Origin of the sequence: Streptomyces sp. NPDC001407, from assembly GCF_042895325.1 — a bacterium.
Classification (GTDB): domain Bacteria; phylum Actinomycetota; class Actinomycetes; order Streptomycetales; family Streptomycetaceae; genus Streptomyces.
Map to the genome: position 1 here is coordinate 227935 of NZ_JBIAWF010000002.1, position 52909 is coordinate 280843.

At 71.2% G+C, this 52909-nt stretch carries 60 protein-coding genes and 1 pseudogene (2 of these 61 running past the window's edge); 31 read left to right on the plus strand and 30 right to left on the minus strand.

From position 1 onward, the window contains the following. Both ACFY1P_RS04540 and ACFY1P_RS04545 read left to right on the plus strand, forming a co-directional pair. Window positions 1–610: the 3' portion of a glycosyltransferase gene (locus ACFY1P_RS04540; protein ID WP_390749677.1), read on the plus strand. The gene continues 518 nt to the left of window position 1, outside the view; 610 of the gene's 1128 nt are visible here — the last part of the coding sequence; its start codon lies off the left edge, out of view; the stop codon is at window positions 608–610. Then, window positions 598–861 carry a hypothetical protein gene (locus tag ACFY1P_RS04545; protein ID WP_390749678.1) on the plus strand — a complete coding sequence of 88 codons (264 nt, stop codon included), beginning with the start codon at window positions 598–600 and terminating at the stop codon, window positions 859–861. The genes ACFY1P_RS04540 and ACFY1P_RS04545 overlap by 13 nt, the downstream gene beginning before the upstream one ends. A gap of 21 nt (window positions 862–882) precedes the next feature. On the opposite strand, the gene ACFY1P_RS04550 is transcribed toward ACFY1P_RS04545, so the two are convergent. After that, on the minus strand, window positions 883–1440 hold the full coding sequence (locus tag ACFY1P_RS04550) for a quercetin 2,3-dioxygenase (RefSeq protein ID WP_361520537.1): 558 nt from the start codon (window positions 1438–1440) through the stop codon (window positions 883–885). Window positions 1441–1554: 114 nt separating this feature from the next. Between ACFY1P_RS04550 and ACFY1P_RS04555 the strand changes: the two genes are divergently transcribed. After that, window positions 1555–1998: a MarR family winged helix-turn-helix transcriptional regulator gene (locus tag ACFY1P_RS04555; RefSeq protein ID WP_390749679.1), complete on the plus strand. Its 444-nt coding sequence runs from the start codon at window positions 1555–1557 to the stop codon at window positions 1996–1998. A gap of 18 nt (window positions 1999–2016) precedes the next feature. Here the strand turns inward: ACFY1P_RS04555 and ACFY1P_RS04560 are convergent, their stop codons facing one another. Beyond that, window positions 2017–3519 carry an FAD-dependent oxidoreductase gene (locus ACFY1P_RS04560; protein ID WP_390749680.1) on the minus strand — a complete coding sequence of 501 codons (1503 nt, stop codon included), beginning with the start codon at window positions 3517–3519 and terminating at the stop codon, window positions 2017–2019. A gap of 238 nt (window positions 3520–3757) precedes the next feature. On the opposite strand from ACFY1P_RS04560, the gene ACFY1P_RS04565 reads away from it, so the two are divergent. From ACFY1P_RS04565 to ACFY1P_RS04590, 6 genes are all read left to right on the plus strand, one after another. Continuing rightward, complete coding sequence (locus ACFY1P_RS04565; RefSeq protein WP_361520542.1) at window positions 3758–3997, plus strand: DUF6296 family protein; 240 nt, start codon at window positions 3758–3760, stop codon at window positions 3995–3997. A 244-nt stretch (window positions 3998–4241) separates the two neighbouring features. Continuing rightward, window positions 4242–7328, plus strand: coding sequence for an FAD-binding and (Fe-S)-binding domain-containing protein (locus ACFY1P_RS04570; RefSeq protein WP_390749681.1), 3087 nt, complete (start codon window positions 4242–4244; stop codon window positions 7326–7328). 140 nt (window positions 7329–7468) lie between these two features. After that, window positions 7469–9295: a thiamine pyrophosphate-requiring protein gene (locus tag ACFY1P_RS04575; RefSeq protein ID WP_361520649.1), complete on the plus strand. Its 1827-nt coding sequence runs from the start codon at window positions 7469–7471 to the stop codon at window positions 9293–9295. Then, the gene (locus tag ACFY1P_RS04580) at window positions 9292–10416 is read left to right on the plus strand and encodes an enolase C-terminal domain-like protein (RefSeq protein WP_390749682.1); all 1125 of its coding nucleotides are present in this window, start codon (window positions 9292–9294) and stop codon (window positions 10414–10416) included. The genes ACFY1P_RS04575 and ACFY1P_RS04580 overlap by 4 nt, the downstream gene beginning before the upstream one ends. Window positions 10417–10485: 69 nt before the next feature. Beyond that, the gene (locus ACFY1P_RS04585) at window positions 10486–11493 is read left to right on the plus strand and encodes an SDR family oxidoreductase (RefSeq protein WP_390749683.1); all 1008 of its coding nucleotides are present in this window, start codon (window positions 10486–10488) and stop codon (window positions 11491–11493) included. Window positions 11494–11626: 133 nt separating this feature from the next. Then, window positions 11627–11947, plus strand: a complete 321-nt coding sequence (locus ACFY1P_RS04590; RefSeq protein WP_361520553.1) for an STAS domain-containing protein — start codon at window positions 11627–11629, stop codon at window positions 11945–11947. Between the two features lie 23 nt (window positions 11948–11970). Here the strand turns inward: ACFY1P_RS04590 and ACFY1P_RS04595 are convergent, their stop codons facing one another. Genes ACFY1P_RS04595 through ACFY1P_RS04620 form a run of 6 tightly spaced genes read right to left on the minus strand, consistent with a single transcriptional unit; the run spans window position 11971 to window position 15680 of the window. Next, a complete protein-coding gene (locus ACFY1P_RS04595) occupies window positions 11971–13749 on the minus strand; it encodes a complex I subunit 5 family protein (RefSeq protein ID WP_390749684.1) in 1779 nt (592 codons plus the stop codon). Between the two features lie 7 nt (window positions 13750–13756). Next, window positions 13757–14101 carry a sodium:proton antiporter gene (locus tag ACFY1P_RS04600; RefSeq protein WP_361520558.1) on the minus strand — a complete coding sequence of 115 codons (345 nt, stop codon included), beginning with the start codon at window positions 14099–14101 and terminating at the stop codon, window positions 13757–13759. Then, window positions 14098–14835 carry an MnhB domain-containing protein gene (locus ACFY1P_RS04605; RefSeq protein ID WP_361520560.1) on the minus strand — a complete coding sequence of 246 codons (738 nt, stop codon included), beginning with the start codon at window positions 14833–14835 and terminating at the stop codon, window positions 14098–14100. Before ACFY1P_RS04605 ends, ACFY1P_RS04600 begins: the two co-directional genes overlap by 4 nt. Then, window positions 14832–15086, minus strand: a complete 255-nt coding sequence (locus tag ACFY1P_RS04610) for a hydrogenase subunit MbhD domain-containing protein (RefSeq protein ID WP_361520562.1) — start codon at window positions 15084–15086, stop codon at window positions 14832–14834. The genes ACFY1P_RS04605 and ACFY1P_RS04610 overlap by 4 nt, the downstream gene beginning before the upstream one ends. After that, a complete protein-coding gene (locus ACFY1P_RS04615) occupies window positions 15079–15510 on the minus strand; it encodes a monovalent cation/H+ antiporter complex subunit F (RefSeq protein ID WP_390749685.1) in 432 nt (143 codons plus the stop codon). Before ACFY1P_RS04615 ends, ACFY1P_RS04610 begins: the two co-directional genes overlap by 8 nt. Further along, complete coding sequence (locus tag ACFY1P_RS04620) at window positions 15507–15680, minus strand: hypothetical protein (protein ID WP_361520567.1); 174 nt, start codon at window positions 15678–15680, stop codon at window positions 15507–15509. The genes ACFY1P_RS04615 and ACFY1P_RS04620 overlap by 4 nt, the downstream gene beginning before the upstream one ends. A 155-nt stretch (window positions 15681–15835) precedes the next feature. Between ACFY1P_RS04620 and ACFY1P_RS04625 the strand changes: the two genes are divergently transcribed. Beyond that, entirely contained in the window at window positions 15836–16504 is a 669-nt protein-coding gene (locus ACFY1P_RS04625; RefSeq protein ID WP_390749686.1) for a UdgX family uracil-DNA binding protein, read from the plus strand. Between the two features lie 83 nt (window positions 16505–16587). Here ACFY1P_RS04625 and ACFY1P_RS04630 read toward each other — a convergent pair whose 3' ends face one another. The 3 genes and pseudogenes from ACFY1P_RS04630 to ACFY1P_RS04640 form a co-directional block, all read right to left on the minus strand. Then, window positions 16588–16932, minus strand: coding sequence for a hypothetical protein (locus ACFY1P_RS04630; RefSeq protein WP_390749687.1), 345 nt, complete (start codon window positions 16930–16932; stop codon window positions 16588–16590). Then, window positions 16919–17296: pseudogene (locus ACFY1P_RS04635) on the minus strand (ornithine decarboxylase); the annotation flags it as partial. The gene ACFY1P_RS04630 and the pseudogene ACFY1P_RS04635, both read right to left, overlap by 14 nt. A 328-nt stretch (window positions 17297–17624) precedes the next feature. Next, complete coding sequence (locus tag ACFY1P_RS04640; protein ID WP_361520575.1) at window positions 17625–18290, minus strand: IclR family transcriptional regulator; 666 nt, start codon at window positions 18288–18290, stop codon at window positions 17625–17627. Between the two features lie 192 nt (window positions 18291–18482). Between ACFY1P_RS04640 and ACFY1P_RS04645 the strand changes: the two genes are divergently transcribed. After that, window positions 18483–18956, plus strand: a complete 474-nt coding sequence (locus ACFY1P_RS04645) for an Hsp20/alpha crystallin family protein (protein WP_361520578.1) — start codon at window positions 18483–18485, stop codon at window positions 18954–18956. A 127-nt stretch (window positions 18957–19083) separates the two neighbouring features. Here the strand turns inward: ACFY1P_RS04645 and ACFY1P_RS04650 are convergent, their stop codons facing one another. Continuing rightward, complete coding sequence (locus ACFY1P_RS04650; protein WP_390749688.1) at window positions 19084–19221, minus strand: hypothetical protein; 138 nt, start codon at window positions 19219–19221, stop codon at window positions 19084–19086. A gap of 387 nt (window positions 19222–19608) precedes the next feature. Between ACFY1P_RS04650 and ACFY1P_RS04655 the strand changes: the two genes are divergently transcribed. Beyond that, on the plus strand, window positions 19609–20730 hold the full coding sequence (locus ACFY1P_RS04655) for a serine hydrolase domain-containing protein (protein WP_390749689.1): 1122 nt from the start codon (window positions 19609–19611) through the stop codon (window positions 20728–20730). 21 nt (window positions 20731–20751) lie between these two features. Here ACFY1P_RS04655 and ACFY1P_RS04660 read toward each other — a convergent pair whose 3' ends face one another. Next, the gene (locus tag ACFY1P_RS04660) at window positions 20752–22311 is read right to left on the minus strand and encodes an amidase family protein (protein WP_361520586.1); all 1560 of its coding nucleotides are present in this window, start codon (window positions 22309–22311) and stop codon (window positions 20752–20754) included. 118 nt (window positions 22312–22429) lie between these two features. Between ACFY1P_RS04660 and ACFY1P_RS04665 the strand changes: the two genes are divergently transcribed. Then, the gene (locus tag ACFY1P_RS04665; protein ID WP_390749690.1) at window positions 22430–23038 is read left to right on the plus strand and encodes a GNAT family N-acetyltransferase; all 609 of its coding nucleotides are present in this window, start codon (window positions 22430–22432) and stop codon (window positions 23036–23038) included. 58 nt (window positions 23039–23096) lie between these two features. Here ACFY1P_RS04665 and ACFY1P_RS04670 read toward each other — a convergent pair whose 3' ends face one another. After that, window positions 23097–24413: a cytochrome P450 gene (locus tag ACFY1P_RS04670; RefSeq protein WP_390749691.1), complete on the minus strand. Its 1317-nt coding sequence runs from the start codon at window positions 24411–24413 to the stop codon at window positions 23097–23099. A gap of 427 nt (window positions 24414–24840) precedes the next feature. On the opposite strand from ACFY1P_RS04670, the gene ACFY1P_RS04675 reads away from it, so the two are divergent. After that, window positions 24841–25041, plus strand: coding sequence for a hypothetical protein (locus ACFY1P_RS04675; protein ID WP_390749692.1), 201 nt, complete (start codon window positions 24841–24843; stop codon window positions 25039–25041). A gap of 7 nt (window positions 25042–25048) precedes the next feature. On the opposite strand, the gene ACFY1P_RS04680 is transcribed toward ACFY1P_RS04675, so the two are convergent. Further along, on the minus strand, window positions 25049–26188 hold the full coding sequence (locus tag ACFY1P_RS04680; protein WP_390749807.1) for an FAD-dependent oxidoreductase: 1140 nt from the start codon (window positions 26186–26188) through the stop codon (window positions 25049–25051). Window positions 26189–26309: 121 nt separating this feature from the next. Here ACFY1P_RS04680 and ACFY1P_RS04685 point away from each other — a divergent pair, with 121 nt between their 5' ends. From ACFY1P_RS04685 to ACFY1P_RS04695, 3 genes are all read left to right on the plus strand, one after another. Beyond that, window positions 26310–26888 carry a helix-turn-helix domain-containing protein gene (locus tag ACFY1P_RS04685; protein ID WP_361520597.1) on the plus strand — a complete coding sequence of 193 codons (579 nt, stop codon included), beginning with the start codon at window positions 26310–26312 and terminating at the stop codon, window positions 26886–26888. 145 nt (window positions 26889–27033) lie between these two features. After that, window positions 27034–27828, plus strand: coding sequence for a phosphotransferase enzyme family protein (locus ACFY1P_RS04690; protein ID WP_390749693.1), 795 nt, complete (start codon window positions 27034–27036; stop codon window positions 27826–27828). Window positions 27829–27923: 95 nt separating this feature from the next. After that, entirely contained in the window at window positions 27924–29369 is a 1446-nt protein-coding gene (locus ACFY1P_RS04695) for a glyceraldehyde-3-phosphate dehydrogenase (RefSeq protein ID WP_361520603.1), read from the plus strand. A gap of 57 nt (window positions 29370–29426) precedes the next feature. Here ACFY1P_RS04695 and ACFY1P_RS04700 read toward each other — a convergent pair whose 3' ends face one another. The 3 genes from ACFY1P_RS04700 to ACFY1P_RS04710 all read right to left on the minus strand — a co-directional run bounded on the left by ACFY1P_RS04700 (window position 29427) and on the right by ACFY1P_RS04710 (window position 32489). Then, a complete protein-coding gene (locus tag ACFY1P_RS04700; protein WP_390749694.1) occupies window positions 29427–31217 on the minus strand; it encodes a hypothetical protein in 1791 nt (596 codons plus the stop codon). Between the two features lie 207 nt (window positions 31218–31424). Continuing rightward, window positions 31425–32339, minus strand: a complete 915-nt coding sequence (locus ACFY1P_RS04705; RefSeq protein ID WP_361520608.1) for a methyltransferase domain-containing protein — start codon at window positions 32337–32339, stop codon at window positions 31425–31427. Window positions 32340–32345: 6 nt separating this feature from the next. Beyond that, entirely contained in the window at window positions 32346–32489 is a 144-nt protein-coding gene (locus ACFY1P_RS04710; RefSeq protein ID WP_361520610.1) for a hypothetical protein, read from the minus strand. 201 nt (window positions 32490–32690) lie between these two features. Here ACFY1P_RS04710 and ACFY1P_RS04715 point away from each other — a divergent pair, with 201 nt between their 5' ends. Next, window positions 32691–33419: a DUF4097 family beta strand repeat-containing protein gene (locus ACFY1P_RS04715; protein WP_390749695.1), complete on the plus strand. Its 729-nt coding sequence runs from the start codon at window positions 32691–32693 to the stop codon at window positions 33417–33419. Window positions 33420–33488: 69 nt separating this feature from the next. Here the strand turns inward: ACFY1P_RS04715 and ACFY1P_RS04720 are convergent, their stop codons facing one another. Next, window positions 33489–33845, minus strand: a complete 357-nt coding sequence (locus ACFY1P_RS04720) for a DUF805 domain-containing protein (protein WP_361520615.1) — start codon at window positions 33843–33845, stop codon at window positions 33489–33491. Window positions 33846–34220: 375 nt separating this feature from the next. Here ACFY1P_RS04720 and ACFY1P_RS04725 point away from each other — a divergent pair, with 375 nt between their 5' ends. Continuing rightward, entirely contained in the window at window positions 34221–34652 is a 432-nt protein-coding gene (locus ACFY1P_RS04725) for a hypothetical protein (RefSeq protein ID WP_390749696.1), read from the plus strand. A 49-nt stretch (window positions 34653–34701) separates the two neighbouring features. Here the strand turns inward: ACFY1P_RS04725 and ACFY1P_RS04730 are convergent, their stop codons facing one another. Next, window positions 34702–35871, minus strand: a complete 1170-nt coding sequence (locus ACFY1P_RS04730) for a VIT1/CCC1 transporter family protein (protein ID WP_390749697.1) — start codon at window positions 35869–35871, stop codon at window positions 34702–34704. Window positions 35872–36029: 158 nt separating this feature from the next. Here ACFY1P_RS04730 and ACFY1P_RS04735 point away from each other — a divergent pair, with 158 nt between their 5' ends. Continuing rightward, on the plus strand, window positions 36030–36839 hold the full coding sequence (locus tag ACFY1P_RS04735) for an SGNH/GDSL hydrolase family protein (protein WP_390749698.1): 810 nt from the start codon (window positions 36030–36032) through the stop codon (window positions 36837–36839). 42 nt (window positions 36840–36881) lie between these two features. On the opposite strand, the gene ACFY1P_RS04740 is transcribed toward ACFY1P_RS04735, so the two are convergent. The 3 genes from ACFY1P_RS04740 to ACFY1P_RS04750 all read right to left on the minus strand — a co-directional run bounded on the left by ACFY1P_RS04740 (window position 36882) and on the right by ACFY1P_RS04750 (window position 38806). After that, the gene (locus tag ACFY1P_RS04740; RefSeq protein ID WP_361520626.1) at window positions 36882–37619 is read right to left on the minus strand and encodes a carbon-nitrogen hydrolase family protein; all 738 of its coding nucleotides are present in this window, start codon (window positions 37617–37619) and stop codon (window positions 36882–36884) included. Window positions 37620–38122: 503 nt separating this feature from the next. After that, a complete protein-coding gene (locus tag ACFY1P_RS04745) occupies window positions 38123–38278 on the minus strand; it encodes a DUF6131 family protein (protein ID WP_361520629.1) in 156 nt (51 codons plus the stop codon). A gap of 123 nt (window positions 38279–38401) precedes the next feature. Then, window positions 38402–38806: a DUF4345 domain-containing protein gene (locus ACFY1P_RS04750; RefSeq protein WP_390749699.1), complete on the minus strand. Its 405-nt coding sequence runs from the start codon at window positions 38804–38806 to the stop codon at window positions 38402–38404. A 92-nt stretch (window positions 38807–38898) separates the two neighbouring features. Here ACFY1P_RS04750 and ACFY1P_RS04755 point away from each other — a divergent pair, with 92 nt between their 5' ends. Together ACFY1P_RS04755 and ACFY1P_RS04760 are read left to right on the plus strand one after the other, a co-directional pair. Continuing rightward, a complete protein-coding gene (locus ACFY1P_RS04755) occupies window positions 38899–39507 on the plus strand; it encodes a TetR/AcrR family transcriptional regulator (RefSeq protein ID WP_361520635.1) in 609 nt (202 codons plus the stop codon). A 128-nt stretch (window positions 39508–39635) separates the two neighbouring features. Next, entirely contained in the window at window positions 39636–40403 is a 768-nt protein-coding gene (locus ACFY1P_RS04760) for a MerR family transcriptional regulator (RefSeq protein WP_390749700.1), read from the plus strand. Between the two features lie 72 nt (window positions 40404–40475). On the opposite strand, the gene ACFY1P_RS04765 is transcribed toward ACFY1P_RS04760, so the two are convergent. Together ACFY1P_RS04765 and ACFY1P_RS04770 are read right to left on the minus strand one after the other, a co-directional pair. After that, a complete protein-coding gene (locus ACFY1P_RS04765) occupies window positions 40476–40910 on the minus strand; it encodes a DUF2267 domain-containing protein (RefSeq protein WP_361520640.1) in 435 nt (144 codons plus the stop codon). A gap of 182 nt (window positions 40911–41092) precedes the next feature. Next, window positions 41093–41524, minus strand: coding sequence for an Hsp20/alpha crystallin family protein (locus ACFY1P_RS04770; RefSeq protein ID WP_361520642.1), 432 nt, complete (start codon window positions 41522–41524; stop codon window positions 41093–41095). A 128-nt stretch (window positions 41525–41652) separates the two neighbouring features. Between ACFY1P_RS04770 and ACFY1P_RS04775 the strand changes: the two genes are divergently transcribed. Together ACFY1P_RS04775 and ACFY1P_RS04780 are read left to right on the plus strand one after the other, a co-directional pair. Beyond that, the gene (locus tag ACFY1P_RS04775) at window positions 41653–42291 is read left to right on the plus strand and encodes a type III effector protein (RefSeq protein ID WP_390749701.1); all 639 of its coding nucleotides are present in this window, start codon (window positions 41653–41655) and stop codon (window positions 42289–42291) included. Window positions 42292–42664: 373 nt separating this feature from the next. Continuing rightward, on the plus strand, window positions 42665–43732 hold the full coding sequence (locus ACFY1P_RS04780) for a cytochrome P450 (RefSeq protein WP_390749702.1): 1068 nt from the start codon (window positions 42665–42667) through the stop codon (window positions 43730–43732). Window positions 43733–43983: 251 nt separating this feature from the next. Here the strand turns inward: ACFY1P_RS04780 and ACFY1P_RS04785 are convergent, their stop codons facing one another. Beyond that, complete coding sequence (locus ACFY1P_RS04785; protein ID WP_361528969.1) at window positions 43984–45246, minus strand: MFS transporter; 1263 nt, start codon at window positions 45244–45246, stop codon at window positions 43984–43986. Between the two features lie 160 nt (window positions 45247–45406). Further along, complete coding sequence (locus ACFY1P_RS04790) at window positions 45407–45886, minus strand: MarR family transcriptional regulator (RefSeq protein ID WP_361528972.1); 480 nt, start codon at window positions 45884–45886, stop codon at window positions 45407–45409. A gap of 118 nt (window positions 45887–46004) precedes the next feature. On the opposite strand from ACFY1P_RS04790, the gene ACFY1P_RS04795 reads away from it, so the two are divergent. Further along, window positions 46005–46418, plus strand: coding sequence for an organic hydroperoxide resistance protein (locus ACFY1P_RS04795; protein ID WP_361528974.1), 414 nt, complete (start codon window positions 46005–46007; stop codon window positions 46416–46418). Between the two features lie 86 nt (window positions 46419–46504). Here ACFY1P_RS04795 and ACFY1P_RS04800 read toward each other — a convergent pair whose 3' ends face one another. Next, on the minus strand, window positions 46505–47041 hold the full coding sequence (locus tag ACFY1P_RS04800; protein WP_361528977.1) for a hypothetical protein: 537 nt from the start codon (window positions 47039–47041) through the stop codon (window positions 46505–46507). A 107-nt stretch (window positions 47042–47148) separates the two neighbouring features. Then, window positions 47149–47997: a hypothetical protein gene (locus ACFY1P_RS04805; protein ID WP_390749703.1), complete on the minus strand. Its 849-nt coding sequence runs from the start codon at window positions 47995–47997 to the stop codon at window positions 47149–47151. 129 nt (window positions 47998–48126) lie between these two features. On the opposite strand from ACFY1P_RS04805, the gene ACFY1P_RS04810 reads away from it, so the two are divergent. Further along, window positions 48127–49002, plus strand: coding sequence for an NAD(P)H-binding protein (locus ACFY1P_RS04810; RefSeq protein WP_390749704.1), 876 nt, complete (start codon window positions 48127–48129; stop codon window positions 49000–49002). 19 nt (window positions 49003–49021) lie between these two features. Here the strand turns inward: ACFY1P_RS04810 and ACFY1P_RS04815 are convergent, their stop codons facing one another. Further along, window positions 49022–49846, minus strand: a complete 825-nt coding sequence (locus ACFY1P_RS04815) for a class I SAM-dependent methyltransferase (RefSeq protein WP_390749705.1) — start codon at window positions 49844–49846, stop codon at window positions 49022–49024. A gap of 81 nt (window positions 49847–49927) precedes the next feature. Here ACFY1P_RS04815 and ACFY1P_RS04820 point away from each other — a divergent pair, with 81 nt between their 5' ends. The 5 genes from ACFY1P_RS04820 to ACFY1P_RS04840 all read left to right on the plus strand — a co-directional run. Continuing rightward, window positions 49928–50515: a TetR family transcriptional regulator gene (locus tag ACFY1P_RS04820; RefSeq protein WP_390749706.1), complete on the plus strand. Its 588-nt coding sequence runs from the start codon at window positions 49928–49930 to the stop codon at window positions 50513–50515. 122 nt (window positions 50516–50637) lie between these two features. Beyond that, entirely contained in the window at window positions 50638–50862 is a 225-nt protein-coding gene (locus ACFY1P_RS04825) for a DUF6458 family protein (protein WP_361528992.1), read from the plus strand. A gap of 200 nt (window positions 50863–51062) precedes the next feature. Then, window positions 51063–51650: a hypothetical protein gene (locus tag ACFY1P_RS04830; RefSeq protein WP_390749707.1), complete on the plus strand. Its 588-nt coding sequence runs from the start codon at window positions 51063–51065 to the stop codon at window positions 51648–51650. A gap of 98 nt (window positions 51651–51748) precedes the next feature. Further along, window positions 51749–52522 (plus strand): SDR family oxidoreductase, encoded by a 774-nt coding sequence (locus tag ACFY1P_RS04835; protein WP_390749708.1) that lies wholly within the window; start codon window positions 51749–51751, stop codon window positions 52520–52522. Between the two features lie 63 nt (window positions 52523–52585). Next, window positions 52586–52909, plus strand: the 5' portion of a protein-coding gene (locus ACFY1P_RS04840; RefSeq protein ID WP_390749709.1) for a tautomerase family protein. It continues 84 nt past the right edge of the window; the window shows 324 of its 408 coding nt (coding positions 1–324); its start codon is at window positions 52586–52588; its stop codon lies off the right edge, out of view.

Below are 52909 nucleotides of genomic sequence, written 5' to 3' on the forward strand. Positions count from 1 at the left end.
CTACCGCGCCGACGTCCTGACCGGCACCGCCACCCTCTTCCGCGTCCGCACCCTGCGCGAGCTCAAGGCCGCCCGGCTGGACGGCCGCATCGGCGGCGGCACCTCGTACTACTCACTCGCCTCCCTGACGGAGGACGACGAGATCACCAAGGCGGTCCGTACCCTGGGCTACCGCACGGTGTCCCCGCCAGGCTGCGCCGTCGTCACCGAGGTCATGACGAGCCTGCCCAAGCTCTGGCACCAGCGGCTGCGCTGGCAGCGCGGCGCTCTGGAGAACCTGCGCGACTACGGCTGGACGAAGGTCACCGCCCCGTACATCATCCGCCAGGGCTTCATGGGCCTGTCCGTTCTCTTCCTCGCCCTCTACCTCGTCTTCACCGCCTGGATGCTGGCCCGGGGCCGTCCGGAGTTCACACCCTTCTGGCTGGCCGTCGGCGCGGTCTTCATCGCCGAGAAGGTCGTCACCGCGCGCGGCGCCGGGTGGAGGTCACAGCTGCTGGCGGGCACGCTCGCCGTCGAGCTCGCCTACGACATGTTCCAGCACGCCGTCTACTTGCGCTCCTTGTGGGACATGGCCCGTCGCCGCGAGGAACGCTGGTGCGCCACGTGATGTACGGAGCGCTGCCGCCGCTCGGCGCGGTGGGGGCCGGGGGTGCCTCGGCCCTCTCTGCCCTCTCGGTCCGCAGGCAGGATGCCGGATTCCAGGCCCTGGCCACCGTCGTCGCGGCGACCACCTTGATCATGGCCGGTGCCTCGCTCCGCAAACTCCTGCCGGCCGGAGGCCGCTTCGCCGAGGCCACCGTCGCCTGGCGGACGTCCCGGCGTACGACCGCCCGTACCGACTGGATCGCGGTGCCGTGACCACCGGCCGCCGGACGCGGATCACTTGGTCTTCCACCGGTGGCCGGGGAGGAAGCGCACGTCGTACCGCTGGGGCACGGTCGCGAACTTCTCCGGTTCCGGGACGACGGGCTCGCGCGGCAGGCCGAGTTCTTCCGCGGGCGCGCCGAGATTCTCGAAGAACCGCTCGAAGGTGCCGCCGGGCCCGGCGGCGACGCCTACGACCTGGCTGTGGTGGCGCTCCATGCGGTAGGCGTGCGGGCAGTTCTTGGGGACGAAGCCGAAGTCGCCCGGGGTGAGGAGCCTCTCCTGCTGGTCGCCGTCGGTGTCCTCGACGAACAGGCGGACGGCGCCGGCGGTGACGTAGAAGACCTCGTAGGTGTCGGGGTGCACGTGGGCCGGGATGAGGTTGCCCTTGGGGCCTTCGACCGTGAAGAAGTTGAAGGCGTTCTCGGTCTGTTCACCGCCCGCGTAGATGGTGATCAGGTCGCCGAACAGGTGGGCGCGGTCCCCCTCGCCCTTCTCGACGAAGTAGGGCTTGCCCGGCTCCGCGGGGATGCGTGAGGCCCGCCGGTAGGCGGTGGCGTACTCGATCGTCATGGTCTCTCCGGGTCCGGAAGTCGAATGTCAGGTAGCCTGACATAGTGGTTCGCCGGACGGCAAACCGCCCCTCCCGGATCCGTCACGCCCCGCCCACCCGCCATTGAGGAACACATGCACACCACCGGCCGCTCCCTCCCCCAGTTGCTCACCGAAGCCCGACGGTGGTTCGAGGACGCCCTGTTGGCGACCCTCACGGAGGCGGGCGCGACGCCGGTCTCCCCCACTCAGGTCCAGCTCTTCGCCGTGCTCGACGAGGACGGCACGACGGTCTCCGAGCTGGCCCGCCGGATGGGCGTCGCCCGGCAGACCGCACACCAGGCCGTCCACGCGCTGGTGGCGGCCGGGTTGCTGGAGCAGGTGCCCGACCCGGCGTCCGGCAGGCAGCGGTTGATCCGGCGCACCCCCGAGGGGAGACGCGCCCACAAGCAGGCCACCCGTATCCTCGAACGGCTTGAGGAGGAGCTCGCCGGGCGCATCGGACGCCGGGCACTCGACGCGCTGCGGTCCGCCTTGGAGACCCCTTGGGGCGCGCCACCGGCGCTCAACCGGCGATAGGACACGCAGTCCGTTGCATCACGGCTCCTCGATCTCGCAGGGGCTCAACGGCCGGGTGGCGGGCCCCTGGAGGACGGTGCCGTCCGTGGCGAAGCGGGAGCCGTGGCAGGGGCATTCCCAGGTCAGTTCAGCGGCGTTGAACGCCACCAGGCAGCCCAGGTGTGTGCAGCGGGCCGAGACCGCGCGCAGGGTTCCGTCGGCCTGCCGGTGGACGGCGCACTTGCGGCCTCCCGTCCGGACGACGGCTCCCGTGCCGGGTTCGATCCCGGCCACGGAAACGACGTGGCTCGGCCGCAGCCGGTCGCCCACGAAGTGGCGGCCGACGGTGGCCTGGTGCTTGAGCAGGGCGGGTGCCTCGCGCACGGCGCTCCACATGCGGCGGGGGTCGTACAACGCGGCCCAGGAGGGGGTGGGTCCGGTGATGAGGTCCGTCAGGAGGCGGCCGGCCATGACCCCGCCGCTCATCCCCCAGCCGCCGAAGCCGGTGGCCACATAGGTGTGCTGGGCGCCGGGGTGGAAGGGGCCGACGAGCGGCACGGTGTCGGTGGAGTCGTTGTCCTGCGCCGCCCAGTGGTGGACGATCTCGGCGCGGGGGAAGTGCCGGCGGGTCCAGTCGGCCAGCTTCCCGAAGCGTCCGGCGACGTCTCCCGAGCCGGGGGTGAAGCTCTCGCCGGTCACGATCAGCAGCCGGCGGCCTTCCCCGTACGGGGCCGTGCGCACCGACCGCTTGTTGTCCTCCTCGGTGATGTACATGCCGCCCGGGTCGTCCGCGGCCGGGATCGCGGCGGCGAGCACGAGTTCCCGGCGCGGCGAGAGCCGGGTGAACAGCAGGGCCCGGTCGAAGACGGGGTAGTGGGTGGCCACCACGACGTCCTCCGCGGTGACCACGGCCCCGTTCTCGGCCGTCACCCGGCAAGGTGAGCCCTCGCTCAGGCCCCTGATCCGGGTGCGTTCGCGGATCCGCGCGCCGCGGGTCCGCAGGTCCTCGGCGAGCGCGAGCAGGTAGTTCCGCGGGTGGAACTGCGCTTGGCCCTCGACCCGGACCAGGCCCGCGACCGGGAAGGGGAGCGTCGTCTCCTCGGTGCAGGAGGCGGCCAGGCCCGCCTCGGCGGCGGCCTCCGCCTCGGCCCGTACGGCGTCCCGGGCGCCCGGGTCGGTGACGTAGGTGAAGGCGGGCAGCCGTTCCAGGTCGCAGTCCACGCGCAGCGCGGCCGCGACCTCGGCGACCCGCTCGACGGCCTCCTGCTGGGAGCGTGCGTAGAGCCGGGCCCCTTCCGCGCCGCGGGTCCGGCGCAGCCGGTCGTAGACGAGGGTGTGCAGGGCGGACACCTTGGCGGTGGTGTAACCGGTGACGCCCGCCGCGAGGCGGTCGGCCTCCAGCACCGCCACCGACCGGCCCGCCTCCATCAGCTCCCAGGCCGTGCTCAGCCCCGCGATGCCGCCGCCGATCACGGCGATGTCCACGGTGAGGTCGGAGTCGAGGGCCGGGTGGGAGGGGGCGGGCGCGGGGGCGGTGGCCATCCAGTAGGACTCTGCACTGCCGGGCAGGGAGGGAGCGGAGGAAGCGCACATGGCGGCCGGGTTCCCGCGAAGCCGGGGCCGAACCGCTCCGGCTCGTATTCGCCCGTACGGCCGTGTCGTGCGCAGAACTCCCCGTCGCCTTCTCGGCGTGCCGCTTTCACTCTCCGGGATGCCGCCACCTGCCCGGGTCTCCGCCGGAGAATACGCTGGAAGCCGGGGGCAGGCGGCGAGGAGTCCCATGAGCACGAGTCCGGTCCGGCGCTACGCGCTCACGCTGCCCGGCCCCCCGGGAGGGCACGCGCCGCCGACGGTGGTCGTGGTGAGCCTGACCGAGACCCCCGGCCCCAACGGCGGCCGAGTCTGGGCGGATCCCACCGGTGAGTGGCGGGTGCAGATCATCAGCGAGGCCGCCACCGTGCTCGCCGCACCCGCCGGGTACGCGGGTCACCGCTGTCTCCATGCCGTGCCGATGCCTTGAGTCCCGCCTTCGGCGGGGCGCGGCCCGCAGGTGTCCACCGGGCGGCATCCGGAAGTCCCCCGGCAAGTGGCCCGGTCCCGCCGGCCCGGGTTTTGATGCGCGTGCAGCGGTTAGATGAATTTTCCGACCCGCTGTGCCGCCCGTGCGTGCCTGCTGGGACAGCACCCCGAAAAGGTCCCGGGAGTGGCGTGCGCGGGCGCTCGCACGGGTCCGAATCCGAAGGCCGGGAGACAGGGGTGAAGCCATGACACCGGAGCGCGCCGGTGAACGCACCGCGTCGCATTCGGACGCACCCGTCGACACGGCCGCCTTGGAGGCGGCGCTGCGGCGGCGGGTGGACGGCGAGGTGCGCTTCGATCCCGGCAGCCGCGGGGCGTATGTCACGGACGGTTCCAACTACCGGCAGGTTCCCCTCGGCGTGGTCGTACCGCACGACGTGGAGGCCGGGGCGGAGACGGTCGCGGTGTGCGCGCGGTTCGGCGCTCCGGTTCTGTCACGGGGCGGTGGCACCAGTCTGGGCGGGCAGTGCACCAACGCCGCGGTGGTCATCGACTGGACGAAATACTGCGATCGGCTGCTCTCGGTCGACACCGAGGCCAGGACGTGTGTGGTCGAGCCGGGCATCGTCCTCGACGAGCTCAACCGGCAGCTGTCCCGGCACAAGCTGAAGTTCGGGCCGAAGCCGGCGACGCACAGTCACTGCGCCTTGGGCGGGATGATCGGCAACAACTCGTGCGGCGGCTCGGCCCAGGCGTACGGCAAGACGGTGGACAACGTGCGGCGCCTGGAGATCCTCACCTATGACGGGGTGCGCTGCTGGGTCGGCCCCACTTCGGACGAGGAGTTCGCGGCGGTTGTCGCGGCGGGAGGCCGGAAGGCCGAGCTTTATCAGGGCTTGCGCGATATCGGCAGCCGCTATATGGCGGACATCCGGAAAGGCTTCCCGAATATTCCGCGGCGGGTTTCCGGCTACAACCTGGATTCCTTGCTGCCGGAGAAGGGCTTCGATCTGGCCCGGGCGCTCGTGGGCAGCGAAGGGACCCTGGTGACCGTGTTGCGCGCGGAACTCGGCCTGGTGCCGGTTCCGCCCCACGAGGCGATGGTGGTCCTGGGGTACGAGGACATCTGTGCCGCGGCGGACGAGGTCCCGAAGCTGTTGGAGCTCAGTTCCCCGGAATTGCTGGAGGCCATGGACGGGCGGATGGCACAGTTGATGCGTGAGGAGCACGCCTATCTCGATTCGCTGGAGCGGTTCCCGGAAGGGGACAGCTGGCTGCTGGTGCAGTTCAGCGGTGACAGCCGCGAGGAGGCCGACCGCAAGGCGTACGACCTGCTGCGGGCGCTGGGGCGCGGCGAGGACGACCCCTCGGTGGCGTTCTCCGACGACCCGGGCCGCGAGCGGATGCTGCTGCGGGCGCGGGAGGCTGGCCTCGGGGTGACGGCCCGGCCGCCGGACGGCAGTGACACCTGGGAGGGGTGGGAGGATTCCGCGGTCCCCCCGGAGAAACTCGGGGACTATCTGCGGGATCTGAAGGCCCTTTTCGCGGAATTCGACTACGGCCGTCCGACCTTGTACGGGCATTTCGGCCACGGGTGTGTGCACACCCGGATCCCCTTCCGGCTGAAGACCGCCGAGGGAGTCGCCGACTTCCGTCGTTTCCTGCTCCGGGCCGCGGACCTCGTCACTTCCTACGGAGGGTCGCTGTCCGGCGAGCACGGTGACGGGCAGGCGCGTGGTGAGCTGCTGCCGCGGATGTTCGGCGATTCCCTGGTCGCGGCGTTCGGTGAGGTCAAGGCGCTCTTCGATCCCGGAAACCGGATGAACCCCGGCAAGGTGGTGGCTCCTTACCGGGTCGACGAGAACCTCCGGCTGGGCCCGCTGTGGCGCCCGGCGAGCCAGGCCACCGTGTTCGCCTATCCCGAGGACGATCATTCGTTCAAGCGGGCGGTGATGCGGTGTGTCGGCATCGGCAACTGCCGCAGCCACACGGGCGGGGTGATGTGTCCTTCCTACCGGGCGACCGGTGAGGAGGAGCACTCCACCCGGGGGCGGGCCCGGTTGCTGTTCGAGATGCTCGGCGGGCACGCCGACTCGGCCATCACCGACGGCTGGCGCTCCACCGCCGTCCGCGACGCCCTCGACCTGTGCCTGGCGTGCAAGGGCTGCAAGTCCGACTGCCCGACCGGTGTCGACATGGCCACCTACAAGGCGGAGTTCCTCTCGCACCATTACGAGCGGCGGCCGCGTCCGGTCTCCCATTACTCCCTGGGCTGGCTGCCGTTGTGGGCCCGCGCCTCACGGCTCGCGCCGGGCCTGGTCAACGCCGTGCTCCAGGCGCCCGGTCTGGCGTCGGCCGGCAAGCGTCTCGCGGGAGTCGCGGCCGAGCGCAAGGCGCCGGCATTCGCCGAGGAGTCCTTCGTCCAGTGGTGGACGCGGCGCGGCACCGAGGAGCCGGCTCCGGACGACCCGCGGACGGTGGTGCTGTGGCCGGACACCTTCAGCAACTACTTCCACCCGGGCATCGCCAAGTCCGCCGTGCGAGTGCTGGAGGACGCGGGTTTCAAGGTCGCGGTGCCGGAGCAGGCGGTGTGCTGCGGCCTGACCTGGATCACCACCGGCCAGCTGGCGACCACGAAGAAGGTCCTGCGGCGCACGGTGGACGTGCTGGGTCCGTTCCTCGCGGCGGGGACGCCCATCGTCGGCCTGGAGCCTTCCTGTACGGCGGTCTTCCGCGCCGACGCCGTCGAGCTGATGCCCGAGGACGAGGACGTCCGAAGGCTCGCGCAGCAGCTGCGGACCCTCTCCGAGCTGCTTCTCAGCGATGCCGCGAAGGAGTGGCAGCCGCCGCGTCTGACCCGTACGGCGGTGGTGCAGACGCACTGTCATCAGCACGCGGTGCTGAAGTTCGACGCGGACCGCGAGCTGATGCGCCGGGCCGGCCTGGAGGCCGATGTGCTCGACGAGGGCTGCTGCGGGCTCGCGGGCAGCTTCGGGTTCGAACGCGGCCACTACGACGTGTCGATGAAGGTCGGTGAGCAGGGGGTGCTGCCGGCGGTACGGGGGGCCGCACCGAGTTCGCTGATCCTCGCGGACGGCTACAGCTGCCGTACCCAGATCGAGCAGGGCGGCACCGGGCGGCGCGCGATGCACTTGGCCGAGGCCCTGGCCCTCGGTCTGGACGGAGGCCCTCCCCCGCAGGACCACCCGGAGAAGATCGTCGAGCGTCCCGGCACCCGGCCCGGGGCCCCGCGCCTGGCCGCGGGGGCCGCCGCGGCGGTCGTCCTGGCCGCGGCGAGCGCCGGCGCCTGGCGGTGGCGCAGGCGCAACTGAGCCGAACGGGCGGGCCCGGCACCCGGGGCCCGCGTCGTCCGCCCGCGGGGCCGCCCGGCTCCTTACGGTTCCCTCGACGCGGCCCGCCCGGAATCCACGACCCGAGTGCGACGAAAGGAAACTTCGTGTCGATCAAGTCGATCAAGGTGTCCGACTACATCCTGCGGCGGCTGCGCGAGTGGGAGGTCGAGCACGTCTTCGCCTACGCGGGTGACGGCATCAACGGCCTGCTCGCCGCCTGGGGCCGGGCGGACGACAAGCCCCGGTTCATCCAGTCCCGGCACGAGGAGATGTCGGCCTTCGAGGCCGTCGGGTACGCCAAGTTCTCCGGCAAGGTGGGGGTGTGCGCGGCGACGTCCGGCCCCGGGGCGATCCATCTGCTCAACGGGCTCTACGACGCCAAGCTCGACCACGTGCCGGTCGTCGCGATCGTGGGGCAGACCAACCGCAGCGCGATGGGCGGCTCCTATCAGCAGGAGGTCGACCTGCTGTCTCTGTACAAGGACGTCGCCTCGGAGTTCTGCGAGATGGTGACGGTCCCCGAACAGCTGCCCAACGTCCTCGACCGGGCCATGCGGACCGCCTACGCCAAGCGCACCGTGACGGCGGTCGTCATCCCCGCCGACGTGCAGGAGCTGGACTACTCCCCGCCCACCCACGCCTTCAAGATGGTGCCCTCCAGCCTGGGCATGTCCTCGTACGCGCCGGTCCCGGCGCCCGAGGATGTCGAGCGGGCCGCCGAGGTCCTCAACGCGGGCAAGAAGGTCGCCGTCCTGATCGGGCAGGGCGCGCGCGGTGCGCGGGCCGAGGTCCAGGAGCTCGCCGACACCCTGGGGGCCGGGGTGGCCAAGGCGCTGCTGGGCAAGGACGCGCTCCCGGACGACCTGCCGTACGTGACCGGCTCGATCGGTCTGCTCGGCACCCGCCCGTCGTACGAGCTGATGCAGGGCTGCGACACCCTCCTCGTCGTGGGCTCCAGCTTCCCCTACACGCAGTTCCTGCCCGAGCTCGACCAGGCCCGCGCCGTGCAGATCGACGTCGACCCCTCCATGGTCGGCCTGCGCTACCCCTTCGAGGTCAATCTGGTCGGGGACGCGAAGGAGACGCTCAAGGCGCTGCTTCCGCTGCTGAAGCGCAAGGACCACGGGTCGTGGCGGAAGAAGATCGAGAAGGACACGGCCCGCTGGTGGGAGGTCATGGAGCGGCGCGCTGCCGTGGACGCCGAACCCATCAACCCGGAGTACGTCGTGCACGCCCTCGACGCGCTGCTGCCGGACGACGTGGTCCTCGCGGCCGACTCCGGTTCGGCGGCGAACTGGTACGCGCGTCACCTGCGGATGCGCGGCGCCATGCGCGGCTCGCTGTCCGGCACGCTCGCCACCATGGGCCCGGGCGTGCCCTACGTCATCGGCGCGAAGTTCGCCCACCCGCACCGCCCGGCGCTCGCGATCGTCGGGGACGGGGCCATGCAGATGAACGGCATGGCAGAGCTCATCACGGCCTCCAAGTACTGGTCGGAGTGGCAGGATCCGCGGCTGATCGTCGCGGTGCTGAACAACCAGGACCTCAACCAGGTCACGTGGGAGATGCGGGCGATGTCCGGGGCCCCGCAGTTCCTGCCCTCCCAGTCCATCCCGGATGTGCCCTACGCCGACTTCGCCCGCTCCATCGGCCTCGACGGCGTGCGGGTCGAGAAGCCCGGCGACGTCGTGGCCGCCTGGGAGCGGGCCCTGGGCGCCGACCGGCCGTTCGTGATCGACTTCCGCACCGACCCGGCCGTGCCCCCGATCCCGCCGCACGCCAGCCTCGACCAGATCGAGGCGGCGGCCGCCTCGATCATCAAGGGCGACAGCGACCGCGCGGGAATGATCCGGCAGGGCTTCAAGGCGAAGGTCCAGGAGATGCTTCCCGGCCACCGCCACCGCGAGGACCGGCCGGGCGCGTCAGGAAGCCCGGACGGCAAGTGACCGGCGGGGCAGGTGGCACGGAGCCGGCGGTCGACAGCGTCGAGACGGCCGTCTACACCGTGCCCACCGACGCGGCCGAAGGCGACGGCACCCTCACCTGGGACTCGACGACGCTGGTGCTGGCCGAGGTGAAGTGCGGTGACGTCACCGGCCTCGGCTACACCTACGGCGCACCCGCCACCGCCCAGGTCATCGACCAGCAGCTCGCCGGCCTCGTGAGGGGCCACCGCGCCTGGGACATCCCGGCCGCCAACGAGAGGATGAGCCGGGCCGTACGCAACGCGGCACGGCCCGGCCTGGTCGCCGGGGCCCTCTCCGCCGTCGACATCGCGCTGTGGGACCTCAAGGCGCGGCTGCTGGGCCTCCCTCTCGTCCGGCTGCTGGGCGCGGGCCCCGGTGAGGTTCCCGTCTACGGCAGTGGTGGCTTCACCACCTATGACGATCAGCGACAGGACGCCCAACTCCGCGCCTGGGTGGCCGAGCAGGGCATTCCACGCGTCAAGATCAAGATCGGTGAGTCCTGGGGGCGGGCCGAGAAGCGCGACCGCGAGCGCGTCACACGGGCGCGCCGGAGCATCGGCACGGACACCGAGCTCTACGTCGACGCCAACGGCGCCTACACCCGCAAGCAGGCCGTCCGTCTCGCCCCGCATCTCGACGCCGAGGGCGTCACCTGGTTCGAGGAACCCGTCTCCTCCGACGACCTGACCGGCCTGGGACACGTCCGGGCCGCCGTGCCCCTGGATGTCGCCGCCGGCGAATACGGCTACGCCCTCCCCTACTTCGGGCACATGCTCGCGGCGGAGGCCGTGGACTGCCTGCAAGCCGACGCGACCCGCTGCGGCGGCATCACCGTGTGGCTGCGCGCCGCGGCCCTCGCGGAGGCCGCAGGGCTGGCGATCTCCGGCCACTGCGCGCCCCATGTGCACGCCCACGCGGCCGCTTCGGTGCCCAACCTCCGTCACCTCGAATGGTTCCACGACCACGTCCGGATCGAGAGGCTCTTCTTCGACGGCGTACTGGATCCGAGTGGCGGGACGATCCGGCCCGGGGCATCGGGCGCCGCGGGGCACGGGCTCACCCTGCGCCGCCGGGACGCGGAGCGCTACCGCGTCGCCTGAGGCCCGGTCGCCCGGAGCCCGGGAGAAGGACAACAAGTGATCCCTGGTCGACGAGGAAAGGCAGGCACCATGGAACAGACCGTCGTCATCACCGGTGCCAGCGCGGGCATCGGCCGCGCCACCGCCCGGGCGTTCGCCGCGCGCGGAGCGAACGTCGTCCTGCTGGCCCGCGGCCGGTCCGGCCTGGCCGCCGCCGCCCGCGAGGTCGAGGCAGCCGGCGGAAAGGCACTGACGGTGCCCACCGACATGGCGGACCACGGCCAGGTGGAAGCGGCGGCGGACGCCGCCGTGCGAGCCTTCGGAAGGATCGACGTATGGGTCAACGTCGCCTTCACCTCCGTCTTCGCGCCGTTCACCGAGATCACGCCCGAGGAGTACGCCCGGGTCACCCAGGTCTCCTACCTGGGCTTCGTCAACGGCACCCGCGCCGCGCTCACCCGCATGCTCCCCGAGGACCACGGCACCGTCGTCCAGATCGGCTCCGCCCTCGGCTACCGGGCCATCCCCTTGCAGTCCGCCTACTGCGGTGCCAAGCACGCCGTCAACGGCTTCACCTCATCGGTGCGCACCGAGCTCATGCACCGGGGCAGCAATGTGCGCATCACCGTCGTCCAGATGCCGGCCGTCAACACCCCGCAGTTCTCCTGGGTCCTCTCGCGCCTGCCCAGGCGCCCCCAGCCGGTCCCGCCGATCTACCAGCCCGAAGTCGCGGCCCGCGCCGTGCTCCACGCCGCGGACCACCCCACCCGTAAGCAGTTCTACGTCGGCGCCAGCACCGTCGCCACCATCCTGGGCAACAAGGTCGCCGCCGGTCTCCTCGACCGCTACCTCGCCCGTACGGGGTACGGCTCCCAGCAGACCGAGCAGGCCGACGACCCCGGGCGTCCCGACAACCTCTGGCACCCGCTGGACGACACCGACGGCCACGACTTCGGCGCCCACGGCTCCTTCGACCGCCAGGCCCACGGCCGCTCCCCCCAGCTGTGGTGCTCCCAGCACCCCGTCCGCGCGGCCGCCCTGGCCTCTTTGACCGCGCTGGGCGCCACGGCCCTGACGCGCCGCCTCGTGCGGAAATGACCACGGCGCGCCTGCCCGCCGTTGCCTGTCGCGAGGTTGAGGTCCGCCAGGCCGGGCAGGTGCAGAGCATGGACGGTGTCGTGGAAGCGCGGGCGTCGCTCGCGAAGAACAGACTTGACGGCGGGTGCGGGCGATGACGCTTCAGCAGCGGACCGTCCTCGAAGAACGACACGTCACTGTGTTCCTGTCCGGCGAGATAGACCACTGCAATGCGCCCCGGCTCTCGGAAACCCTGTGCCGGTGCCTGGAGACCGGCCCGGAGCTGGTCACCGTCGACTTGACGCAGGTCTCCTTCTGCGGCTGCGCCGGCGTGAACGTGCTGCTCCAGGCTCGCCGCCGCGCCGCCGGGGAAGGCGCGACCCTGACGGTGTCAGGAGTACGCGCTCCGATAGTGGCCCGCCTCTTCGACGTCGTCGGTGTCGATGCCATCCTGGGCCTCCCTCAACCGACATAACAGACACGATATTTGACGGACCATCATCCCATCGGCCACAGGGTGAGCGCCGCCATCAGCCCGATCCCGGCCACCGTCCACGTCGCGTAGTCGCCGACGTGCCCCGAGTGCAACCGGCGCAGCGGAGTGGCCCAGCGCCCTGACGGGAGAGCCTCGCGCACCGCCAGCACGGCCAGCCCCACGGCGAGCGCGGCGGACAACAGACCGAGGCCGGCCCCGGCCGGGCTCCACCACGTGTGCGGCATGTGCGGGGCCGTGATGTGCCGCCCGTCCAGGACGGCGCCGGCGTAGCCCGCGTGATCGGTGAACGCCCAGGCGGCGACGTCCACGGCCCGGGCCACCCCGGGGATCGTGCCCACGGCCAGTGCGCCCGCCAGCAGCAGCGCTGCCACCGCCACCATGGGCCGGGGCAGGCGCCACACCGCCCGCCCGGTCTCCGGTTCCTCGTCGCCCCGGGTCTCCGGGCCCGTCGTCGTCCGGGGCTTCTCCCCCGCCCCCAGGAAGACATGGGCCGCCACGCGCAGCACCGCGCCGCCCGTGACCGCCGACACGAGGACGAAGAGGAACAGCAAGCCCCCGGAGTGTTCCTCGGCCAGCGCCTTGCCCAGCGCCGTGCCGAAGGGCGGCAGCCCGGCGAGCGCGAGACCACCGAGGGCGAAGAGCGCGCCGAGTCCGCGCATGTCCCGTCCCCGGCCGTGGAGTTCGCCTTCGTCGACGCTGCCGTGCCGGTCGAGGAGCACACCGGTGCAGGCGAAGAGCGAGGCCTTGACGCCGGTGTGTCCCAGCACGTACAGGCAGACGCCCGCCGCGCCCCGCGAGGCCCCGGCGAGCCCGACGAGGAACAGCCCGGTGTGCCCGACGGTGGAGAAGGCGAGCAGCCGCTTCACGTGCCGCTGCTGCCAGCACATCACCGCGCCCACCAGCGCGGTGGCCACGCCGAGGACGAGGAGGACCCGCCGGAAGTCCTCCGCCGGGATGCCCCCGGGACCGGCGAAGACGGTCGTGTGGACGCGGGCGGCGCCGTAGACGCCCATCTCCACCATCACCCCGGACAGCAGCATGCACACCGGGGTGGGCGCCACCGCGTGCGCGTCCGGCAGCCAGAAGTGGAAGGGCGCGGCCGCCGCCTTGACCAGCAGCCCCGTCAGGACCAGGACGAACGCGGCGACGACGAGCGCGTCGTGCCGGGGTCCGGCGTCCAGCGCTCTGCCGACCTGGGCCATGCCGAGCTCCCCGGTGCGGGCGTACAGCAGGGCGATGCCGAGCAACGAGGCGTATCCGCCGAGGGAGTTGACGAAGCCGAAGGCGAGGGCGCCCTGGACCGGCCGGGCCTCCTCGACCCGGTATCCGGTGAGCGCGTAGCCGACGACGCCCATCAGCTCGAAGAACACGAACGCGTCGAAGAGGTCCCCGGTGAGGGCGAAGCCGCACATGCCCGCCTGGAAGAGCAGGACGAGCGCGGGGTAGGCGCCGGGGTGGCCGTGGGGCTGCTCGTCGAAGTACCGCCAGGAGTAGAGGAGTACGGCCGTGACGAGCACCGAGGTCAGCGCCGCCAGCCCCGTCCCCACCCGGTCGCCGACGAGCACGATCCCGACGCTGTGCCCGTGGCTCGGCCGCCACCCGCCGACCCAGGACACCGCGGGCCCCCGGGCGAGGAGGACCAGGGCGAGCCCGGCCGTGGCCGCGGCACAGACACACCCCACGGTCTCGGCGACCGGCCGCGCCATCCGCCGCCCGGCGCCGGACAGCAGGGCCGCGCCGAACAGGGGCACCGCCACGATCAAAGGAAGCAGCCGGTCCACCGATTCCTCACCCCCTCAGCGCGGAGAGCTCGTCGGGATCGGTGGTGCCGTGCCGCTTGGCGGTCTGGACGACCAGGGCGAGCAGGAGCGCGGTCACCGTGGCACCGACGACGACATCGGTGAGGGTCAGGGCCTGCACGACCGGATCGACCACCCGGGTGCCGGTCGGCGCGTCGGAGAAGACCGGCGCGGTCCCGCCCCGGCGGTAGCCGACGGCCAGCAGCAGCACATAGGTCGAGGACTGCGCCACCGACAGGCAACCGACGGCGTGCACGAGGTCGCGGCTGGTGGCCAGGCCGTACACGCCGATCAGGAAGATCCACCCGGCCGTCAGATAGGGGAACACGCTCATGTCTTGTCGCCCTTCTCGATCTCCAGGGCCTGGCGCAGGAAGTGGGAGAGCAGGACGACGACCGCGGAGGCGACCTCCACGCCGACGGCCGCGTTGAGCAAGGGGACGGTTCCGCCGGAGGAGAGGGTGTTGAAGGTGCCGTACGGCAGGAAGTTGGCCAAATAGGCGGACCCGGCGAGCAGCCCGCCGACGCCGAGCAGGACGTACGCCACCTCGCCCAGGGCGTCACCGATCTCGTAGAGGCCGACGGGCCGGACGCGCTCCAGGGCGATGTAGTCGACGCTGACGTAGAGCAGGTGGAACGCGGTGGCCACGACGACGCCGCCCTGGAAGCCGCCGCCGGGGCTGAGCTGGCCGTGCGCGATCACGTACAGGCCGATGAGCAGGGTGACCGGCAGCGCGACGAGGCCGTAGCGGCGCAGCGTGCGGGGCACCGGCACCGGGCGCGGGGCCTCGCGGTGTTCGTCGCGGGTCTGCCGGAGCAGCAGGACCGTGCCGAGGACGGCGGAGAAGAGGATGCTCTCCTCGCCGAGCGTGTCGAAGGCGCGCTGGTCGAAGTTCACGCCGGAGACGGTGTTCGCGGTGTGCCGTCGCAGGGACGCCTCGACCGCCCGGTCGCCGTAGGGGTGCCAGGCACCGCCGAAGCGCGGCAGGTCCAGGCATGCCGCGGCGAGCAGCGCGGCTGTCGCGAGCAGCCCGGCGGCCAGGACCCACATGCGCACACGACGGCTCATTCCCGCCGCTTCCCGGATCCGCGCCGCACCTTGCGCACCGTCAGCAGGATCATCAGCGGGGTGAGGGCCGAGCCGACACCGAGCTGGGAGAGCCCCACGTCGGGTGCCTGGAGCACGGTGAAGGCGACGGCGAGGCCGAGGCCCAGCAGGGAGAGCACGACGGCCTGGCGGGCCGGGTCCCGGTTGAGCACGGCGGCGGTCGCGGCGGCCGCCACGAACAGCAGCGAGAGGACGAGGAGCGCGTCATCCACTCCGCACCGCCCGGGTCGTGACCATCCCGCCGGCGACCAGCAGCGCCCCGATGACGATCACCTTGATCATCGCCCGCCCCGGGGCCGTCACCAGGCACAGCGGGACGACGGTCGCGGGCACGCCGACCACGACGAGGGGGGTCAGCCGGCGCACGCCGGGCGGGTCGCCCCCGCCGCCGTCGAGGAGGAGGCGGGCGAAGACCAGCGTCCCGGCCGGCCCCAGCACGGAGACGACGAGCGCGAGATCGACGTACGCCGGGCGCCCGTACCCCTGTGCCAGCAGCAGGAAGACCAGGCACAGCAGCAGCGTCGCCATGTTCTGGGCGACGACCCGCCGCCCGGCCGCGCCGAAGGCGGCGCCCCACAGGCTCGACCCCAGACCGCCGGCGATGAGCAGGGCCGCGGCGCCCAGCCACCAGTTCATCCGGCCGCCGCCCGCCGCGCGCTCCGGGCCGCCCAGGCCGCCACCAGCGCGGACCCCGCGCCGACCGCCAGCTCCAGCGTGTCGACCGGCCCGATCAGCGTGACCCACAGCGCGAGGAGACCGGCCCACCACCCGAGGCCCTCCAGCGCGCCCCTGAGGACGTCACGCACCCTCGCCTCACCTCCGGTTCCGACCGCAACGCCCCAGTATCGGCCACCAGGTGGCGGTGTGCCGGGACCGGCCGGGGCGTGTCGTCCACCGGTGGGGGCGCGGGAGGCGAGACTGGAAACCACCTACGCGTTCCGTTGCACGGGCGGGAGAGACGTTGTCGAAGGGGTCAGAGGGACCCGAGGGCTACGACGCCGGACCGTACGTCCCCGAAGGCGCCGACCTGCGCGCCCTGCGGACCGCGGCCGACGGCTGCCAGGGCTGTCCCCTCCACCGCGAGGCGACCCGGACGGTCTTCGGCTCCGGTGAGGCCTCGGCGCGCCTGGTGCTCGTCGGGGAACAACCCGGCGACCAGGAGGACCGGCAGGGGAAGCCCTTCGTCGGCCCGGCAGGCGGCGTGCTGGAACGGGCGCTCGGCGAGGCGGGGATCGACCCCGCCGACACGTACGTCACCAACGCCGTCAAACACTTCAAGTTCGAACAGGCGGCGCGCGGCAAACGCCGCATCCACAAGGCGCCCAGCCTGCGGGAGATCAGCGCGTGCAAGCCGTGGCTCGCCGCCGAGCTGCGTCTCGTCGACCCCGAGGTGGTCGTCGCGCTCGGCGCGATCGCCGGGAAGGCCCTGCTCGGCTCCTCGTTCCGGGTGACCCAGCAGCGTGGCGTGGCACAGCCGCTGCCGTCCCTTGACGGATCGGAGGAGGACGAGGGAGTGCTGGTCGCCACCATCCACCCCTCCGCGGTGCTACGGGCGGACGACGCGAGCCGCGCCGAGATGTACGGAGGGCTGGTGACGGACCTCAAGCTCGCGGGCCGGCTGTTGGGCTGACGGGCTTCGAGCGGCCTTCGGTGGATCGGATGGGCCGTCGGCCGGGGTGCCGGCCGACGACCCGAAGGGTCCTGCGGGTTCTGTTACTTGAAGAGACGGTCCTTGCTGGTGGCCATGCGGTGGGTGGTGCTGTGGTGGCCGACCCAGTCACGGATGAGCTTGATGGCGTTGGCGCATTTCCAGCTGTTGTCGTACTCGCGCACGCCGGTGAACGCCCCGTACCCGGCGATGATGCCGTCCACCCGGGCGTCGCCGAGGAGTTTGTCCACGTACCAGGGGTCGTTGTAGGTGGTCGTCCAGGACAGCATGCCCCCGAGCCGGCGGGCGGCACGGTCCGCAGCCCCCTTCTTCAGCTCCGCGCAGGTGTTCCGGGCAGGCTCGGTGCAGTTCCCGAAGCCCTTGGTGATGTCACTGTCCCCGTAATCCATCGCCCGGTGACACCGACTTGTGGGCGTCCCGGCCGACCAGCAGCTCCTTGTGGGGCCCGGCGACGGCGAGCATCGCTGCCTTGACGGACAGGGAGCTGCCACAGGTGGAGAAGAAGGTGTGCTCGGCCCCTACGGCGTCGGCCATCAATTCCTGGGCCCGCTCCAGGATCCGGTGCGAGCTCGTGCGGTCGTCCAGGCCGCTCGTCGCCAGCACGTCCCTGGTGAACACGGCCTCGCCCAGCCCCGACAGGACCGCCGGATCGGCACCGCGGCCCTGTTTGTGACCCGGCGGCGTGAACGGGGTCTGACCCGCGTCCCTGTACGCGGTCAGCGCCTCCAGAACGGGTGCGCATGAGTGGTCCATCGAGTCTCCGCTCCCCTGATCGGCACCCGAGGCCCTCCTTCCGTGCTTCCCGTGCTGCCGTAGGAAGGAGGTTCCCAGAGCTCACCATCTGTTCATCGCGGGCGGGCCCGCAACCGGAACTGGTGCCTCTGGGCCCGTGCTTCCCTCCCGCCTACCCGGGCCGATGGCGAGAATGCGCCCCCGGTCCGGGCCCGGCCTCACCACGGGTCGAATCCTCCGCGGTCCGCTCCGTCAAGGCCGGCCCGGATGATCGCCCACCCGGCACCTGGGCCGATGACCCGGTCCTCCGCGGCGCACTGACCGGGTACCCGGAAACGCCCGGAAGGGGTCACCGCACCGAAGTCGGTACCAGCGCGGCGGAGATCGTCGCGGCGGCGTCGCGCAGCAGCGTCTCCTGCCGGGCGGCCTCCGGCCTCGCCGGGTCCAGCGCGCCGCGTGGTCCCGTCATGAACAGGGCGGCCTCTTCGGTGACGCCACGGCACGGAACGGTGACCGCGAGCGACGCGAGCTCGGGCTCCTCGGTGTCCGTGTCGAGGACGCACCGCCCGTCGTGCGGGTCTTCAAGGACCCGCGCCGCGGCGCTGGTGGGTGGCAGTACGGCGCCGGTCGTCAGCCGCTGCGGGCTGTTGTCCGGCCGGAAGACGTGGTGGATGACCTGCGCACCCTCGGGGTGCGCTACGGCGAGGCGGACGCTCATGCCGCTGTGTGCCGCGAGGTTGTCGGCCCACGGCATGGCCGCGGCCCGGATGTCGTTGCAGTCCTGGCGCACACCGCCTGCCGGCGGGAAGGCCTCGGTCAGGCGGTAGCTGTCGGCCTCGCCGTCGTAGGCCACCAGCCCCTCGGCCCGGAGATCGTCCAGCAGATCCCGTACGGTGCCGGCGGGGAGGCCGAGTTCGGCTGTCATGTGGAGGGAGGACACACCACGGTCCTGGTGCCGGGCCAGCAGTGCGAGCAGGGCGGCCGTGTGGCCGACGGGCGCTTGGTGATGGGGCATCTGTGCATCTCCTCGCCGTGCGGGATCGGAGGCGTGCACCCCACGCTAGGACGGCGAGGAGCCCGACGCTGTCCACCGATCGGTGGAAAGACCGGTGGAATGAACGGTGAAATCGGGGACCACCCCAGCCGAAGCCTTTGCCGCGTAGTCGCTCCGGCCGCGCCGACGCGCGATGGTGGAAGGAGGGAGGTCATGAGCGACGGCCGAATGCCGCCGGGAAAGGAGGCTGTCATGACGGGCTCGTCGGTATCCAGGCACCGGTCAGGGCTGCCGGAATTGATGGAATGGCTGGGATCGGGGTTTCCCGAGGTACCGATGGCGTGGCACGCCCGGGACTCCCACGTGATTCCGATCGAGGTGACAGAGGGTAGTGGGCAGTATGTGTTGCGTGCCGAGTTGCCGGACATCGACCCGGAGAAGGACGTCGAGATCACGGTCGAGGGCAACGTTCTGACCGTCCGCGCCGAGCGCGCCGAGAGCACGGACGACAAGAGTCACTCGGAATTCCGCTACGGCTCGTTCGAGCGCACCGTCCGATTGCCGTTCCGGATTCCGGAAGAAGGCCCGACGGCCGAATACCGGGACGGCATCCTCACCGTGACCGTTCCCCGCACGACCAGGGAGGAACCGGCCACGCGCACCGTTCCCGTCCGCCGCGTCGACTGACGTCACGTCTCACACCACCGTGGTGCCCGGGGCCCGTATCGGCCCTGGGGCGACCATCGCTTGGGGTCACAAAGAACCGTGAGGCAGGATCCGTACGTCACGGACCCTGCCTCGCCCGGCCGTCAGCTCAGCGCTTGGTCCGGTAAGCGACACTGTCGATATCAGTCGCGTACGGACACTCAGCCTTGGCGTACTCCCAGTTGAAGCGGCTCACGGAGACGCTGCCGTCACGGCAGTAGGCGGTGGTCTGCACGTACACCCTCATCCCCGCGCACTTCGCATGCCCGCGACCCGCATGCCCCGGGCCCGCATGGTCGGTCCACTTGATGCAGGCATGCACAGCCGGACCGGCCGGAGCAGCCACAGCGGGAGCGACCGCTCCCGCCACCAGTGCCAGCGAAGAGATACCCGCGGCGAACAACTTCCTTCTGACAGAGATCACTTCTCCCCCTTCCAGCGGAAGCCAACCCCGACATGCTGGCGGCACCGAGCGCCGGACGCAATCCACAGGAAGCCGAAACCTCGCGCCTGTCGTCCAGCGCTCACGCTCCCTCCCCCGATACCGCCCGGATCACGTGCCGTGCGCGCCGGGAACAGATCACAGGCCGGATCAGCCGCCCGCGACAGTCCGAGATCGGCGACCATGTTCGGCATGGAGATTCACGGCAGTTGCAGCGACCGGTTCAGCGCCGTACGGGAGGAGTTCGTGCGCTCCCTGCGCGGCGGAGCGGACGTCGGCGCCTCGGTGGCGGTCTACCTCGACGGCGAACCCGTCGTCGACCTGTGGGGCGGACACACCGACCAGGCGCGTACCGAACCGTGGCAGCGCGACACCGTCACCAACGTGTGGTCCATCACCAAGACGATGACCACGCTGTGCGCTCTCCTCCTCGTCGACCGGGGCGAACTCGGCCTGTCCACACCGGTCGCGGCATACTGGCCCGAGTTCCGTACCGAGGGGAAGGACCGGATCGAGGTCCGGCATCTGCTCGGCCACACCGCCGGCCTACCCGACTGGGACCAGCCCATGGCGCTCGACGATCTGTGCGACTGGGAAAAGGCCACCACCCTGCTGGCCCGCCAAGCACCCCGCTGGGAGCCCGGCACGGCGTCCGGCTATCACCGGTTCACGCATGGCTTCCTGATCGGTGAGGTCGTGCGCCGCGTCTGCGGGCAGTCGATCGGCGCGTTCTTCGCCGACCACATCGCCGGGCCGCTGGACATCGATTTCCACATCGGCCTCGCAGCCGAGCACGATCACCGTGTCTCCGAGGTCATCCCGCCGACCGCGCCCGCACCCGCGGCCAACCCACGGGTGGCCATCCCGGTCGGCGCTTATGTGACCGCCCAGGACACCAGAAGCGTCCAGTGGCGCCGTGCGGAGATCCCCGCCGCCGCGGGTTATGGGAACGCGCGATCCGTAGCCGCAGTGCAGTCGGTCCTCGCCACCGGAGGCAGGACGCCCTCGGCGCGCCTTCTCTCCGAAGCCACCTGCCGCTCGGTGTTTCGCGAACAGTCCCACGGCGTCGACCTCGTGCTCGGCGTCCCGCTGCGGTTCGGCATGGGCTACGCCCTCACCGCCGACGACGCACCGGTCCGCACGGCCAACCTCCGTACCTGCTACTGGGGTGGCCGAGGCGGGTCACTGGTCGTCAACGACTTCGACGCGCGCATGACCTTCGCGTACGTGATGAACCGGATGACCCACCTCGGACTCACCGACCCACGCGGCCGGACGCTTCTCCAGGCCGCCTACGAGGCACTGACGCCCTGACCGAAACCCCTGCTGGCGCCTTCACCGGATGACATCCCGTCCCACCGACGCCAGATAGCGCGGCGCCCGCCAGGCGTCCAGGCGTTGCTCCACCGCCGCGCCCAGCGACAGCAGGCCGGCGTCCTGGTGATCGCCCGACATCAGGAGCAGGCCGACGGGGAGTTCGTTCACGAAGCCTGCCGGGACCGACAGGGAGGGGTATCCTGCGACGGCCGCGGGGGTGGAGGACGGGATCACGTCGTTGTCGCCACGCGCGCAGTCGGTCGTCCAGGCGGGCGGGTTCGTCGGGGAGGCGATGGCGTCCAGGTGGTGCGTGGCCATGGTCTCGTCGATCGAGCGGCGGGACAGGTCCTTCAGCTCCGCGCGCATGGCCCGGTACTTCGGGTCGGTGACGGGAGGCGCCGCGAGAGCCTGCTCGAAGAGTTCCTGGCCGGCGAAGCAGGTCCGTTCCGCGGCGTGCGTGCGGTTGAATTCGATCAGCTCGGCGAGGTTCCGCGGCCCGTGGCGAGTGGCGAGGTAGGCGTCGATGTCCCGGTGGAACTCGCTCAGCAGCGCGGGATACTCGAGCTCGGCGAGGCGCTTCTGGTACGGGGGCGTCACCTCGACGACCTCGGCCCCCGCGGCACGCAGCTTCTCGGCCGTACGGGTCATCAAGGCGTCCACCTCCGGCCCGAGCGAGGGCAGCCGCCACAGGCCGATCCGTTTACCGCGCAGACCGCCGGGGCGCGGCACTCCGTCCGAGGCGCCGTCGCTCAGCACGGACAGGGTGAGCGCGACATCGGTCACGTTGCGCGCCATGGGACCCGCTGTGTCCTGCTCGGCGGAGATCGGCACCACTCCGGCTCGGCTCACCAGCCCGAGGCTGGGCTTGTGGCCGACGATCCCGTTCATCCCGGCCGGGCACACGATGGAGCCGTCCGTCTCCGTGCCGATCGCCACCTGCGACAGCGACGCGGCGAGCGCGGCGGCCGAACCGGAGGACGACCCGCACGGATTCCGGTCCAGTACGTAGGGATTGCTGGTCTGCCCACCCACCGCCGACCATCCCGATGTCGGCTTCGCCGCGCGGAAGTTCGCCCACTCGGAAAGGTTCGTCTTGCCGAGGATCACCGCCCCCGCGTCCCGCAACCGCATCACCAGGGCGGCGTCGGTGTCCGGCGGGCTGCCGGCCAGCGCGAGCGAGCCGGCCGTCGTCGGCATGTCGCGGGTGTTCACGTTGTCCTTGAGCAGGACGGGTATGCCGTCCAACGGCCCGCGGGCAGCGCCGTGCCGATGTCTGGCATCGCTGGCGGCCGCCTGGCGCAAAGCCGTCGGGTCGGTGTGCAGCACCGCGTTGATCTTGGGGTTGACGGTCTTGATCCGTCGCAGATAGGCGGCGGTCAGTGCGGACGAGCTCAGCGAACCGTCGGCCATGCGAGCCTGTAACTCCGGGATGGTCACCGTGTCGAGGTCGACCCCCAGTTTCGGAAGCGACCCGCCGGAATCGGCTCCCGCGGCTTCCGCACGCGGATACGGCGCGCCGGCGAGCAGGGATCCCGCGACCAGCATGGCGATCAGTGTGGCAACGCTCCTCATTTTCATGAGGGTCAGCGGACTATAGGCCGACGGCCCGGCGCAAGGGGGCCACATCTCTTCGCCGATCGGCAGCGAACCAGGGCCCACCCGCGCCGCCCAAGATCACTACATGCACAATGCACGCATGGCGATGACGAATATACCGAAGACCGCAGTGATCGACGATGCCGCGTCCATCAGTCGTTCCCTGGCCCGTGCCTTCGACGACGACCCGATGATGCGCTGGTTCTTTCCTGATGCCTCCTCGCGCGAGGGGTCGCTGGGGAGTTACTTCACCACGATCTTCACCCGGCAGTACGTCCACAACGGTGTGTGTGAGCGCACCGATGCCGCGGCCGCCTTCTGGGTGCCACCGGAGGCGCAGGCCAAGGCTGTTCCCGACGCGGACACCATCCAGCAGCTGCTGAACATTCTCGGCGACCGGGCCGGGCTGTTCAGGGACGCCGTCGAGACGGCCGCCGGGCACACGCCCCAGGAGCCGCACTGGTCCCTGGCGCTGATCGGCGCCGACCCCGCCGCCCAGGGCCAGGGACAGGGAGCCGCTCTGCTGCGCTCGGGGCTGGCCAAGGCCGACACGGCGGGTCTGCCCGTCTATCTGGAGTCCTCCAAGGCCTCCAACCTCCCCTTCTACGAGCACTTCGGCTTCACAGTGTGCGAGGAGCTGCCTCTGCCGGGAGACGGGCCGACGCTGTGGACGATGTGGCGCGAGCCGCGGCGGCCGGTCGGCGTCTGACCCTGGTTCACGCCAGCAGACCGGCAGCACACGCCCCGACCGCGCTGCCGGTCCCGCCTCAGGCCCGCGGGCTCACAGTCATGCGGATGTCGTCGGCCGCCCAGAGCACGAACCGTTCGACCGGGGTCACCTCGTGCCCCGGCACGGGCCGGAACCGGAAGCGTTTGAGCAGGACGGCCAGGATCAGTTCCGCCTCGACCATGGCCAGGGCGGCGCCCTCGCAGCCGCGCGGTCCGAGACCGAAGGGGATGTAGGCCAGCCTCGGCCGCTTGGCCGTCTCTTCCGGGGTGAAGCGCTCGGGCACGAACTTCTCGGGTTCGGGCCAGTGGTCAGGGTTCATGTGGACGGCCCAGAACGGGTAGAAGACCGTCGTCCCGGCCGGGAGCTCGTAGTCGCCCAGGACGAGGGCCTCGGTCGTCTCCCGCGCGCCGTACGGGCCGGGCGGGTAGAGCCGCATCGCTTCCTTGAGCACCATCTCCAGGTACGTGAGCCGGCGCAGGTCGGCGTATGCGGGCGCCGCGCGGTCGCCGAGCACGCGGTCGAGCTCGTCGGCGACGCGCCCGGCCGCTCCGGGATGCCGGCCCAGCAGGTGCAGGGTCCAGGAAACGGCCACCCCGGTCGTGTGGTGGGCGGCCAGCATCGCCACCATCACGGTGTCGCGGATCCGCGCGGGCCGTTCACCGGCCTCGATGAGCGCACCGATGAGATCGCTCCGGTCCGCGCGGTCGCCGGCCCGGTGCGCCACGACCACCCGGTCGACCACCGCTCGCAGGTAGGCCAGAGCCTCCGCCGCCCGCTCGGCGTGCTTCTCCCCCGGGCCCAGCGACGGCGCCTGGTAGAGCCGCCCCAGATGTTCGGTGAGCACCTCCTCGAAGGCGGCGACGACGCGGTCCGGGTCCTCGGCCTCGCCGCCCAGCGCGTACTCGCAGATCATCCGCAGCGACAGCGCGGTGAGGTCCTTCTGCAACTCCACGGGCCCCTGGCCGGCCCGCTCGGCCCAGCGATCCGCGAGCGCGGTGACCAGCTCGGTGAACCGCGCGAAGTGCCGCTCGTGGGAGGGCCGCCCGGCCAGCACCGACAGCAGCAGACGCCGCCATGGGGTGTGCTCGCAGGCCGGCATCACCTGCACATTGCCCGCCTCGAACAGCGGGGCGAGGAACGCGAACAACCGCTCCGGCCGCTTGTCCAAGCGGGCCGTGGCCTCCAGCAGTACGGGGTCGGCGACCGACACGGCCGTATCCGCGCCCGGGAGCTGGAACCGTACGACGGGCCCGTACTCGGCGTGCAGCCGTAACTGATAGAGGTGCAGTCCGCCCGCCGCCGCGACGGCACCGACCCCGCCGTCCGCCTGGGGCTCGGGACCGGGGATGTCCATGGCGTTCCTCCTCGCTGGAAGTCCGGGTCACGCGTCACCTTCGTACAACAGCGCTCGCCCTGCACGGATTTCAGGGTGCGAGCTCGTCGGTGATCGCGCCAGACGCCGGCTGACGGAACCTGGCCCCATGTCGGTATCGACCTGAGCCACTCCGCCCCATTTCGGTCATATGCGGTGTTCGATGTACGAGTTGACCGCGGCACCCCACCTCCCGAGCCAACGTATTTCCCGGGCGCCCGCACGGTCTTCGCCGTGCAGGACCTCGCTGTCTCCACGGCCCGGCGCCACTTCGGAGTCGTCCCCCGCCGCACCTGAGACAGCGCCGGGCACCACCTCAGAACCCGGACACTCGGCCTGTCGGCCCTGCGGATCGCGGGCAACGCCGCGCCCCGCAGCCACACCGTCCTGGAAGCTGTGGGCGAGGACCATGCCGGAGGTCGTCCAGGTCCTGCGCCCCGGCGGGGTCTTCATCCCGTTCTTCAGCACCAGGCCGGAGCTGCGCCGGCAGTACCTCCCGCACTTCCGCACCATCCGTGTCGTACGACACCCGTATCCGGCGCACGACACCACCGAGTACACCTATGGCATCAGTGGTGATGCCTATATCCAGTGCTTCCAAAAGGACTGACGTCGGTCTACCCCTGGGGCTGGGCGTCGAAGTCCGGTATGTCGGCGGCCAGCAGGTGCTCGGCGCCGCCCTCGAGGGCTCGGGCCGTGTCGATGGAGCGGGCGAGCATGGTCTTCTCGTAGGTGCGCACAGCGTCGTCGACGGTGGCGGCGTGCGCCAGGGCCAGGGCGAGTTCGGCGGCGTCGAGCATGGCGAGGTTGACGCCGACGCCCAGCGGGGGCATGAGGTGGGCGGCATCGCCCAGCAGGGTCACCGTGGGGTGGTGTTCCCAGGCGTGCGGGACCGGGAGAGCGAAGATCGGGCGGTCGACGTAGCGGCCCTCGTTGTCGGTGATCATCCGGCGCATGCGGGGCGACCAGTGGGCGTACTCGTCGAGCACGAGGGCACGGATGCCGTCGGTATCGTCGGCGTCCAGGCCGCTCACGGTGGTCCAGTCGGCCGGGACGCGCCGGATGACGTAGACGCGGATGTGGCCTCCGCCGTTGCGCTGGGCGAACAGGCCGCGGTCGCCGTCGGCCGCCGCGGCGCTGCCGGGGCCGACCAGCTCGGCGATCTCGGGGTGCCGGTTCTCCACGTCGGAGAACCATGCCTCCAGGAAGCTCACCCCGGTGTACTCGGGGACGGCGGAGGACACGGCCCGGCGCACCCGGGAGAAGGCGCCGTCGGCACCGATGACCAGGTCGGCCTCGACGGTCGTACCGTCGGCGAAGTGCAGTTGCCGGGGCCCGTCGGCGGGGCCGCCGACCTTGTCGAGGGCGCGGCCCCAGTGCACGGTCCCCGGAAGCAGGGAGTCGAGCAGCAGGTCGCGCAGCCGGCCGCGGTCGATCTCCGGTTTGAAGAGTTCGCCGGCCTCCGGGACCTGGTGGGCCACGATCCTGCCGGCCGGGTCCATCTGCCGCATCTCCTGCCCTTCGGGACGGGCCAGTTCGAAGAACTCGTCGAGCAGGCCGGCCTCGCGCAGGGCGATCTGACCGTTGTCGGCGTGCAGGTCGAGGGTGCCGCCCTGGTCACGCGCGTCGGGGCCCGGGTCGCGCTCGTGGACGGTGACCGCGAGGCCGTGCCGCTGGAGGATGCGGGCGCAGGCCAGTCCGCCGGGTCCGGCGCCGATGACGCTGATGCGGGCGCGGGCGGGTTCGGGCGAGTGCAGGGGTGTCATGAGTGCTCCTTAGGCCGACGCAGGGTGTCGACAGCCCCAGAAAAGCAGACCGAGTAGAAAAGTGCAATGAGTCAACTTATTCATCGACACAACTTTCGGGTACGCTCAAGGCATGACCGAACCCTCCCCCGGCCGCCGCGAACGCAAGAAGGCCGCCACCCGGCAAGCGATCGCCGACGCCGCGCTGCGGCTGTTCCTGGAACGCGGCTACGACCAGGTGAGCATCCGCGACATCGCCGACGCGGCCGACGTGTCGACGACCACGGTGTTCAAGCACTTCAGCGGCAAGGAAGCCCTGGTCTTCGACCAGGACGCGGACCGGGAGTCGGCATTGGTCACCGCGGTGCGGCAGCGAGCCGCCGGGCAGAGCGTCCTCGACGCCCTCCGGCAGCACGCCCTCGACACCTGGCTGCCGATCGCGACACATCCGCAGTGGGAGGCGTTCACCGAACTGGTGGACTCCACCCCGGCGTTGCGGGCGTACGCGGATCACATGTGGACCCGCCACACCGACTCCCTCAGCGCGGCCATCGCGGACGAGGTCGGCGCCGACCACGACGACCTCGCCTGCACGGCTCTCGCCCGGTTCGTCCTTGAGATCCCGGCCCTCACGCGCGCCCGCCAGGACCACCGGGCCGCCGTCGAGGCGGTCTTCGACATCCTGGCGCGCGGCTGGGAGCCACCGGCCTAACCGCCCACGCCTGCGGCATGAACCGAACGACGAGCCCTGATGCCGCACCCGAAAGGCGGCGATGCGCCGCCGCCCCCGAGAAGACCGCCCGGCCCGCCGGCCTTATTGAGGTGACCGCGAGAGGCTGATCGCCCAGAGTGGCCCCATGCGGAACGATCAAGAGCAGCCCCTGTCCGGCGGGAACGTCAGCGACGGCGTCGTACGCGTCGGCGATACCGTCCGCCGTCCAGCGGGACCATGGACTCCAGCGGTGCACGCACTGCTCACCCATCTCCACGAGGCGGGCTTCCGGGCGGCCCCTCGCCCTCTCGGCATCGACGAGCACGGCCGGGAAGTGCTGACGTTCATGCCGGGGAACACGGTCTGGCCCGATCGCTTCGCCCTGCTGGAGCCCGCGCGACAACTGGCCCGCACCGCCCGTCTGATCAGGGACTTCCACGACGCCGTGGCGGGATTCACGCCCCCGGCCGACGCCCGGTGGCAGGCCCTCGTCCCCGCCGAGGGACCCGCCGGGGGAGACGAGATCATCGCCCACCACGACCTGGCGCCGTGGAACCTCGTGACCGACGGCGGGGAGGCATGGGCCTTCATCGACTGGGACACGGCCGGACCCGGCTCCCGGCTGTGGGACGTCGCCTATGCCGTACACGGCTTCGTCCCGCTGTCCGCGGACCCCACCTGGCAGCGCACCGACGCGGCGGACCGTCTCCGGATCTTCGCCGACGCCTATGGGCTGGACGAGGCGGAACGCCGTCACCTGGTCCCTTTGCTGGGGCGGCGCACGCGCTCCATGCACGACTTCCTGCGCGACGAGACCGCCCGGGGCAATCAGCCCTGGGCCACGCTGTGGGCCGAAGGGCACGGCGACATCTGGCGAAGTGACGCGGAATACATCGAACAGCGCGAAGACCGGTGGACGCACGCCCTGCTCGCCGGCTGAGCACCGCCGCGGCGGCCCCGTGGCAGACACCCCCCGAAGAACCGGAACGGCGTGGGGTTAGCATATGAGCGCCGCCTAGCTCGAAAGATAAAACTGTGACTGTCAATGACGACTCGTTCACTAATTGGAAGAACCGCGAGGAGATCGCGGAGTCGATGATCCCGATCATCGGGAAGCTTCACCGGGAGCGGGACGTCACGATCCTGCTGCACAGCCGCTCCCTGGTGAACAAGTCGGTGGTCAGCATTCTGAAGACCCACCGATTCGCCCGGCAGATCGCCGGTGAGGAACTCTCGGTCACCGAGACGCTGCCCTTCCTGCGGGCCCTCACCACCCTGGATCTCGGCCCTTCCCAGATCGACATCGGCATGCTCGCCGCGACCTACAAGGCCGACGACCGCGGTCTGTCGGTGGAGGAATTCACCGCGGGGGCCGTCGTCGGCGCCACCGGCGCCAACAAGATCGAGCGCTGCGCGCCGCGTGACGTCGTCCTCTACGGCTTCGGCCGCATCGGCCGCCTCGTCGCCCGCCTGCTCATCGAGAAGGCCGGGTCCGGGAACGGCCTGCGACTGCGCGCCATCGTCGTCCGCCAGGGCGGTGACCAGGACATCGTCAAGCGCGCCTCACTGCTGCGGCGCGACTCCATCCACGGCCAGTTCCAGGGCACGATCACCGTCGACGAGGCGAACAGCACGATCGTCGCCAACGGCAACGAGATCCGGGTGATCTACGCCAACGACCCGTCGGAGGTCGACTACACGGCGTACGGCATCAAGGACGCCATCCTCATCGACAACACGGGCAAGTGGCGCGACCGCGAGGGCCTGTCGAAGCACCTGCGCCCGGGCATCGAGAAGGTCGTCCTGACGGCGCCGGGCAAGGGCGACGTCCCCAACATCGTGCACGGGGTCAACCACGACACGATCAAGCCGGACGAGCAGATCCTGTCCTGCGCGTCCTGCACCACCAACGCGATCGTCCCGCCGCTGAAGGCGATGGCGGACGAGTACGGCGTGCTGCGCGGCCACGTGGAGACCGTCCACTCGTTCACCAACGACCAGAACCTGCTGGACAATTACCACAAGGCGGACCGTCGCGGCCGTTCGGCGCCGCTCAACATGGTCATCACCGAGACCGGTGCCGCCTCGGCCGTCGCCAAGGCGCTGCCGGATCTCAAGGCGCCGATCACCGGCAGTTCGATCCGTGTCCCGGTGCCGGACGTCTCGATCGCGATCCTCAGCCTGCGGCTCGGGCGCGAGACCACCCGCGAGGAGGTCCTCGACTACCTCCGCAACGTGTCGCTGACCTCGCCGCTGAAGCGCCAGATCGACTTCACCACCGCCCCCGACGCGGTGTCGAGCGACTTCATGGGTTCGCGCCACGCCTCGATCGTCGACGCCGGCGCCACCAAGGTGGACGGCGACAACGCGATCCTCTACCTCTGGTACGACAACGAGTTCGGCTACTCGTGCCAGGTCATCCGCGTGGTCCAGCACGTCTCCGGGGTGGAGTACCCGACCTACCCGGTTCCGGCGGTCTGATCCCGGCGCACTGTTCCCGGGCACCCGGCAGGAAGGGGTGCCCGGGAACGGTGTTTCTCAGGCCGTCGTCAGGGCCTTGCGTGCCTTCTCGACGTCCGCGTCGAGGCTTGCCTTGTCCGGCACCGGCGGCAGCATGTCGGTGTCACGGAGCCGCTGGATCAGCTTGTCGAGGTAGAGCTGCCGTTCCTCGCGGGACTGGCTCGGTCCGTGCAGTGCCGCTTGCCACGATTCCTCGGTCCAGCGGCCGATGTTGACCTCCTGCTTGATGAACTCTTCGTTGTACTGCTTCGAACGCTCCGCCAGCGCGTCCCGGATCGCGGTGTCGAACTGCTCGCGCAGCTTCTGCGGCAGTTCCTTGATCTGTTCGCGCGCCTTGCGCTCGGTGCTCCACTTGAGGAGCTTCTTGGCCTCCGCGGAGGCGCCGCCCTTGTCGATGTCGGCCATCTTCTCGGCGGCGTTGTGCAGGATCACGGCCTTTTCCGCTTCGAGCTGCTGGCCCTCCATCTCGGTGGCCGACTTCACCAGTTTCCCGAGGCCGTCGGCGCGGAAGTCGTCGAGGGTCTTCTTCCATGCCTCGTCGCGGGCCTGCTGGAACACCGTGATCGAGGGGATCTGCGCCTCCTTCCACTTGTCCGTGAAATAGCGGGCCCCGTGGAGCGTGAGTCCGGCCGGCCACAGCGGGCTGACCAGCAGCGCGTCGGCCCCGAAGCAGGCCGTGGTGTCATCGGCGTCGAACCGCCCGTGGTCGGCCGCGGCCCCTGCCTGCGTACCGCACCCCACGAAGGGGACGATCGCGGTGATCGCGGCGGCCTTGTCCAGGCTCGTCGTGTCATTGGCGAAGGCGTCGTGCACGCCCTTCGCCCACAGCACACCGCCGGCCACCAGCAGGGCGCCCTTGGCCGTGCTGCCCGCCGACTTCAGATTCCCCCGCAGCGTGGCCTTCGCCTCGGGTGAGAGCTTGCTGTAGCCGCGGATCCGGGCATGGATCTCCGAGGGCGACAGCTGCTTGCCGTCGGGCGCGACCACCTTCAGCCCGTATTTGCCCGCGAGCTCGCCGAAGACCTGCTCGACCTGCTTGGCCTCCAGCCCTTCCAACGCTTCTCCGGACGGTTTCCCCTCCTCGGCGGGCTTGGTCTGCGTCTCCCCCTTCTCGCACACGCTCACGGACCGCTTCGCCCGGCCCGGCGAACCGCCGGTCGAGCAGACCCCGTTGCCGTCGGGCCAGCCCTTGCCCGCGAGCCACTGGCTCATACCGGGGTGCGCGGGGTCGTCGACACCCACGATGAACATGTATTTCCTGGGGATGTCCCCCTTGTAGGCCCAGGCACCGTTGGTGGACTCCCCGCCCAGCGGCCCGCCGCCGTGGTCACCCTTGAGCGTGCCGCTGAAGACGCGCCCGTCCTTCTTCAGGGCGTCCCACCGGATCTTGACCCGGATGGCGTCCCCGTTCTTCTCGATGGCGTTGCCGCCCTCGATGCCCTTCCTGGAGGAGTCCCACATGAAGACGTGTTCGTGGTGACCGTTCTTCGAGTAACCCGAGCCCGCTCTTCGCAGCTCGGCCTCCACGTCCTTCCCCTCGGCGGTCCAGCGGCTCTTCGCGGTCTGCAACCCGTTCCTGTTCAGTGACTGACGGAGCTCGTCGAGGTCGGCTTCGCCCCGGGGGCGTTTGTCGACGACTATGTGCGTGTACTCGTCGGCGTGTGCCTGCGAAGTGGCGGAGCCACCGGCCGAGTTGACGGGTGGGGCGGCGTAGGCGACGGCCGTGCCGGTGACGGCGAACACCATGGCGGTGACCACGGCTGTCGTCGTCGCACGCCGCACGGAGTGCCGGGGTGTGGGGTTGTTCATCTCTACCTCTGCATGTGTGCGTTCTGAGGTCAGGCGAGGGCAACTGAAAGGGGGCCTCGGCCCGGGAGCGGGCCGGGCCGGCGTCTGGCGTTCCCTACGTTTTCGCCCTCGCGCACCGAGCACCATCGGCCGCGTGGCCATAAGGGTCATCCCGTGGGAGGACCGTTCACCCGCCCCCGGGCGGGGTTCTGCGCTGCCGACCAGGCTCTACGAGGTGGCGCGGACCGGCAGGGCGTTCCCCCTGCGGGCGGCCGGGACGCGGATCCGCTGCCCCTGCTGATCCGCACGCATCTCGTACTCGCGCCACCGGCGCACGTCGATTCCGTCGGGCCAGCCGAGTTCGCCGTGCGGCCGAGGGGCGCGCTGGCCGCGCAGGCGCATGAACTCCACGGTGGCCACCGGGCGTCCGACGGCGGCGCCGTTCCCCGTACCGGTCAGCCGCATGGTGAAGTCCCAGCCGAAGGGGCTGTCGAGCGGGGCGATGAGTACCCCGCCGGGGCGCAGCTGCCGCAGCCACGCCGGGGGGATTCGGCGGACGGAGGCGGTGGAGAGGATCCGGTCGTACGGCGCCCCCGCGGCGTACCCCCGCTCGCCGTCCCCGGTCACCGCGTGTGCGCGCACGCCCAGGGCGTCGAGCCGCCGCCGGGCGCGGTCCGCGATCCGCGGGTCGACTTCGAGGGTGGTCACGGTGCCGGGACCGGTGCGGTGGGCCAGCAGCGCGGTGGTGTAGCCGGTGCCGGTGCCGATCTCCAGCACCCTGTCCCCGGGGGCGGGGGCGAGGTGCCGCAGCAGCTCGATCACGACGGTGACGCAGGAAATGCTGGAGGTGAATGCCCCTGAAGCGGGCCCGTCGGGAGAGACGGCGCCGTCGTCCATCTGCGTGATCAGCGGCGTACGCAGCAGGTAGGTCGCCTTCAGCCAGCGGGCCGGGGTCGCGCGCCGGTCGATCAGTTCGTACAGGCCGTGCTCGCCCCGGCGGGGCCACCAGACCCGCTCCGGCACGAAGCGCTCGCGCGGTACCGCCAGGAACGCGCGGCGCAGCCAGTCCAGGCCGCCGAAATAACCGCGCGGGCTGGCCTCCATCTCCTCGAGGCAGCTGGCCCGCAGGCTTTCGGCATCCATCCTGTCCTACTGGTCGTCATCGTCGGGGAGGGGCTCCTCGTCGGGCATCGGGTTGCCGGGGTCTCCGGGGCTGGAGTACGGGCCCCCGACCTCACCGTCACCCGACTGCCGGTCCTGACCGCCCATCAGGTCCTCCCGCTCGGTGCGCACGACTGTTTCCGCTACCACCGTAGAAGCCCACCGGCTCCACCGTGGGCTTTCGGACAGATCCGCTGCCACCGGCCGGTGCTCATCCGTCCGGACCCGGGGGTTTTCCCCATGGCCGCTCCCCCGGCCCGGCGCATAGCCTCGTCGAGCGCTCCCGCCGCGACGGGACGCCTGACAACTCCCGAGAAGAATGGTGGGCATTCCATGCGCGCGCCCCTCCGTCTGCTCATCGGTGTCGTGGCGGCCGGGATCGCCGTCGGCGGGATCAGCGCGTGCGACCTGGTCAGGAAGAACTTCGAGGACGACACCACCGTGTCGGAGAAGATCACTTCCGTGCGCCTGGACAGCGGCTCCGGAGCAATAACCTTGCGCGGCAAGGAAAGTGCCACCACGGTGGGCCTGCACCGCTATGTGGAATACGGCGGGGACCGCCCGCAAGGGACGACGCACCGCGTCGACAACGGGGTCCTGGTGCTCAGCGGTTGCGGTGACGACTGCTCGGTGGCCTATACGGTCGACCTGCCGGAGGGCCTTCCGGTGACGGGTGAGACCTCGAGCGGCGAGGTCAAGCTCTCCCGGACGGGCCCGGTGACGGTGGCGACCAGCTCCGGGGCCATCGGCCTGACCGACATCCACGGGCCGGTCGACGTACGTGCCTCCAGCGGCGCGATCACCGGGCGCGGGCTCAAGGACGGGCCCGTCAAGGCCAAGTCGTCCAGTGGGACCATCGATCTCACCATGTCCGCGCCCCAGGACGTCCGGGCGGAGGCACGCAGCGGCGCCGTCACCGTCACCACCCCCGACGGGCCGTACCACGTGACCGCGCGGAGTGACAGCGGCGGCAAGGACGTCGCCGTCTCCGACGATCCGTCCGCCGCGCATCGGCTCGACCTGAGCACGAGCAGCGGCGCCATCAGCGTCAAGCGCTCCTGAACAGCGCAGGTGACCGGCACCGCCCTCGACCTGCTCCGGGCGGCAGCCTGCGGGCCGCCGCCCCGCAGGTCACCGGAGGGGAACCTCTTGCGGGCGCGGGCCGTAGGAATTGTCGCCCGGGGTGCCGGGCAGGGCCAAGAACACGAGCAGGATGATGCCGCCGATGATCGGGACCAGGGCGATGAGGATCCACCATCCGGTCCGGTTCGTGTCGTGGAGCCGGCGGACACCGACGGCGAGGCTGGGAAGGAGCACGGCGAGGCTGTACAGCACCCCGAGGAGGGGTTTCGTGCCGAGCGCGGTGTCGATGACGGCCAGCGCGAGGCTGATCAGAACGCTGAAGAGGGTGAACATCCAGAATTCCGCACGGCCTGCCCGCCCGGTGAACACCGCGTACTTCTTGAGCACATCCACATACCAGTGCACTTGCGCCCCCAAGCACCCCAGTGGGCCCCGCCCTTCGTGGACCGGGCCTCCAGCCGAACGTAAGGGGCCCTCTGAGAGAGGGTCAACGTTGTCCAGAGGTGGCCGACGGGCGCCCGGATTGCCGTGCGGCCTCCGGCGCGCGCAGGACGCGCGGGCCTTCCGCCCGGAGCCCGGCGTGCGGGTCGTGGCCGACGGAACGCAGCGTTCCCGCGCGAGCAGCTTCACGACGCACCGGAGGCGGGTCCTCGGCCCGGCCCGTCCGGGTCCGGCAGCGGCATGAACCGGGCCTGTTCGGTTCGCCGTTGCCGCGTATCGGACACGGTCCCGGGTAGGGACGGAGAGCACGTCCCATCGCGTCGGCGGAGGAGGAGCATCGTGGCCGAGCACGAGGTGTCCCAGGGCTTGCCTGACACTGTGTCGAATCCCGAGGTCAAGCGCGGCGAGCCGGCGCTGACGCAGGCGGAGGACGGCGTCTGGACGCTGACGGTGAGCGACGGCAACGCCATCGCGAAGGGGATCCGCGTGGTCGACGGGTCGGGCAAGCTGATCGCGGCCTATGTGGGGTTCTCCGTCGACGATCTCAGCGTGGCGAAGTCGATGCAGAGTTCGGTGGCCGGAGCCGTGGCGCACACCGTCGACGGAATACCCGAGGAGCAGACCGCGAAGGTCGAGGCGCCGTCGGGCGTCATCGTCGGGCATGTGGGCCCCGGCACCCCGGTGAAGCTGAGCCCGGACGAGTTCCGCGAACAGCTGGTCACCACATTGGCGAACGACATCATCGACCTCTCCCGCGACCTCCGTCGCTGACGCCCCGGCGACGAGCGGCGGTTGACAGGGCCGGGCCGCGCCCGCGGCGTCAGACCTGACCGGTGCCGATCACGTGACCGATGACATAGACGGCCAGGGCCGCGCCGGAGCCGACGAGGAGCTGGCGCGCGCCGGAGCGCAGGGCCGTCCGCCCGTTGAGGAGTCCGAGGGCCGAGCCGACGGCGAACAGGGCCGTCGCGGCCAGGGCGATCGCGGTGACGAGCGCGGCGGTGCCGGAGCCGAAGAGGTAGGGAAGGACGACCACGACCGCGCCGAGAGCGAAGGCGACGAGGCTGGAGAACGCCGCCGACCACGGCGAGCCCAGTTCGTCCGGGTCGAGCCCGAGTTCCTCGCGGGCCATGGTGTCCAGGGCCGTGTCGCTGTCCTTCATGATGGTCATGGCGACGCGCCGCGCCTCGTCGGCGTCCAGGCCCTTGGCGCGGTAGATCAGCGCGAGCTCCTCGGCCTCGGCTTCGGGGTCGTCACGCAACTCCTCGGACTCCAGGGAGATTTCGCGTTCGTACGCTTCCCGCTGGCTGCGCATGGAGATGTACTCCCCTGCGGCCATGGAGAACGCCCCGGCGAGCAGTCCGGCGACTCCGGCGAACAGGATGGTGGTGCCGGCCGCTCCGGAGCCGGCGAATCCCATGACCAGGGAGCCGTTGGAGACCAGGCCGTCGTTGACGCCGAACACCGCGGCACGCAGCACGCCGGACCGGTCGCCGCGGTGCCAGCGCTCGCGCCGGGCGATCGCGCGGCCGCCTTCCCCGGCGTCGTCCCGCGTCCCGTCACGCAGCCGGGTGAGCACGCGCGCGTGCGAGCGCTCGTCGGCGGCCATCCCGGGCGCGGCGGCGGGGTCGCCCTCGTACAGCCCGGCGTCGGAGTGCTCGGCGCGCTCGACGAACGGCAGCACCTCGGCGACGGAGAACCGGCGGGCCAGCCAGGACAGCAGTTTGGTGCGCGCTCCGGGGCGGCAGGGGCCGGGGACGTCCGCGCCGAGGGCGGTGAGCTTGTCCGCCCAGTGCGCGGCGTGGCGTTCCTCCACCGCCGCCAGTTCCTGGAAGATCCGCCGCTGTTCGCCGGTGGCACTCTCGGCGAGCCCGCGGTAGAGGGCCGCGCTCCGCCGCTCGGAGTCGAGCAGTTCGCGGTACCGTGCGGCCTCACGCCGGGTCGTGCGGGGTTCACGGTCCTGGGAGTCGGGGTTGGCGGCACGAGGCATCACTCACCGGCCTCAAATAGCCCCACAATTTGGACAATGTCCAATATTATACCGTGCAATCCCTCTACGCGCCTTGCATCGGATTCCGCCCCGGCGACGCGCACCGGTCGCAGCTGAAGCGTCCGTGACCGCCCGGCGTACGGCTCGTTCATCGGGGCATGACCCTCCAACCGCGCCGCCTGAGACTCGCTCTCCTGCTGTCCGTGCTGCTCCTCACCGCCGGCCGGACGGCCACCGCCCACGCCGACGCACCGCCCGTCGGGGGTTACGTCGCACTCGGCGACTCCTACTCCGCGGGTCTCGGCGCCGGCTCCTACGACCCCGGCAGCGGGCAGTGCAAACGCAGTTCCGCCTCCTACCCCGCGCTGTGGGCGGCGGCTCATCACGTCCGGCAGTTCGCGTTCACGGCCTGCTCCGGGGCGACCACCAAGGATGTCGTCGCGGACCAACTGGGCCCGCTCAACAGGCGCACCGCCCTCGTCAGCGTCACCGCGGGCGGCAACGACGCGGAGTTCGGCGAGGTGATGGAGACCTGCATGCTCGCCGGTGAGAGCACGTGTCAGGCGCGGATCGCCCAGGCGCGTACGTACATCCAGCAGACCCTCCCGCGCGAGCTGGACGCGACGTACAGCGCCATCAGGAGCAAGGCTCCGGCCGCCCGCGTCATCGTCCTCGGCTATCCGCGGCTCTTCACCCTGCACGGCCGCTGCCTGCTCGGCATGAGCGAGACGAAGCGGGCCGCCATCGACGATGCCGCCGACGCACTGGACACCGTCATGTCCCAGCGGGCGGCCGGCCATGGCTTCGTGTTCGCGGACGTCAGGGGGCAGTTCACCGGGCACGGGATCTGTTCCGAGGCGCCCTGGATCCGGTCCGCCACCTTGCCGATGAGCGAGTCGTACCACCCGACGGCAGTCGGGCACGCGCAGGGCTATCTTCCGGTGTTCGCCGGAACCGCTCGCGGCTGAGGACGGCTTCGGCCCCGCGGGCGGTGAGCCGATCCGCGGGCGTCAGCCGAGCGTCGCGCGTACGACCTCGCCGGTGCGGGGCCCTGCTTGGACGAGGACGTCCCCGCCCGGTGCCCACACACCGGAGCCGCCCGACGTCTCCGCGTACTCTCCGCTGGGTCCCGCCGCGGTGGACAGCACGACCCAGATGCCGTGGGTGGCCGCCCTGTCCCTCATGTGCCCGTCGCGGGCGGCGAGCGACTCGGCGCTCGCACCGTAGAGGGTGCTGGCCACGTACGCGTCGATGCCCAGTGCCGCCGCGTCGGCCGCGTGCCGGGGTGTCGCGGCATCGGCGCACACGGCCAGGCCCAGCCGCCACCCGTCGAGGGACAGGATCTCCGGCTTCTCGCCGGGGGTGAAGCGGTCACCTTCCTTGCCGTGCAGCCATGTCTTGCGGCAGGCCACCTTCGCGCCCGCCCCGGTGACGGCCAGGGTCGCGATGTATTCGGCGCCGTCCTCGGCGCGCACGGGGGCTCCGGCCAGTGCCGTGGCGCCTGTGCTGCGGCACGCGGAGACGATCGGCTCCAGCCGGGCGTCGTCGGGGGCGACGCAGGGGGCCGTGAGGTCGTAACCCGTGAGGGACAGTTCCGGGAAGACGACCAGCCGGGCAGCCGCCGAGAGGATCGCCTCCGCGTGAGCGGCGGCGTTCGCGGCCACGTCAAGACGGGCGCAAGCGGGCTGGGCAACAGCGACAGTGAGCGGGGCGAGCACGGGACACTCCAGATCAGCCGGCCCGCTCATCACCCGCGAGGGGAAAGCCACGGCCGCGAAACAGTCAAGGTCATGATCAACTTAGCGGTCGAGCACGGCGGGACGCCAGGGGCTCCCGCCGGACGGCCGTGTTTGCGCCCGCCCCGTACGGCAAGGCGACAGAGGAAGACAGAGGAACCCACCCCCTCTGCGGAAGGGGACCACGTGGTCGCCGTCGCCCTGCTCCTGCCCCCTTTGTTGTTGTGCGCGGTGCTCGCACTCGGCCGCTACGAGGAACGCGTGCTGGGTGGCCCGACGCCCACGCGTCAGGACCAACCCCGGCGCCGCCTGCGGGCCGTACCGGACCTGGATCCGTCCTCCCGGCGGCCGCCTTCGCCGACTCCACCGACCGACCACGCCTTGCCCGCCGAAGACGATGCACCCGGCCCCGAGGGTGACCACCGGAACGTCGCTTGATCGGGGTCCGGCGCCGGAGCCCCGAGAGGCTGTGGCCCACCGGCCCCCGTCAGGCAGCCGCACCGCGCAGCAGGGTGCTACCAGTAGTGCCGTCGACCACCGACCGCGTGTCCGGCGGCGCCCGCGATCCACAGGACCGCGCCGATGACCAGGACGATGATTCCGATCGTCCACAGGATGGAGAGCCCGGTCAGAAAACCGATGATGAGGAGAATGATCCCGAGGATGATCATGGCGTCCTCCGATCTTTCGAAACCACTCTCTTCAACTATCTTCCTCGGGAGTCCGTCGCGCCAGCTACACCTTGACCGGAATCCGGTGAACGAGGCATCACGGTATGTAGCGGACGTCGCGCATCAGTAGCTCTGCGCCGTAGCGCGGTGCGCCGCCTCGCGTTCACCTGCTGTCGACAGCCAGAAATAGACCGGAGGCAGGGCGAGTTCCACGGCCATCAGCGCCAGCTGGAACCCATTGGGGCGGCCGACCGCGATCCACGAGGGAATCCTGCTGAGCCCCCCGAGGAAGAGCATCCCGGCGAGCGCGCGCACCGCCTTCGACGGGATCGGCGTCTGCCGGGCCACCCAGATCCAGGCCAGGCCGTAGCTGAGGAAGATCGCCGCGAAGAACCGCACCAGGCTGTCGACGGTCGGACCGGCCGAGCCCCCCGGCACGGAATCCATGCCGGAGACGATGTGGACGGCCCCGATCGCCACGCAGGCGACTCCCATGATCCATGACAACCACTTCAGCAATCCAGCCATGCCGGACGGCCACCCCCCTCGCCTTAGTAGGCAGGCGTCTACTAAGGCGAAGGTAGGGCCGTTGTTGGACACACGTCAAGTAACCTGGCGGCGTGACGAAACGCCGCAGGCTCGACCCCGATGAGCGCCGGAATCAGCTGGTGGACGTCGGAGCCCGCCTGTTCGCGGCGAAGCCGTACCACGACGTGCTGATGGAGGACGTCGCCGAACAGGCGGGCGTCTCCCGGGCCCTCCTGTATCGCTACTTCCCCAACAAGCGCGCCCTGTTCGCCGCGATCTACCGGCAGGCGGCGGACCGGCTGCTGACCGATACCCGGATCGACCCGACGGGTCCCCTGCTGGAGCAGTTGTCCGCGGGTCTCGACATCCACTTCGACTACTTCGCCGCCAACCGGCACGCGGTGCTCGCGGCGAACAGGGCACTCGTGGGCGACCCGGTGATCCAGGCCATCATCGCCGACGAGCTGGCGGAGTTAAGGCAGCGTCTGCTCGATGTGATCGTCCTCGACGGCAGCCCCAGGGACACGGTCTCCGCGGCGCTGACGAGCTGGCTGGTGTTCGTCCGCGCGCTGTGCGTGGAATGGCTGTCGGGCGAGGCGTTCTCCCGGGCCGAACTGCACGACATGTGCGTCGGTGCTCTTCGCGGAGCGCTGGGCGCGGTCACCGATGTGGACCGGCTCTTCGGTGAAGCCGCCGGTTGACGCCGATTCGCCGGAGGGCGAGCGCTGGGTTGTCCGGCACCACTGACGGCTTGCGCTTTCCGTTGCGTCAACTTCTACGGTCTTTCGTGTGGCCGGAAAGACCGGCCCGGTGATGGGAGGCATGGCCGATGGCCTGGTCGATCGCTGATGTGGCCCGGATGTCCGGGGTGACGTCCCGGACGCTGCGGCATTACGACGAGATCGGTCTGCTGTCGCCCGCGTGGATCGGGAGCAACGGGCACCGCTACTACGAGGAGGCCGGTCTGCTGCGGTTGCAGCAGATCCTGCTGATGCGGGAGCTGGATCTGGGGCTTCGTGAGATCCGGGCGGTCCTGGACAGCCAGGTCGACCAGGTGGCCGTGCTGCGCGAGCATCACCAGCGGTTGCTGCGGGAGCAGGAACGGCTGGCGACCTTGGTGCGCACAGTCGGCCGGACCATCGCCGAACTGGAAGAAGACAAGGAAGAGAACGGCATGGCAAAGATCAACAGGCCGGAGAACCTGTTCGCGGGATTCGAGCGCTCCCGCCCCGAGGAGGACGCCGAGGTGCGGGAGCGGTGGCCGCAGGCGTGGGAACAGTCCCAGCAGGCCGCGGCCGCGATGACCACCGAGGACATGGAGCGGTGGCAGCGCGAGGTGACGGCGCAGATGATCCGCATGGCGGAGTTCATGGTGGCCGGCACGCCGGTTGCCGATCCCGCGGTGCAGGCCGAGGTGGACGCCCACTATCAGGGCGTGTGCCGGTTCTGGACCCCGAACGCCGCCGCGTACAAGGGGCTGGGGCAGCACTACGTCGACGAGCCGGAGTTCCGTGCGAACTACGACAAGATCGCTGAGGGGCTGGCCGTCTACCAGCGCGACGCGATGGCCGTCTACGCCGACGCGCAGCTGAGCTGACCGACGGCTCGGACCGCCGGGGGCTGCAGACCCCGGCGGCGGGCCGTCGGCCACGGCGGTACGGGATGAGGATCAGGCGGGCTGTCTGAGTTCGGCGCGGCCGAACAACAGGGCGTAACCGGCGGGGAGCTGGTTCAGGATACGGGCCAGGAGATCGGGCCCGGCCAGGGCCGCGACGGTGGCCAGAACGGAGCCGGTGTCCCACCGCATGGTGGCGAGGGTGGCGCCGGAGCGGGCCGCGAGATCCTTGACGAAGCCCCAGCCGGTGAGGGGTTCGATGTCGGGGATCTGGGCGGTGAGGACGAGGGCGGCCTCGACGGGCAGGCGTGCGGCCAGCTCGACGCGCTCGTCGCCGGTCAACTGCCGCCCCAGGCCCGCGAGCACCAGGCGGACGGCTTCCTCGGCCCGCTCCCGGGTGGGGTACGCACCTTCGTAACGGACCTTCTCCAGCACCTGCTCGAACGTCATCGCCGGTATGCGCCGGTCCAGTTCAGGCTGGTGGAACATCGTTGTGGTGATCGCCTTTCTCGTCACCGACGTTCGTCGGCGGGGACGCGGGAAGTCGGATCGCAAGACCCCGGCTCGCTTCCCTTTCCAGGGGGGCGATGGCCGGTCCTGCGGGGCGGAGGACGGACTTGGGGGGGATCCGGTCCCGTCCTCCGCCGCCGCTGACACAGTTCCGGGCCGGCTCAGCCGGAGAGCTGCTTGCGGGAGGAATCCACGCCGACTGTGATCTTGCGGGGCTTGGCGCGCTCGGCGATCGGGATCCGCAGGGTGAGCACACCCGCGTCGTAGTCGGCCTTGATGTGCTCGGTGTCCAGGGTGTCCGCCAGCACGATCTGACGGGAGAAGACCCCCAGCGGCCGCTCGGAGAGCTCCATCTGGACATCCTCGGCCTTCGCCACCGGCCGGCGCTCGGCCCTGACGGTGAGCATGTTCCGCTCGACATCGATGTCGATCGCGTCCGAGTCGACGCCGGGGAGGTCGAACGCCACCACGTACTCGTCGCCGTCGCGGTAGGCGTCCATCGCCATCGCGGACGGCCGCGACCAGGTGCCGGGGCCCACCAGCTGCTGCGCGAGACGGTCGAGCTCGCGGAAGGGGTCAGTGCGCATCAACATCGCGAAACACCTCCGGAAGGTCGGGCAGTAGCTGCCAATGCGCTTCACCTGCACTCCGTTGTAGCATGTCATCCAATGGATGACAAGGAGAGTGTCATCCGAAGGACGACAGGCCCGGAGGAATCCCCATGGCGACAGCAGACGAGCCGGCCCCGGCGCACGGCGAGGGGCGGAACCCCGCCTCCTTCCTCGCCGCCGCGGTGGCCCTGGAAGCCATCGACGAAGCCCTGCGCGCCGCCCGTCGCGGCGATGCCGACGGGACCGCCGCCGACCGCACGGGCCCCGAGCAGGTGCTGGCCTCCCTGCTGCTGCTGCGCGAGGTCCGTGAGCAGCTCGCCGGATGGGAAACCGGCCTGATCGAAACGGCCCGCCAGGCGGGCGCCAGCTGGGCCGACCTCGCCCACCCGCTCGGCGTGGCCAGCCGCCAGGCCGCCGAACGCCGCTATCTGCGCCAGCGCCCCGGCCCCGCCGGGACCACCGGCGAACAGCGCGTCCAGGCCACGCGCGAGCGCCGGGCGGCCGCCCGCACGCGCCTCGCCTGGGCCCGCGACAACGCCGCCGGCCTGCGCCGTCTCGCCGGCCAGATCACTGCCCTCAGCGACCTCCCGGCGAGCGCCCGGCCCCCGATCGACCATCTCAACGCGGCTCTCGCGCAGGACGATCCCGCGGCCCTGCTCGCCCCTCTGTACGCCGCCCGTCCACATCTGGCAGCCGGCCATCCCGGCCTCGCCGCCCAGGTCGACGCCCTCACCGAGCACACCGAGTAGTGCGCACATATGCGGACATCACGGCCCGTGAGGCCCCGTAGGCGAAGTAGAACCATTGACAACATCCGTCACAGGCGGCTTCACTCCCCTCAACAGCCGGGCGCGGCGGTTCCCCACCTTCCCGGTGGCCGTCAATTGCCGTGTCCGGGCCGCTGATTGGCGTGCCTGAGACGCGGGGGGAGGTAGGACCGATGTCGAGGATTCTCGCTGCTGTGCTCAAGAAGAAGAGCGAGCCGAGCCTGAAGCAGAGCGCTTGGTACATCTGGTATTAGATTCCAGTCGGTACGTGCACCGGGCCCGCACCCGGCGGAGTCGATCGCCGCTCGCCTCGCCCCGTGCGGGCCCTCCGCATTCCTCCCCGGAGCCCGCCTTCATGCCATCCGCGATACAGCAGCCGACCGCCCGCCGGACCACCGTGTTCGCCCCTCGCCTCCAAGCCCTGATCGACGACCACCTCGGCAAGGACCTCGTCCGGCTGGAGCCCGACACGATCGGCGTCGCCGGGGCGGAACTGTCGGACCGGATCCTCGCGGCCCGCAGAGCGACGGAGACCGAGCGGCCCACGTTCAAGCCCCTGCACGGGCGGTCGATCCCCAAGTCCGAGGCGTCCGCGGGGATCCGGACCATCGGCCAGGACATCCGCGAGGCCCTCACGCGCCCGATTCCGGAGCGGACGGACCTGTCGGGGCCCTGGCCCGCCACCGGCCACATGTTCCTGCGGGACATGATCCTGCGTGACGACCCGTACCGGCTCCGCGTTCTCATGAGCCGCAAGCTGGAGATCGACCCCAAGGTGACCTGGGCGACCATCGGCGTCGGGGCCGCCCTCCCCCGCCGGCCCGCGCCGGGCCCGCACCTGACCCACACCGCGAACCTCTTCGCCGAGGCGAAGGGCTATCACGACCGCCGGTACGCGATGGGCATCTACCGCCGCCTGGCGGCACCCGTGTGTTTCACCATCTCCACACTCGTGGCGAACGCCCTGTGGCTCGGCTCCCCCTTCGACGACAGCGTCCCGAACCGCGGCATCCTCTACGAAGCCATGCGCCTGCTGCCCCCGTCGTGGAACCTGCTGCGCAACCGCTCCCCCGAGTACCCGGCCGTCGACAGCCGCATCGGGCCCGGCGACGACGTACTGATGCTGCCGCTCCTCACCCACCGCGATCCCGCCCTGTGGGCCGCGCCCGAAGAATTCCGGCCCGAGCGGTGGGACACCCTCGACCCGGACGGCACACCCGGATACATGCCGTTCGGTCACGCGTCGGAACGCTGCTGGGGCCGGCACATGGTCATGCCGCTCGCCGAACTGCTCCTGGACCACATACGCCGGACCGGCCTGGTCGTGGCCCCCGGGCAGCGTACGGCCGAGGTGCCCCTGCTCGGCCTGCTCGGTGTGAAGGAGATCCACCTGGGGCCCAGGAGCAAGGTGCGCCATGTCTGAGACGGAGGTCCCGCCCACGTCGTTCGCCGGCCGGACGCACGCCGTCCACCGCCTGTGGCGCGAGGCCGGGGGCGTCCGCCGCGTCCGCTATCCCGGGCCTGCGCCGGTCGAGGGGCGGGTCGTCACGGGCACCAGACGACGGTCAACCTCATCGCCCACCCGTCGCTGATGCCCGGGGCGGTCGAGGAGATGCTGCGGTACGGGTCCCCCTCGGGCCTGGCGTCCGTGCGCTGCACCACCGAGCCGGGCCCTCAAGAGGCGGTGGCCCCTTGCGGTGCGGTTCCGGACGGGATCTCGCTCGCGCCGGCGCGGCCGGGCCGGAGCAGCAGGAACGGAGTCGCCAGGAGCAGGAGACCGGCGACCGCGATCGCCGTACGGAGGCCGGTGACGGCGGCCAGCAGACCCCAGAGGGCGGTCATGGCCGCGGTGGTGGCCTTGCTGGTGACCGACCACGCGGACAGGGTGCGGGTGATGCGGTCCGCCGGCGTCGACTCCAGCCGGTAGGTGACGGACACGGGGTTGAACACGGCCGCGCAGGTGATCAACCCGAGTTCGACGGCCATGACGAGCACGAGTCCGGCGACGCCCGGGCCGATGAAGGCCAGCCCGAGCGACCAGCACGCGCGCAGCGTCCCGGCGGTGAGCATGACCTTGCGCTGCCCGTATCGGGCGACGAGCCTGCGGGCCAGCCGTGAGCCGACGAGACCGCCGACGCAGGGCACCGCGAAGGCCAGGCCGTACTGCCAGGGCGCGAACCCGAGGCGGCCGAGCATGAGGACGGCGAGCAGCGGCGAGACGGCCATGATCAGGCCGTTGACCAGGATCGTGTTGAGGAACAGCGGGCGCAGGGACGGGTGGGTGAGGATGTATCGCCACCCTTCGAGCAGGTCGCCGCCGCGGATCCGTGAAGGCGGGCCGGTTCGTACGGGCCGGGGTTCCTTTCCGCCGATCGCGCGGATTCCCGCTGCCGACAGCAGATAGCTGACGGCGTCGGCCGCGACGGTGAGCACCGGGCCGAACAGCCCGATCACGGCCCCGCCGAGCGGCGGTCCGAGCATGGAGGCGGTCCAGGTCGTGGACTCGAACCGGCCGTTCGCGACGAGGAGGTCCTCCGGCCGCACAAGTGCTTTCAGGTGTGCGCCGCTTGCCGCTCGGAAGGTGATGTCGGCTGCCGAGACGGCGACCGACACGACGAGGAGCTGGGCGAAGCTGAGCCCGCCGAGCGCGAAGGCTGCGGGGATGCTCGCGAGCGCCGCGAACCGGGTCAGGTCCGTCGCGATCATCACCGGCCGCTTGCGGCGGAACTCCACCCACGGGCCGAGCGGCACGGCCACCACCGCCCCTACCGCGAGTCCCGCGGCCGCCAGCGTCGCCACCTCCGTGGGCCCGGCGTGCAGCACGAGGACAGCGATCATGGGGAACGCGTCGAACGCGAGCCAGGTGCCGAACGTGCTGACCACGTAGGCCGTCCACAGCCACCGGAACCGCCGCCCCAGCGACCGTCTCGCTCCCACCCTCAGCACGCCTCTCGCCGTCGCGGACGATCAACCTCTCGTCGACCGGTGACATCAAACCGAACGGCGGGCCTGCCGGGCAATCGGCCAGGGCTGTGACGGGCCACACCATCGGCCGGCGGAACCACCACGGAACCGCCCCGGACTCCGTCGAGCCCGCTCAGAGGTCCGGTATGTCCTCCAGAGCCGTCCGGTCCAGCGCGGCGGTCAGCCGGTCGAGGCGCGCGCGCAGGTCGCGGATCTCGTCGAGGTCGAAGCCTGTGGCGGCGGCGATCCGGCGCGGTACGAGCAGCGCGCGCTCCCGCAGGGCGGTGCCTTCGCCGGTGAGCCGGACGTGCACCGAGCGTTCGTCGTGGGAGCTGCGCTCACGCCGCACCAGACCGGCCGCCTCCAGCCGCTTGAGCAGGGGCGACAGCGTCCCGGAGTCGAGCCGCAGATGCTCGCCGACCTTCTTCACGGGCAGCTCGCCGTGTTCCCAGAGGACGAGCATCACCAGGTACTGGGGGTAGGTGAGCCCGAGGTCCTTGAGGAGGACGCGGTAGACGCTGCCGAAGGCGCGCGAGGCGGCGTTCAGGGAGAAGCAGATCTGCTGGTCGAGGCGGAGGTAGTCCCCGTCCGACGGGCCCGGTGTGGCGGTCATGGTGCCAGGATAACCCGATGCGCCATTCAGTTGTGCACAACTTAATTGCGTGCTCTACTGAAGGGGTGAGGCGGCCGGACCGTGCCGTCCCGCATGACCGTTGAGAGGAACGATTCCCATGGACGCGCTCTACACCGCTGTCGCCACCGCCACCCACGGCCGCGAGGGCCGCGCCGTCAGCTCCGACGGCCACCTCGACGTGCAGCTCGCCCTGCCGACGGAGATGGGCGGCAGCGGCCAGGGCACCAACCCGGAGCAGCTGTTCGCCGCCGGTTACGCCGCCTGCTTCGCGAGCGCCCTGGGCCTGGTCGGCCGGCAGGCGAAGGTCGACGTCAGCGAGGCCGCGGTGACCGGCGAGGTGGGCATCGGCAAGCAGGGCGAGGGCTTCGGCCTGGCCGTCACGCTGCGCGTGGAGCTCCCCGACTCGGTCGACGCCGCGACGGGCCGCAAGCTGGTCGACCAGGCCCACCAGGTGTGCCCGTACTCCAACGCGACGCGCGGCAACATCCCGGTCGAGATCGTCGTGGAGTAAGCCTTCTCAGGCGCCGGACCGGTCCCTTTCGGCTGACGCGCGTGCGTCGCGGGCCTGTCCGGCGTTCGAGGACGCGGCGGCCCGCGTCAGTCCGGGGCGATGACGAGCTCCGCGAGGCCCACACCCTCGCGCATGCCGTCGGGCGTGAGGCAGGCCGTCAGCAGGTCGCGGTGCAGCAACTGCGCCGTGCGCAGGGCGTGGTGGCCCTTGGCGCGGCCTGCGACCACCGTGCCCTCCAGCTTCATCAGGCTGACGGCACCGGCGCGGGTTCTGAGGTTCGCGGTGTATTCGATCGTGGACTCGCGGCCGTCGTCGAACCGGACGACCTCGCGGAGCAGTTCCGTGTTCACCTGGAGGCAGGAGGCGGTGAGGGTGCCGTCGAAGTGGCCCGTGGCTTTGGTGGTCCGGCCGGAAGGGTCCGAGCAGGTGTAGCTCTCCGTGGACGAGATCCGGGTCGGGCGCGGCACGAGGGACAGCCCGGGAGTCCAAGTGGTGCGGTAGGTGCCCAGACAGCCGACCGGGGCGTCTCGCACGTGTGCCTGCGCGGTCGGGGACCAGGCCAGGCAGCACGCGGTGAGCACTGCCAGCGGCCAGGCGCGTACGGGTCCTCGGGGACGGTGCACGGTTCCTCCTCCGCTCGGACTGTGGCCGGGTGTCTACCCCTGGTGCCACAGAGGTGAAGCCCAGCCACGGGCGCACGCGGAAGCGAGGACGCCGCCGCGCGCCGCCTTCAGCCCGGAACGCGCCGCAGCGTGATGCTCCCGGTCCCGCTGGAGGAGTCGGTGCTCAGGCAGACACGGCCCCGGCCCACCCGGCCGAACGGGGCGAGATCCAAAGGCGCGTGGGCGTGATGGGTGAAGCGCAGGGTGACGCCTGCGAGGAGGGAACAGGCATCGAGCACGGCCCGGGCCGAGAGGTAGGCGGCGTGCTGGGAGGAGCGGCTGCGCTGGTCGAGCGTGGAGCCGGTGAACGCGCCCAGCACCTCGGCCCGGTAGCGGTCGTGGTCCGGCGGAGGGCTGTCGTACTCCCAGCGCAGCTCGCCGGAGAGGTGGAGGACGCGGTCGTCGGCGTGCACCGCCTGCGGCACGGTGTAGTCGTCCACGAGGAAGCCGGTGAAAGCCGATCCGGTGGTCACCGCCCGGTGCAGGCCGGTGATCCCGCTGACGACGCGGGTGGCCGCCGGTTCCCGTCGTACGGTGGCGTCGGCCAGCCACTGGTCCCCGGGGCCGGAGGCGAAGGTGTGGTGGCTGCCGGGCAACCGGGTCCACGGCGTCTCGGCGACGGTGACGCTCGCGGTGGAGGCAGCGGGGCAGGCCCGCAGCAGATGGGCGCCCAGGGCGGGGGCGAGGATCTCGACGGCGGCGTCCACGTGGTCGTGGACGAAGCAGGCCGCCGCGTTGGTCATGCTGCGGGTCGGCAGGACGTCCGCGTTGTCCCCTTCGGCGAAGGCGGCGGTGAAGTCACCGTCGAGCGTCATGGTCAGCCGCAGGTCGCGGGCGACATCGGCGGGCCCGCCCGGCCCGACTCCCAGCAGGCGCAGTTCCTGCCGCCCGTAGCCGGCGGAGATGATCTCGTACACGCAGTACCCCTCACACTGGCTCCAGGGCCCACCCGGCACATCTGGGTAGTCGTTCGAGAACGTTGAGGCGTTACCCAGTTCTGATGGTATGAGTCCTCAGGGTTGTGGCAGACCGGAGGGAGCTTCACGGTGACCATCGTTGTGACGACACCTACGGGACACGTGGGATCTCGGGTGGTGCGGCTGCTGGTCCAGGCAGGCGTGCGTCCCCGGGTGCTCGTGCGGGACCCGGCGCGCCTGGACGCGGAGCTCCGCGGCCGGGTCGACGCGCGGCGCGGTGATCTCACCGACCCCGGCTTCGTGCGCGAGGCGACCGCCGGGGCGCGCACCGTCTTCTGGGTCGACCCCACGCCTCACACGGCCGAGGACCCGATCGGGACGTCGCGGCGCACCGCGGCCCCTCTGGCCGACGCCGCCCGCTCCGGTGACGTGGCGCGGATCGTGTTCCTGAGCAGCGTGGGGGCGGAGAAGCGGCACGGTGTGGGCCACATCGACGGGCTGGCCCGGATCGAGGAGCTCTTCGATGCCACCGGCGCGGACGTCCTCCATCTGCGGTGCGGCTACTTCTTCACCAATCTCCTGCTCAGCCTGGACGAGCTGCGCCAGGGGGTGCTGACGACCGCGGCGGATCCCCAGCAGCCGATGCCGTGGGTCGATCCGCGCGACATCGGCGAGGTGGTGGCGGCTCGTCTGCTCTGCGAGAGGTGGCAGGGCCGGGTGGTCCAGGCCGTCCACGGCCCGGAGGACCTGACGTTCACCCAGGTCGCGGGGATCCTCGCCGAGGCACTGGGTCGCCGGGTCAGCCTCCGGACCGTCACCGACGACGACGTGCGGGCCACACTCCGGTCGGCCGGTCTGCCGCCGAAGGCGGTGGAGGCCATCGTCGGCATGCTCGCCGGATCGCGCGATCTCGTGCCGGAGCAGCCCCGTGACATGACCACCACGACGCCCACGCCTCTGAGCGCCTGGGCCCACACCCGTCTCCGGCCCCTTCTGGCAACTTGAGGCGGGCTGCCAGGCCCGGTCAGGCGGCCCCGGCCCGTACCGCCGTGACCGCCACCGTCGTGTAACGCACCATGAAGCTGCCCCCGGCCGCGTCGACGGCGGCGCCCACGCCCTCCAGCACCTCGTCCAGTTGCTCGGCGGGGAGCTGGGTGAGGGCGCCGTGGGTCGGCAGCTGGTCCAGCCACGCGTCGCGGGTGTACGACCGCTCCCAGCCGAACCGCCACTGCTCCGGGTCGCCGAAGCCGCCCGCCGTCCGGATCCCGTCGGCGGCCTTGGCGGACAACTCCTGATAGCCGTCCAGGGCTCGCTTCGTCACCGCACGGAAGTCGAACGGCGAGTCGGGCATCACGCGTTGACAGACCGTGGTGTAGGCATCCGCGATGTCTTCGGGGAGCTGGAAGGCGTTCCAGAACGCCGCCAACCGGCCACCCGGACGCAGGACTTGCGCAGCCTTGGCCGCTCCGGCCACCGGGTCCACCCAGTGCCACGCCTGACCGGCGATCACCACGTCGAATTCCCGGCCCGCCGGATCCCAGGCCTCGAACCTCGCCACCTCGGCCTCGACCCCGAGCCGTCGCGCCAGGCCGGCCATGCGCGCGTCCGGCTCGACCCCCAGCACTGTGCGACCGGCCGCCTGGAACTGCCGGGCGGCTGTCCCGGTTCCGCAGCCGACGTCGAGGACGTACGGGCCGGGGCTCTCGGCGACGATCCGGTCCACCAGCGCCGCGGGATAGCGCGGCCGGGCCCGGTCGTAGCGTGCGGCGTCCGAGCCGAACGACTCGGCCGTCTGCCGGTTCCGATGAAGCTCTGGTGAATCCGGTCGCTCCGGCGGCACAGTGGGCATGCGCCCACTATGCTGGGCGCCCGCCCACTCGTCAACGGGCGGGCTCCGCAAGGGAAGACAAGGGAAGAGGGGACACACCGCATGCCGACCGGAGTGGTCCTGCGCGACGCTCGCCGGCAGCTGTTCGACGCCGCCGAGCGCATCCTGCTCCAGGACGGGCCGAGCGCGTTGACCAGCCGCGCGGTCACCACGGAAGCGGGCTGCGCCAAAGGCGTCCTGCACCGGCACTTCACCGACTTCGACGACTTTCTCGCCGAGCTCGTCCTGGACCGCGGCGCCCGGATCGAGGCCCAGGCCAAGGCCCTGTGCGACGCCGCCGGGACCGGCACGGTCGCCGACAACCTCACCGGCGCGCTCACGGAGCTCTTCGGGTCGGCCGCCGTCGCGATCGTCGCCCTCGTCACCTTCCGGGACGAGCTGCGTACGCGGCTGCGCCGGACCACGCCGGCCGGCATTCCGCTCCTGGCCGAGGCCACGGCCATGTGCGCCTCGTACCTCACAGCCGAGCGCGGGCTGGGCCGCATCGCCGCCGGTGCCGACGTCGGCACGCTCGCTCCCACGCTGATCGGAGCCGGGCACCTGCTGTTCGCCGACCGGAAGGGCACCCCGCCGGAGGCCCCGGCCGTCCGCGAAGTGGTGACCGCGATCCTCGCCGGCGTCGCGCGGTAACCGGTGCCGCGCGCCGGTTCGCCGTCAAGGCGGTGCGCGCACAAAGCGATTGGCTGCCACAGGCCGGGGTAACCGCCCCCTTGACACGCCGACACGACCAATAACGTTGGGAGGCGTTCACCATGGGCATGGGATGGTGCATAGGTCTGATCGCGACAGGCGCGATCCTCACGTTCGCGGTCGACTGGCACGTGGACGGCATGAACGTCCCCCTGGTGGGACTGATCCTGATGGCGGTGGGAATCATCGGCCTGAGCGCCTACGTGAGCATCTTCAAGCGCCGCAGGATGCAGCCGCCGCCCCCGGCCGCGCCGGTCGTCGAGGAGGACCGCCGGTACGTCCCCTAGGCGGCGCCCGACCGGATGGACACCGGGGCTCGCTCCGCACGCGGCGGTGACACGAGGGGGTGGACCGGCGCCGGGCGCGCGTTCGCGCGCCGGGTGGTCCATCCGCACGCCGCCCCGGCCCGGGGGTGAGAGCCGTGGCCCTTGTGAAGACTGTGAGGGCAAGCGACACCGAGGTCCCTTCCCGAAAGGACCACTGCGGTATGCGTGAACGCGCTCTCCTCCCGGTCACCGCCGGCATCCTGCCCCTCCTTCTGGTGCTCGGTCTTCCCGCGCCCGCCTCCGCCGGTGGCGAGGCGCCGGGCCCGCTGACCGGGACCTGCGTCGGGCGGATCCACTACACCTTCGATCCACCCCTCAGAGCCACCCCGCGCGAGACGACGACCAGTTGGTCGGGCGACTACTCCTGCTCCGAGCTGCCCCTGGTCAAGTCCCGCACCTGGAAGGGCACTTTCAAGGGCTCCGTGAAGTCCGTCACCGGATGCCTGCAGGCGAGCCCCGGCCAGGTCGTCACACCCTCGATCACCGAGACCGACCACTGGACCACCCCGGAGGGCCGGCATCAGGGCGGCACAAGCGTGCTGACCGGCACCGTCTCCACGCTGCCGCGCGAGGACGGCACACGCGTGGCCGAGTGGACCGGCACCGTCACCGGCGGGACGTGGTTCAAGGGCCACCACTTCAACGGCAACAACGTCTACACCTCGCTGACCAGTGGAAGGCTCTGCCTGACCGGGGGCGAGATCGCCCACAACGACGGCACGGCGGTGGTCACCTTCCTCCCGCTCTGACGAGCCGGCACTGACGAGCCGGCACGCCATGTCACATCCCGGAGCGCCCTGCCGTCCTTACCTCTGGCAGCACGAACGACCTCGGAGGTAGGAAGACGATGGACAGGCCGATCCTGGTAACCGGCGGCACCGGCACGCTCGGCCGCGCCCTCGTGGCGCGGCTTCTCGCCGACGGCGTACCCGTACGCGTGATGAGCCGTCGGCCGCGCCGTGCCGACGACGACCGGCCGTACGAGTGGGCGGTCTGCGACCTCGTCCAAGGGACCGGCCTCGACGCCGCCCTGGCCGATGTGCGCGCGGTGGTGCACTGCGCGACCAATGCCCGCAACGACGTGGCCGCGACCAGGCAACTCGCCGACGCCGCGCGGCGGGCCGGGGTTCCGCACCTCGTCTATGTGTCGATCGTCGGGATCAAGACGATCCCGCTCCCCTACTACCGCTCGAAGCTCGAAGCGGAGCGGATCGTGCGGGAGTCGGGGCTGCCGTGGACCACTCTGCGCACCACCCAGTTCCACGACCTGGTGGCGACGCTGACCACCGTGCAGCGGCGGCTGCCGGTGGTGCTGACGTTGAGCGGGGTGCGCTTCCAGTCCATCGAGGTGACGGAAGTCGCCGACCGGCTGGCGGAACTGGCCCAGGGGGCACCGGCCGGACGGGTGCCCGACATGGCGGGCCCCGAGATCCGGGAAGCCCGCGACCTCGCGGCCGCCACGCTCCGCGCTGCTGGGCTGCGGAAGCGCGTCGTGCCGGTACGGCTGCCGGGCAAGATCATCCGAAACCTGCGGGCAGGAGGAAATCTCGCCCCGGACCGGGCCGTGGGCACGGCCACCTTCGAGGAATTCCTGGCCGCGCGTGGTCGAACGGGGAGGTGAGCTTCTGTACCTACTAGTATGTACGCTCAGATGCAACGCAGTTCAGGGAGAGGACACACCGAGATGCCGCTCGTCCGCGTCGACGCGCTGAGGGCCGACCGCGAAAGACTCGAAGCGCTGGGCCGCGCGGTGCACGAAGCCCTGGTCGAGACGATCGGCTTCCCACCGGACGACCGCTTCCAGATCTTGACCAGCCATGACGGCATCAGCAGCACGCTGCACTACGACAACTACCTCGGCGTGCAACGCGACGACGGCATCGTGTACATATCGATCACCATGCGCTCCGGCCGCCCGCCCGAGCGGAAGCGGATGCTGTACCGGCGGATCGCGGAACTCGCGCACGCGTACGCGGGGACCGAGCCGCGCAACGTGTTCGTCACAGTG

Excerpts from the sequence above, each read along its gene's own strand:
- ACFY1P_RS04550 (WP_361520537.1), bottom strand. The coding sequence starts at position 1,440 with ATGACGATCGAGTACGCCACCGCCTACCGGCGGGCCTCACGCATCCCC.
- ACFY1P_RS04555 (WP_390749679.1), top strand. The coding sequence starts at position 1,555 with ATGCACACCACCGGCCGCTCCCTCCCCCAGTTGCTCACCGAAGCCCGA.
- ACFY1P_RS04560 (WP_390749680.1), bottom strand. The coding sequence starts at position 3,519 with ATGGCCACCGCCCCCGCGCCCGCCCCCTCCCACCCGGCCCTCGACTCC.
- ACFY1P_RS04565 (WP_361520542.1), top strand. The coding sequence starts at position 3,758 with ATGAGCACGAGTCCGGTCCGGCGCTACGCGCTCACGCTGCCCGGCCCC.
- ACFY1P_RS04570 (WP_390749681.1), top strand. The coding sequence starts at position 4,242 with ATGACACCGGAGCGCGCCGGTGAACGCACCGCGTCGCATTCGGACGCA.
- ACFY1P_RS04585 (WP_390749683.1), top strand. The coding sequence starts at position 10,486 with ATGGAACAGACCGTCGTCATCACCGGTGCCAGCGCGGGCATCGGCCGC.
- ACFY1P_RS04590 (WP_361520553.1), top strand. The coding sequence starts at position 11,627 with ATGACGCTTCAGCAGCGGACCGTCCTCGAAGAACGACACGTCACTGTG.
- ACFY1P_RS04600 (WP_361520558.1), bottom strand. The coding sequence starts at position 14,101 with ATGAGCGTGTTCCCCTATCTGACGGCCGGGTGGATCTTCCTGATCGGC.
- ACFY1P_RS04605 (WP_361520560.1), bottom strand. The coding sequence starts at position 14,835 with ATGAGCCGTCGTGTGCGCATGTGGGTCCTGGCCGCCGGGCTGCTCGCG.
- ACFY1P_RS04615 (WP_390749685.1), bottom strand. The coding sequence starts at position 15,510 with ATGAACTGGTGGCTGGGCGCCGCGGCCCTGCTCATCGCCGGCGGTCTG.
- ACFY1P_RS04630 (WP_390749687.1), bottom strand. The coding sequence starts at position 16,932 with ATGGATTACGGGGACAGTGACATCACCAAGGGCTTCGGGAACTGCACC.
- ACFY1P_RS04640 (WP_361520575.1), bottom strand. The coding sequence starts at position 18,290 with ATGCCCCATCACCAAGCGCCCGTCGGCCACACGGCCGCCCTGCTCGCA.
- ACFY1P_RS04645 (WP_361520578.1), top strand. The coding sequence starts at position 18,483 with ATGAGCGACGGCCGAATGCCGCCGGGAAAGGAGGCTGTCATGACGGGC.
- ACFY1P_RS04650 (WP_390749688.1), bottom strand. The coding sequence starts at position 19,221 with ATGAGGGTGTACGTGCAGACCACCGCCTACTGCCGTGACGGCAGCGTC.
- ACFY1P_RS04655 (WP_390749689.1), top strand. The coding sequence starts at position 19,609 with ATGGAGATTCACGGCAGTTGCAGCGACCGGTTCAGCGCCGTACGGGAG.
- ACFY1P_RS04660 (WP_361520586.1), bottom strand. The coding sequence starts at position 22,311 with ATGAAAATGAGGAGCGTTGCCACACTGATCGCCATGCTGGTCGCGGGA.
- ACFY1P_RS04665 (WP_390749690.1), top strand. The coding sequence starts at position 22,430 with ATGGCGATGACGAATATACCGAAGACCGCAGTGATCGACGATGCCGCG.
- ACFY1P_RS04670 (WP_390749691.1), bottom strand. The coding sequence starts at position 24,413 with ATGGACATCCCCGGTCCCGAGCCCCAGGCGGACGGCGGGGTCGGTGCC.
- ACFY1P_RS04675 (WP_390749692.1), top strand. The coding sequence starts at position 24,841 with ATGCCGGAGGTCGTCCAGGTCCTGCGCCCCGGCGGGGTCTTCATCCCG.
- ACFY1P_RS04685 (WP_361520597.1), top strand. The coding sequence starts at position 26,310 with ATGACCGAACCCTCCCCCGGCCGCCGCGAACGCAAGAAGGCCGCCACC.
- ACFY1P_RS04690 (WP_390749693.1), top strand. The coding sequence starts at position 27,034 with ATGCGGAACGATCAAGAGCAGCCCCTGTCCGGCGGGAACGTCAGCGAC.
- ACFY1P_RS04700 (WP_390749694.1), bottom strand. The coding sequence starts at position 31,217 with ATGAACAACCCCACACCCCGGCACTCCGTGCGGCGTGCGACGACGACA.
- ACFY1P_RS04705 (WP_361520608.1), bottom strand. The coding sequence starts at position 32,339 with ATGGATGCCGAAAGCCTGCGGGCCAGCTGCCTCGAGGAGATGGAGGCC.
- ACFY1P_RS04715 (WP_390749695.1), top strand. The coding sequence starts at position 32,691 with ATGCGCGCGCCCCTCCGTCTGCTCATCGGTGTCGTGGCGGCCGGGATC.
- ACFY1P_RS04730 (WP_390749697.1), bottom strand. The coding sequence starts at position 35,871 with ATGCCTCGTGCCGCCAACCCCGACTCCCAGGACCGTGAACCCCGCACG.
- ACFY1P_RS04735 (WP_390749698.1), top strand. The coding sequence starts at position 36,030 with ATGACCCTCCAACCGCGCCGCCTGAGACTCGCTCTCCTGCTGTCCGTG.
- ACFY1P_RS04740 (WP_361520626.1), bottom strand. The coding sequence starts at position 37,619 with ATGAGCGGGCCGGCTGATCTGGAGTGTCCCGTGCTCGCCCCGCTCACT.
- ACFY1P_RS04745 (WP_361520629.1), bottom strand. The coding sequence starts at position 38,278 with ATGATCATCCTCGGGATCATTCTCCTCATCATCGGTTTTCTGACCGGG.
- ACFY1P_RS04750 (WP_390749699.1), bottom strand. The coding sequence starts at position 38,806 with ATGGCTGGATTGCTGAAGTGGTTGTCATGGATCATGGGAGTCGCCTGC.
- ACFY1P_RS04760 (WP_390749700.1), top strand. The coding sequence starts at position 39,636 with ATGGCCTGGTCGATCGCTGATGTGGCCCGGATGTCCGGGGTGACGTCC.
- ACFY1P_RS04765 (WP_361520640.1), bottom strand. The coding sequence starts at position 40,910 with ATGTTCCACCAGCCTGAACTGGACCGGCGCATACCGGCGATGACGTTC.
- ACFY1P_RS04770 (WP_361520642.1), bottom strand. The coding sequence starts at position 41,524 with ATGTTGATGCGCACTGACCCCTTCCGCGAGCTCGACCGTCTCGCGCAG.
- ACFY1P_RS04775 (WP_390749701.1), top strand. The coding sequence starts at position 41,653 with ATGGCGACAGCAGACGAGCCGGCCCCGGCGCACGGCGAGGGGCGGAAC.
- ACFY1P_RS04780 (WP_390749702.1), top strand. The coding sequence starts at position 42,665 with ATGCCATCCGCGATACAGCAGCCGACCGCCCGCCGGACCACCGTGTTC.
- ACFY1P_RS04790 (WP_361528972.1), bottom strand. The coding sequence starts at position 45,886 with ATGACCGCCACACCGGGCCCGTCGGACGGGGACTACCTCCGCCTCGAC.
- ACFY1P_RS04795 (WP_361528974.1), top strand. The coding sequence starts at position 46,005 with ATGGACGCGCTCTACACCGCTGTCGCCACCGCCACCCACGGCCGCGAG.
- ACFY1P_RS04815 (WP_390749705.1), bottom strand. The coding sequence starts at position 49,846 with ATGCCCACTGTGCCGCCGGAGCGACCGGATTCACCAGAGCTTCATCGG.
- ACFY1P_RS04820 (WP_390749706.1), top strand. The coding sequence starts at position 49,928 with ATGCCGACCGGAGTGGTCCTGCGCGACGCTCGCCGGCAGCTGTTCGAC.
- ACFY1P_RS04825 (WP_361528992.1), top strand. The coding sequence starts at position 50,638 with ATGGGCATGGGATGGTGCATAGGTCTGATCGCGACAGGCGCGATCCTC.
- ACFY1P_RS04830 (WP_390749707.1), top strand. The coding sequence starts at position 51,063 with ATGCGTGAACGCGCTCTCCTCCCGGTCACCGCCGGCATCCTGCCCCTC.
- ACFY1P_RS04835 (WP_390749708.1), top strand. The coding sequence starts at position 51,749 with ATGGACAGGCCGATCCTGGTAACCGGCGGCACCGGCACGCTCGGCCGC.